Origin of the sequence: Nocardioides daeguensis (assembly GCF_019192965.1) — a bacterium.
GTDB lineage: Bacteria > Actinomycetota > Actinomycetes > Propionibacteriales > Nocardioidaceae > Nocardioides > Nocardioides daeguensis.
In genome coordinates, this window is the sequence record NZ_JAHTKU010000008.1 from 277,690 (window position 1) to 330,278 (window position 52,589).

Here is a 52,589-nt window from a genome sequence, read left to right on the forward strand (position 1 = left end):
CCGCCGTGGTGCAGCGACACCCAGGTGGCGCCGGAGGCGACCGCAGTCATGGCGTTGAGCAGCGGCCAGTCGGCGATGGCGTCGGAGCCGTCGAGCATGGCCTCGGTCTCGCGGTACGGCGAGGCGACCGAGCCGCAGTCGAGGTGGTCGCGGCCGATCACGATCGGCGCCTTGAGCTCGCCGCTGCGGACCATCTCGTTGAACTTCAGCCCGGCCAGGTGCCGCTCGCCGTAGCCGAGCCAGCAGATGCGCGCCGGGAGGCCCTGGTAGTGGACCCGCTCCTGCGCCATGCCGATCCACTTGTGCAGCCGCTCGTTGTCGGGGAACAGCTCGAGGATCGCCTTGTCGGTGGCGGCGATGTCGGCCGGGTCGCCGGACAGCGCGGCCCAGCGGAAGGGGCCCTTGCCCTCGCAGAACAGCGGCCGGATGTACGCCGGGACGAACCCCGGGAACTCGAACGCGCGGTCGTAGCCGCCCTTGCGGGCCTCGTCGCGGATCGAGTTGCCGTAGTCGAACACCTCGGCGCCGGCGTCCTGGAACTCCACCATCGCCCGCACGTGGACGGCCATCGACGCCTGGGCGTCCTTGGTGAAGCCCTCCGGGTCGCGCTCGGCGGCCGCGTGCCAGTCCTCGAAGGCGACGCCGAGCGGCAGGTAGGACAGCGGGTCGTGCGCCGAGGTCTGGTCGGTGACGATGTCGATCGGGGCCTTCATCTCGAGCAGCTTCGGGAAGACGTCCGCGGCGTTGCCGAGCAGCCCGATTGACAGCCCGCGCCCCTCGTCGCGGGCCTGGACGGCCAGCGCGAGGGCGTGCTCGAGGTCGTCGGCCTGGACGTCGAGGTAGCGGTGGTCGATGCGGCGGGTGATCCGGCTCTGGTCGACGTCGACGCAGATCGCGACACCGTCGTTCATCGTGACCGCGAGCGGCTGCGCGCCCCCCATCCCGCCGAGGCCGGCGGTGAGGGTGATGGTGCCGGCGAGGGTGCCGCCGAAGCGCTTGTCGGCGACCGCGGCGAAGGTCTCGAACGTGCCCTGCAGGATGCCCTGGGTGCCGATGTAGATCCACGAGCCGGCCGTCATCTGGCCGTACATGGTCAGGCCGAGCTCCTCGAGGCGGCGGAACTCCTCCCAGTTCGCCCAGTCGCCGACCAGGTTGGAGTTGGCGATGAGGACGCGCGGGGCCCACTTGTTGGTCTTCCACACGCCGACCGGCTTGCCGCTCTGGACGAGCATGGTCTCGTCGTCCTCGAGGTCGCGCAGGGTGCGCACGAGCGCGTCGTAGGCCTCCCAGCTGCGAGCGGCCTTGCCGGTGCCGCCGTACACGACGAGGTCCTCGGGCCGCTCGGCGTTCTCGGGGTCGAGGTTGTTCATCAGCATCCGCAGCGGCGCCTCGGTCTGCCACGACTTCGCGGTCAGCTCGGTGCCGGTGGCCGCGTGGATGGGCAGGCGGGGGTTGGTGGGGCTGGACTGCGTGGTCATGCGAGTTCTCCGATCACGTTCGCGACGGCCCGGGTGACGGACCGGTCGGCGACGAGCTGGTAGGCGGTCTCGATCTCGGGGGCGAGGAAGCGGTCGATGCCGGGGCCGCCCACGCCGGCGTCGCGGAGCAGGTCCACGACGGCGCCGGTGGCCGGGCTGGGCGAGGTTCCGGCGGTCGAGCCGGTCGTGGTCCGCAGGTTGATGGCGCGGGCAGCGGTCATCAGCTCGATGGCGAGCACCCGGGTGAGGCCGTCGACAGCCCGGCGCAGCTTGCGCGCCGAGGACCAGCCCATCGAGACGTGGTCCTCCTGCATGGCGCTCGACGGGATCGAGTCGACGCTGGCCGGGTTGGCGAGCCGCTTGAGCTCGGACACGATGGCGGCCTGGGTGTACTGGGCGATCATCAGGCCCGAGTCGACGCCCGGGTCGTCGGCGAGGAACGGCGGCAGGCCGTGGTTGCGGGCCTTGTCGAGGAAGCGGTCGGTACGCCGCTCCGCGATCGAGGCGAGGTCGGCGGTGACGATCGCGAGGAAGTCGAGCACGTAGGCGACCGGTGCCCCGTGGAAGTTGCCGTTGGACTCGACGCGGTTCTCGTCGGCGAGCACGACCGGGTTGTCGACGGCCGAGGCGAGCTCGCGCGAGGCCACGGAGGCCGCGTGGGCGACGGTGTCGCGCACACCGCCGTGCACCTGGGGCGAGCAGCGCAGCGAGTACGCGTCCTGGACCCGGTTGCAGTCGGGGCCGCGGTGGGACGCGACGATGCCGGAGTCCCGCAGCAGGGCGGTGAGGTTGGCCGCGGATGCCGCCTGGCCGGGGTGCGGACGGATGGCCTGCAGCTCGGGGGCGAAGACCCGGTCGGTGCCGAGCTGACCCTCGACCGACATGGCGGCCGAGATGTCGGCGACCTTCAGCAAGTCATCCAGGTCGTGCAGCGCGAGCACCAGCATGCCGAGCATGCCGTCGGTGCCGTTGATGAGGGCCAGGCCCTCCTTCTCCTGCAGCTCGACCGGCGTGAGGCCGGCGGCGGCGAGCGCGGTGGCGGCGTCGGTGAGCTCGCCGGCGGCGTTGCGGACCGGGCCCTCGCCCATGAGCGCGAGTGCGCAGTGCGCGAGCGGAGCGAGGTCGCCGGAGCAGCCCAGCGAGCCGTACTCGTGGACGACGGGCGTGATCTCGTGGGTGAGCAGGCCGGCGAGCAGCTCGGCCGTCTCCCGCCGTACGCCGGTGCGGCCGGTCGCGAGCGTCGAGAGGCGCAGCAGCATGAGGCCGCGGACGACCTCGCGCTCGACCTCGGGGCCGCTGCCGGCGGCGTGGGAGCGGACCAGCGAGCGCTGCAGCTGGGCGCGCAGCTCGGGGGCGATGTGGCGGGTGGCCAGCGCGCCGAACCCGGTGGAGACGCCGTAGTGGGGCGTCGGGGACGCGGCGAGGTCCTCGATGACCGCGCGCGCCTTGTCGATCGCGGCGACGGCCTCGTCGCTGAGCACAACAGCGGCGCCGCCCCGGGCGACCGCAACCACGTCGTCGAACGAAACCGCGCCCGACCCGATCGTCACTTTCTGCATACCTCGATCTTGGGCCCTGGGAGTGGCGCCCACCAGCGTCGACCGGCATGATGAGTCTCAGATCCGAGACTTGTGGGGACCGGCCGAGCGGCCGTGGGAGGACGTGTTCGAGTGGCACAGGTGCCTGCAGCGACCCGAGCACTCCGGGTGCTCCGCTTCCTGGCCGGCCAGCCGGAGCCGGTCGCCGTCGAACGGATCGCCCGCGAGCTCGGGATCCCGCGGTCCACGACCTACCACCTGCTCCAGGCGATGGCCGACGAGGGCTTCGTCGTCCATCTCGCCGACGACCGCCGCTACGGCCTGGGCGTCGCCGCGTTCGAGGTCGGCTCGGGCTACTCGCGCCAGGCGCCGCTGCAGCGCCTGGCGCGGCGCCCACTCGCCTCCCTCGTGGACCGCACCGGCCACAGCGCCCACCTCGCCGTCCCCCACGGCCGCGACGTGCTGTACGTCGTCGAGGAGCGCGCGCCCGGCCGCCCGCCACTCGTGACCGACGTCGGCGTCCGACTTCCTTCGCACCTCACCGCGAGCGGCCGCGCGATCCTCGCCCACCTGCCCGCCAGCCAGGTCCGGGCGCTCTACCCCGACCGCGCGGCCTTCACCGACCGCACCGGTCTCGGCCCCGGCTCCCCCACCGCGCTGCGCTCGGTGCTCTCGGAGACCCGGCAACGCGGGTACGCGATCGAGGACGGCGAGGTCACCGCGGGCATGGCCAGCGTGGCCGCCGCGGTGCTCGACCACAACGAGATGCCGGTGGCCGGCGTGGCGATCACCTATCCGACCGCGGAGCTGGACGAGCGGCAGCGCGAGCGACTCAGCGGCGCGGTCGTCGCCACGGCCGGGACGCTCACGCGGCGGCTGCGTGGGCGGTAGCCGCCGGACGCCCGGTCCCGGGGACCGATCGCTGCCGGTCCGACCGGAGTGCTCGCCCTGGCGACACCGGCCGTCGCCGCCCCCGCCACCCCCGCCCACGCGACCGCCCGTGCCGCGTCGAGCGCCCCCTCGATCGACATCTCCGTCAGGAGCAACCAGGTCGAGCGCGGCAAGAAGGTCGTCGTCACCGGCACCGTGACCGGCAAGAAGGTCACCAAGGTGACCCTCCAGCAGAAGCGTGCCGGGACGCCGTGGAAGGCCCAGGCCACGGTCAAGGTGAAGGCCGACGGCAGCTTCCTGCTGAAGGACAAGACCACCACGGCGGTGATCCGCAAGTACCGCGTGGTCAGCGCCTCCGGGCCGAGGACGAGGTCCGCGAAGGTCACGGTCGGGGTCTACGCGTGGGCCGACCTGACCAAGCGCAAGGCTCGCTCCAGCATGAGGTGGAGCCAGCAGAAGACGGTCGCGATCAACGGCACGTCGTACGGCCTCGCATTCACGTCGTACAACTGGGGCAACATCGCGCCGCTGGTCGACTTCAACGTCAACCGCAACTGCATCGCCCTGCGTGCTCGCTTCGGCCTCAGCGACAACTCCGACGCTGCCGCGCGTGCGACCGTCTCCGTGGTGAGTGACGGGTCGACCGTCTACGCGAAGTCCTTCGGCCTGACCGAGTCCGAGCTGGCGACGGTCCCGATCGCCAGCCCGTTCCGGGTGGGGATCACCGCCACGGTCGAGAACCCGGGCAACCTGACGCCCGCACCCAACGCGATCGCCGTGGCCGCCGAGCCCGAGATCCTCTGCACGTCGGCGAAGTAGTCCAGCCCGACTCAGGCATCCACGACGAGGTCGGCTCCGGGGTTCCCCCCGAAGCCGACCTCGTTGCCGTCCGGGTCCCGGAAGGTCACCTTGCGCACGCCGGCGCCGTAGACCTCCTCGCTGGTCGGCTCGAGACCGCGGCCCGTGATCGCCGCCACCCGGGCGTCGAGGTCGGCGACGAAGAGCGTCTGGACGGCGTACCCGGCGCGCTCGGGTCGTTCCTCGACGACCAGCCAACGGTGCGGGGCCACCTCCCACACGGACTCCTTCTCGTGCGCCACGAAGGTGGGCGGGCCGCCGAGCAGCGCGTCGTACCACGGCCGAGCCCGCGCGTGGTCGCGTACGCAGATGCCCGCGAACAGCTCGACTCCGTCAGCCAGGAACTCGCTCATGCAGGGGCGGACCGGCCGGCCGGCCCGGACTCATCGGACTCATCGGCCCGGTCGGAGGGCCGTGAGCATGAGGGCCAGCCGCTCGATGCCGTCGGCACCGAGCTCGAGGTGCAGGTAGCGCCCGTCCACGACGTACCTCAGGGCACGCGGGCCGCTCCACTCCGGCGGCCCGAGCAGAGCGAGCACGTCGTCGGCGCCGGCGTTCGGCGCGAGGCCGTCGACGAGGTCCTCGGGCCGCGGGTAGGCCGCGAGGCGGACGAGGATCGCCTGGACGACACCGCGGCGCACGGACACCTCGAGGCCCGCCGCCCGGAGCGCGGCGCCGGCCCAGCGCAGCTGCGTGATGTCGCGGGACACGACGGCGCCGACGGTACTCGCGACAGCGTGCAGCGCGCCGGATCCGTCCGGTCCGCCGACGTGACGCAGCAGCGAGCGCGCGTCGCCGGCCAGCACCTCGGCGGCCGGGCTGTCGTCGGGCACCTGGCGCAGCGCGGCCGGCGGGGTCGCGCCACTGGCCCGCTCCACCCAGTCGGTGAACTCGTCGTCGCCCACGGCCGGCCACTCCGCCGGCACGACGACATCGAAGGTCGCCTCGACCCAGCTCCGGAACGGCGCCAGCGCCGCGACCGACTCGTCGTCGGGCGGCAGCCCGAGCTCGTCGGCGGTCAGCTCCCGGTGACCGACCGCGACCAGGCGCAGGAAGTCGACGGCCGAGTCGGCCAGCAGGTAGGCCTCCCCGTCCGCGCCGAGGCCGACGAACCGCAGCGCACGCTCGTCGTCCAGCCAGATCGCGGCGGCCGAGCCGTCGCTGCCGATGGTGCCGATCGTCGCCAGGCGGTCCACCGGGAAGCCAGGAACCAGCCAGAGGTCGAGGAAACCCTCGACAGCGCCGAACACGGCACCGAAGACCGCGCCGGACACCCGGTGGCCGGCGTAGGGGGCGAGGAAGTAGCCGTGGTCGCTCGCGATGCTCCAGCCCTGGTCCTCCATCCAGCACCAGGCCTGCTCGAGCTCGTCGGGCACCTCGAGGCCGGCGGGCAGGGACGGCGAGAGGGTCGTCAGCATCCGGGACACAGTCGGCGCGTGCCCACCCACCGGCCACCGCAAACACCGGGCGGTCAGGCGCCCGGCGGCCGCTGCTGCCGGCCCCGCCACCACTGGGCGGTCTCGTGATCGGCCGGCAGCCCGTAGGCAGCGGTCATCACGCCGGCCAGCTCGCCCAGGTACGCCGTCCGCGCGGTCGCGTCCGCGCGCTGGGCCGCCTCGGCAAGCCGCGCGCCCTCGTCCCAGGCGCCGCCGTCGGCCGGGAGCGGAAGAGCGGCGAGCTGGCGGGCGCTGACCTTGACCGATCCGGGGGTCAGTCCGGTCCCGAGGTAGCGAGTCGCGGCGTGGGCGACGACCGGCGGGGCGAGCAGCACGGCCAGCAGGGGCCACAGGTCCGCCCGGTTGTGGGGAACCACGCTCACCACCGGCACCGACGGCAGCCAGGCGCCCGCCTCGTCGGCGACGGCCTCGATCACGCGACCCTGCCCGGCGACCAACAGCTTGGGGACGAGGCGGGCGGTCGCCCAGCCGGCCAGTGCGCCGTCGGCGCGGAGGGCGGCGAGGTCAACCGACGGGGCGTCGTACTGCTGCCGGGCGAAGCGGGTCGGCGCGCTCCCCCAGCGGGACTCGGCCGGATCGATCAGTCCAGTGGTGACCAGCGGGGTGCCGCCGGGAAGGCCGTCGCGGACGAAGGGCGCCAGGCCGTAGTACTGGTCGCGGAAGTCGGCGGTGCAGGTGGCGAGGTCGCCGACCGTGCCGGTGTCGCCGGGGAGGGTCACCGCCGGGATCCCGAAGCCGGGCGCCGCGAGCGCGCCCCAGCTGTCGGGGTCGGTGGCGGGCGTGGCGCCGGCCCGCACGACGGGGACGCAGGTGAGCACGGGCGTGCCGTCGAACACCGGCCGATCGGTGCACCAGAAGTCCGTGACCGCGCCACGCTCCGCGACGGCAGTCCGGACCGGCCCGGCGTCGCGGGCCGCGAGCACGGAGATCGGCTGGACGAGCGCCACCACCCCACCGGGTACGACGAGGTCGAGCGCCCGGCGCAGGAACACCGCGCTCGTGTCGGTGTAGGCCCCCAGGCCGCGGCGGTGCTCCTCGCTCTGCCCGGCCGACCGGCGCCGCAGCTGGCCGAGGAACGGCGGGTTCCCGACCACCGCGTCGAAGGTGCGCCCCTCCCAAGCGACGAGTCCGTCGGCGACGACGACCTGCTGCGCGATCGTGGCCATCGGGACGCTCGGGTCCAGCTCGTGCAGTCGCTGCCGCGCGATCCGCACGGCGTCGATGTCGAGGTCGGAGCCGTGGACCGCACGGACCCCGAGGCGGCGCGCGGCCGCGACCAGGAAGTGCCCGGTCCCGCAAGCCGGGTCGAGCACCGTCCCCGTCGTCGGCAGCGCGCGGTCGAGGACCCAGCCGACCAGCTCGGCGGGCGTGTAGAAGGATCCCTGTGCCCGACGCCGGTCGCGTTCACGGGCGGCGAGGTGGCGTTCGTACGCGTCGGCGGCCTCGTCCGCCTCGGTGCCGCGCGCCATGCTGGGGAGACTAGAGGAACCCTGTTATAGTCATTATGACTACAACATCGAGGAGCTGCGATGGACCGCACCGGACTGCTCACCGACCGCTACGAGCTCACCATGCTCGACTCGTTCGTGCGCGACGGCAGCGCCGGGCGCCCCGCGGTGTTCGAGGCCTTCGCCCGCCGCCTGCCCGAGGGGCGTCGCTACGGCATGCTCGCCGGGCTGGGCCGGCTGCTCGACGCCATCGAGCACTTCTCCTACGACGCCGACGAGCTCGCGTGGCTGCAGGAGCAGGGGGTGATCGGCGCCGAGACCGCCCGGTGGCTGGCCGACTTCCGGTTCACCGGCGACATCGACGGCTACCGCGAGGGCGACCTCTACTTCCCCGGCAGCCCGATCCTCACCGTCAGCGGATCCCTCGGCGAGTGCCTCCTGCTCGAGACCCTGGTGCTCAGCGTCCTCAACCACGACACCGCCATCGCCAGCGCGGCCGCCCGGATGGTCGACGCCGCGCAGGGCCGGCCGATCATCGAGATGGGCGGGCGCCGTACCCACGAGGAGGCGGCGGTCGCGACCGCGCGGGCGGCGTACCTCGCCGGGTTCGCGACCACCAGCAACCTGGCCGCCGGGCGGAGGTACGGCCTCCCGACCGCGGGAACCGCCGCCCACGCGTTCACCCTGGCCCACGACACCGAGGCCGACGCCTTCCGCAGCCAGGTCGAGGCACTCGGCGTCGGCACCACGCTGCTCGTCGACACCTACGACATCACCCAGGGCATCCGCACCGCCGTCGAGGTCGCCGGCACCGGCCTGGGGGCCGTCCGGATCGACTCCGGCGACCTGGCCGAGGAGTCGCACAAGGCGCGCGTCCTGCTCGACGCGCTCGGCGCGACCTCCACCCGGATCGTCGTGACCAGCGACCTCGACGAGTTCGTCATCACCGCGCTCGCGGACGCCCCGATCGACGGCTACGGCGTCGGCACCCGCGTCGCCACCGGCTCCGGCCACCCCACCGCGAGCATGGTCTACAAGCTGGTCGCGATCGCCGACGCCCCGGGCGAGCCGCTGCGCTCGGTTGCGAAGAAGTCGAAGGACAAGGGATCGGTGGGCGGCCGCAAACACGCCTTCCGGGAGTACGACGCCGGCGGCACCCTGCTCGCCGAGTGGTTCACCGGCCAGGACGCTCCCCGGCCCGGCCCCGGCGCACGCCCGGTCCAGGTCGCACTGGTCCGCGCCGGGGAGGTCGTGCACCGCCCCCCGCTCACCGAGGTCCGCGCGTTCGCGGCCGCGACCCTGGCCACCCTGCCGGCCGACGCGCGCACGGTCGCCGCCGGACCGGCGTACCTGACCGCCACGCTTCGAGAGGAGACAGCCATGGCAGCACCCGGCACGAGGGCGTTGATCGTCGTCGACGTCCAGAACGACTTCGTCGAGGGCGGCTCGCTCGGCGTCCCCGGCGGCCGCGAGGTCGCCGGTCGGATCAGCGACCACCTCGCCGCCCACGCCGGCGACTACGCCGTGGTCGCCGCGTCACGCGACTGGCACCACGCTGGGGAGACCAACGGCGGCCACTTCCACGCCCCCGGTGAGCAACCGGACTTCGTGACCACCTGGCCGGTCCACTGCGTCCAGGGCGAGGCCGGCTCCGAGTACGCCCCCGAGCTGGAGACCTCCGCCGTCACCCACCACGTGGTGAAGGGCATGGGCGAGCCGGCGTACTCCGCCTTCGAGGGGATCACCGCCGACGGCGAGCGGCTGGCCGACGTGCTGCGGTCCGCGGGCGTCGACCGGGTCGACGTCACCGGCATCGCGACCGACTACTGCGTGCGCGCCACGGCCCTCGACGCCGTCCGCGCGGGCTTCCGGGTCCGGCTCCTCGACGGCCTGCACGCCGGCGTCGCCCCCGACTCGTCGAAGGCGGCGATCGAGGAGCTGGCCGCGGCCGGCGTCGAGGTGGCCCGATGACCGCCCCCCACCCGCCGTTCGCGGTGGCCGTCGACCTGGCCGTGTTCACCATCCGCGACGGCGCGCTCGCCGTGCTGCTGGTCGAGCGCGGCGAGGAGCCCTTCCGCGGATCGTGGGCACTGCCGGGCGGGTTCGTCGAGCCCGACGAGGACGCCGAGCAGGCCGCCTGGCGCGAGCTGCGCGAGGAGACCGGGATGGCGCGCTTCCCCGGCCACCTCGAGCAGCTGCGGACCTACTCCGCCCCCGACCGCGACCCGCGCCAGCGCGTGGTCTCCATCGCCCACGTCGCCCTCGCCCCCGACCTGCCCGAACCGCAGGCCGGCACCGACGCCGCCGACGCCCGCTGGTGGGTCGTCGACGACCTGCTCGAGGGCGACGACGGACCCACCCTGGCCTTCGACCACCGGCAGATCCTGCTCGACGCCCGCGAACGGGTCCGGGCCAAGCTGGAGTACACGACGCTGGCCACCGAGTTCGTCGCCGAGCCGTTCACCCTCCCCGAGCTGCGCCGCGTGTACGCCGCCGTCTGGGGCACGCCCCCGGACCTCGGCAACTTCCGCCGCAAGGTCCTCGGCACCGACGGCTTCGTCGTCCCCACCGACGTCCGCGGCGAGGCGACCGAGGCCGGCGGACGGCGGGCGTTGCTCTACCGACGGGGTACGGCGACGGTCGTCTCTCCCCCGATGGCTCGCGGCTGATCTCGGCCGAGGACGTTGCGGTTTGGTCCCCAACCGCAACGACACGCCGGCAGATGCTGCGGTTTGGGACCAAACCGCAACACCTCCTCAACCCGATGGTTGACAGTCGCGGCCGATCGGCATCTAATCAACCACATGGTTGAGCAAGACGATCGGCTCTCCCGGGTCTTCGCCGCCCTCGCCGACCCGACCCGCCGCGACATGGTGACCCGCCTGGCGGCGGGCGACGCGACGGTGAGCGAGCTGGCGGCGCCGTACGACGTCTCGCTGCAGGCGGTCTCCAAGCACCTCAAGGTGCTCGAGGAGGCGGGCCTGGTCCGGCGCAGCCGCGACGCGCAACGGCGTCCGGTCCACCTGGACGCGGAGGTGTTCGACCTGATGACGAAGTGGATCGAGCGCTACCGGCAGCAGGCCGAGGCGCGCTACCGGCGCCTGGACCAGGTCCTCGCCCGAATGCAGGGCGAGCACACCGCCCACGGACGACGAGCACGAGCGAGGCGAAGGAGCAGCAGGATGAGCACCAGCAGCACGGCACCCGAGGTCCTGATCGAGGCGGATCCCGACGTCCCCACGGTCCGGATCGTGCGCGAGTTCGACGCCCCGCGCGAGCTCGTCTTCCGCGCCCACGTCGAGCCCGAGCTGGTCACCCAGTGGCTGGGCCCCGACTCGGTCGGCATGGCGATCGACCTGTGGGACATCCGCACCGGCGGCGCGTACCGCTACACCGCGCTGCGCGACGGCGCGGAGATCGCCCACTTCTACGGCGCGGTGCACCGCGTCGACGAGAACGAACGGATCGTGCAGACCTTCGGCTTCGAGGAGATGCCCGACGCGGTCAGCCTCGACACGATGGTCTTCGTCGCCCTGCCCGGCGACCGCACCCGGCTCGAGGCGCTGTCGGTGGTCTACGACTTCGAGTCCCGCGCCGGGATGCTCGCCAGCGGGATGGAGGTCGGCATCACCGAGGGGTACGCCGCCCTCGACCGCCTTCTCGCCTCGCTCTCCGGGGACGCGGAGTGATCCCCGGCGCTCCGGCCGAGGAGCACCGCAGCATCGCGGGCACCTTCGGCGCGAGGGTGCGCGGGGTGGCCGCGGAGGGCTGGGACGCGCCGACGCCGGTCGCTCAGTGGCGGGCGCGCGACGTCGTACGTCACCTGGTCGAGTGGTTCCCCGCGTTCCTCGCCGACGGCTCCGACATCGAGCTCCCACCCGGCCCGGACGTCGACGTCGACCCGGTCGCGGCGTGGGACCACCACGCTGCCGCGGTCCAGGCCGTCCTCGACGACCCGGCGTACGCCGACGTCACCTTCACGCACCCCCGACTCCCCCCGCTGCCGCTCCCCCGCGCGATCGCGCAGTTCTACACCGGCGACGTCTTCCTGCACACCTGGGACCTCGCCCGCGCCACCGGCCAGGACGACACCCTCGACGCCGAGCGCTGCCGGGTGATGCTGCACGGCATGGAGCCGCTCGACGAGATGCTGCGCCAGAGCGGGCAGTACGGTCCGCGGGTGCCGGTCGCCGGGGACGCGCGCTGGCAGGACCGGCTGATCGGGTTCATCGGCCGCGACCCCGCCTGGCAGCCGTCGTAAACGGGTCGAGCGATGTCGGTGGCCGGTCCTAGCCTGCTGCCATGGCGTACGACGAAGAGCTGGCCGGGCGGCTCCGCGACCTCCTCGCGGAGGAGCCGGCTGCGGCGGGGCGCGAGCTCACCGAGAGGAAGATGTTCGGCGGACTGGGCCTCATGGTCGCCGGCAACATGGCCGTCGCCGCCAGTGGCCAGGGCGGCCTGATGGTGCGGGTCGACCCGGCCGAGGGCGAGGAGCTGGTGGCCACGACGCCGGCGTACCCGATGGAGATGCGCGGCAGAGCGATGAGCGGCTGGCTGCGGGTCGACCTCGCCGACCTCGCCACCGACGAGGCGCTGGGCGCGTGGGTGCACCGCGGCGCGTCGTACGCCGCGTCCCTGCCGCCCAAGTGAAGGCCTTCTGGGCGGCCCTGCCCACCGAGGGCCGCTGGCTGCTGTCGACGGTCGCGATCCAGACCCTGGGCCGCGGCCTGACCCTGCCGTTCACGCTGATCTACCTGCACGAGGTCCGCGGCTTCGAGCTCGGCCTGTCCGGCACCTTGATGGCGCTGATCGCGGTCGTCGGGTTCCTGGTGACCGGGCCGGGCGGCGCGCTGGTCGACCGGTACGGCGCCCGCGCGGTGCTCCTGGTCGGCCTGGCCGCGATGATCGCCGGCAACCTCGTCCTGGCCTTCGCGACGACGCCGGCGGTGGCCGCCCTGGCACTGGTGCTGGTCGGGTTCAACTTCGGGGTCTCGTGGCCGGCGTTCAACGCGCTGATCGCGGCGGTGGTGAGCGGTGAGCTGCGTCAGCAGTACTTCGGCATCAACTTCGCCCTGGTCAACCTCGGGATCGGCGTCGGCGGGGTGGTCGGCGGCCTGTTCGCCGACGTCGACCGGCCGGACACGTTCACCGCGATCTTCGTCGGCGACGCGCTGACCGGGCTGGTGCCGCTCGCGCTGCTGCTGGGCCCGCTACGCCACGTCCACGGCCGCGCTCCCGCGCCGGAGGACGGCTCCGCGCCGGCGAGCGTCGGCTACCTCACCATCCTCCGGCAGCCGGCGGTGCGCTGGCTGACCCTGCTCACCTTCGTCGGCACCTTCATCGGCTACGGCCAGCACGAGGCCGGCTTCCCGGGCTTCGCTCGCCAGGCCGCCGAGGTATCGACCCGCACCGTCGGTCTGGCGTTCGCGGTCAACACCGTGGTGATCGTGGTCCTGCAGTTCTCGGTGCTCAACCGGATCAAGCGCCACCTGCGCACGCGGGTGATGGTGGTGATGGCCCTGATCTGGGCGGTGGCCTGGGGGCTGCTCGGCGCGGCCGGCGTCGTCCCGGGTGGCGCCCTGGCGGTCGCGGGCGTGCTCGCCTACATGGCGGTCTTCGCGCTCGGCGAGACCCTGCTCCAGCCCACGGTGCCGGCGATGGCCAACGACCTCGCGACCGACCACACCCGTGGCCGCTACAACGCGATCACCGCGGCGGCCTTCCAGGGCGGCGCGATCGCGGGCCCCGTGGTTGCCGGGTACCTGCTCGAGCACGGCCTCGCGGCGGCCTACATCGCGACCATGGTGACGGGCTGTGCAGCGATCGCGGCGATGGCGCTGGTGCTCGAACGGCACGTCCCGGCGGCCGCCAACGGGGGTGTCGGCGTGGCGTCCCCCACACCCGAGGTGGTTTGACCCCGCACAATTTCGTGGCGACCTTGCCGCATCCGTAAAGTTTTCGGTTGTGAAGCGCCCGGTCCACGCATGATCTCGTTGAAGTCGTTCTGGACCGCACTTCCCGCCGAAGGCCGGTGGCTGCTGTCCACCGTCGCGATCTCCACGCTCGGCCGCGGCCTGGTGCTGCCCTTCACCTTGATCTACCTCCACGAGGTGCGCGGCTTCGGACTCGGCCTGTCCGGCGTGCTGATGGCGACCATCGCCGTCGCCGCCTTCGTGGTGACCGGCCCCAGTGGCGCCCTGACCGACCGGTACGGCGCCCGCGCGGTCATGCTCGGCGGCCAGTCGTCGATGGTGCTCGGCACCGTGCTGCTCGCCTTCGCCACGACCCCGGCCAGCGCAGCGGTGGCGCTCGTCCTGGTGGGGGTCAACTTCGGCTCCTCGATGCCGGCGTTCAACTCGCTCATCGCGACGGTCGTCGAGGGCGAGGTGCGCCAGCAGTACTTCGGCGTCAACTTCGCACTCATCAACCTCGGTCTCGGCGTCGGCGGCATCGTCGGCGGCCTGTTCGCCGACGTCGCCCGGCCGGAGACGTTCACTGCGATCTACCTCGCCGACGCGACCTCCGGCCTGATCCCGCTGGCGCTCTTCCTCGGCCCGCTGCGGCACGTCCACGGCCGCGTGCTCCACGCGCCGCGCAACCTGGAGGCCGGGGCCGCGCCCGGGTACCGCACCATCCTGCGCAGCCCGGCCGTGCGCTGGCTGACGCTGCTCACCTTCGTGGCCACCTTCATCGGCTACGGCCAGTTCGAGGTCGGCCTGCCCGCGTTCGCCCGTGGCGACGCCGGGTTGTCGACCGAGATGATCGGGGTCGGCTTCGCCCTGAACACCTTCGTGATCGTGGCCTTCCAGTTCACCGTGATGGGCCGGATCCGCGGCCGGCGGCGCACCCGGGTGCTCTCCGTGATGGCTCTGCTGTGGGCGGCCGCCTGGTTGCTGATGGGCGCCGGCGCCCTGGCCCCCGGCAGCGCCCTCGCCGTCACCGGTCTGCTCGGCTTCGGGATCGTCTTCGGCATCGGCGAGACCCTGCTCCAGCCCACCCTGCCCGCGATCAACAACGACCTCGCTCCCGACCACCTGCGGGGGCGCTACAACGCGCTCAACTCCGCGGCCGTGCAGGCCGCCACCGTCGCCGGACCGGTCGTCGCCGGGCTCCTGCTCGAGCGCGGGCACGGGACCGCGCTCATCGCGCTGATGGTGCTCGGCTGCGGCGCGATCGCCGTCGTGGCGACAGTGCTCGAGCGGCACCTCCCGGCTACGGTGAACGGCCGGCCGGCCGTCGTACCGGAACCGGTCGGGTAGCCGTCAGGCAGCCGTGGCCGGGCTGGCGAACCACAGCGTGCGGTGCGTCCAGTTCCCGGGGCCGAGGCGCTTGCCCGAGCAGACCACGATCACGACCTCCGGCGGCCCGTCGGCGGCGTCCCAGCCGGGGAAGCCGGCGCTGGCGAGCACCTCGGTCCGCTCGGTGACGGTGTAGCAGGCGGTCCGGCGGGTCTCGCCCTTCCCGGCCGCGAGCACGAGCCGACCGCCGACGTCGAGGCCGGCGAGCAGCTTGTTGCCCATCGCGGTGCCGTCGGGCCAGGTGTGGGTGTTGAGCAGCACGTGGCCCGCAGCCGAGCCGGGCTCGATGCCGCCGCGGTCCCAGGCGAAGGCCAGCTTGTCGGCGACCGGGGGGACACCGGGCACGCCCGCCGCGTCACGCGGCAACGCCAGCACCCGCGCCTTCCGGGTGACCCCGGGGACGCTGATCGTCGTCGGGACGAACCCTGCGCTCGCCTGCCGGGCGCACGGGTCCGGCGCGGGGGCCGGGGCCGGAGTCGGAGTGGGAGTCGGGGTGGGCGCTGCGGGCGTCGGTACGGCGGCCGGCCGCTCGGGCTCGTCACCACCGCGCAGCAGCAATCCGGCGCACAGGACCGCCAGCACGACCACGCCCGCGACCAGCGCGAGCTCGCTCCGCCGACGCTCCTCCTCCACAGCCACGGGCCCATTGTGACGGCCGTGTCGGTGGCGTGCGGGAGGATGACGGAATGGAGGACCCCCTGGCCCGGTTCAGCGAGGCGACGCGCACGTGGTTCCGTGCCGCGTTCGCCGAGCCCACCGCCGCCCAGGTGGGCGCGTGGGACGCGATCGCGCGGGGCCACCACACCCTCGTCGTCGCGCCGACCGGTTCCGGCAAGACGCTCAGCGCCTTCCTCGCCAGCCTCGACCGGCTGCTCACCACGCCGGCACCCGACGACCGGCGCCACCGCACCCGGGTCCTCTACGTCTCCCCGCTCAAGGCGCTCGCGGTCGACGTCGAGCGCAACCTGCGCGCCCCGCTCACCGGCATCCGGCAGACCGCGGAGCGGATCGGGTTTCGAGGCTCGGCCGCGGGCGGCCTCACACCTCAACCAACGGTGGGGCTGCCCGAGGTGAGCGTCGGCATCCGGTCCGGCGACACCCCCGCCAACGAACGGCGTCGGCTCGCCACCCGGCCCCCCGACGTGCTCATCACGACGCCCGAGTCGCTCTTCCTCATCCTCACCAGCCAGGCCCGGGAGACCCTGCGCGGCGTCGAGACGATCATCGTCGACGAGGTGCACGCGGTGGCCGGCACCAAGCGCGGCGCCCACCTCGCGCTCAGCCTCGAGCGGCTCGACGCCCTGCTCCCCCGGCCCGCCCAACGGGTCGGGCTGTCGGCCACGGTCCGGCCCACCGAGGAGGTGGCCCGGTTCCTCGGCGGCACCGCGCCGGTCGAGATCGTCGCCCCACCCACCCGCAAGGAGTGGGACCTGCGGGTCGAGGTTCCCGTCGAGGACATGACCGAGCTCGGCCAGGTGGTCGAGGACGACGACCCCACCGCACCGCCGAGCCGGGCGAGCATCTGGCCGCACGTCGAGCAACGGGTCGCCGAGCTGATCGGCGAGCACCGCTCGACGATCGTGTTCACCAACGGCCGGCGGACGGCGGAGCGGCTGACCGCACGCCTCAACGAGATCGCCGCCGAGATGACGACCGACGGCATCACGCCCCCGGCGCAGGTGATGGCGCAGTCCGGAGCCGCCGCCGGCGCCCCACCGGTGCTGGCGCGCACCCACCACGGCTCGGTCTCCAAGGAGCAGCGCGCGCTCGTCGAGGACGACCTCAAGTCCGGCCGGTTGCCGGCGGTGGTCGCCACCAGCAGTCTCGAGCTCGGCATCGACATGGGTGCCGTCGACCTGGTCCTCCAGATCGCCTCGCCCCCCAGCGTCGCGAGCGCCCTCCAGCGCGTGGGGCGTGCCGGCCACCAGGTCGGCGAGACCTCGACCGGAGTCTTCTTCCCCCAGCACCGCGGCGACCTGGCGCCCGCCGCCGTGGCGGTGGCCCGGATGCGCACCGGCGGCATCGAGGCGCTCCGTGTGCCGGCCAACCCGCTGGACGTGCTGGCCCAGCAGGTCGTCGCCGCGACCGCGGTCGACGAGTGGGACGTCGACGAGCTGTTCGCGCTGGTCCGGCGCAGTGCGCCCTACGCCCACCTCCCCCGCTCGGCCTACGACGCGGTGCTCGACCTGCTCGCCGGGCGCTACCCCTCCGACGAGTTCGCCGAGCTGCGCCCGCGGGTCACCTGGGACCGGGTCACCGGGGTCGTCACCGGGCGCCCGGGCGCCCAGCGGCTGGCCGTCACGAGCGGTGGCACCATCCCCGACCGCGGCCTCTACGGCGTCTTCCTCGCCGGCGAGGGCACCAACCGCCGGGTCGGCGAGCTCGACGAGGAGATGGTCTACGAGAGCCGGGTCGGCGACGTGTTCGCCCTCGGCGCGACCAGCTGGCGGATCGAGGACATCACCCACGACCGGGTGATCGTCACCCCCGCGCCCGGCGTCCCCGGGCGCCTGCCGTTCTGGAAGGGCGACACCGCCGGACGTCCGACCGAGCTCGGCGAGGCGATCGGTGCGTTCACCCGTGAGCTCGCCGCGCTGCCCGACGCCGACGCGCAGGCCCGGGCGCGGGAGGTCGGGCTCGTCGCCAACGCCGCCGCCAACCTGGTCGCCTACCTGCGGGAGCAGGTCGAGGCGACCCGGGTGCTGCCCAGCGACACCACCGTCCTGGTCGAGCGCTTCCGTGACGAGCTCGGCGACTGGCGCCTCGCCGTCCACTCCCCCTACGGCACCGCCGTCCACGCGCCCTGGGCGCTGGCCATCAACGCCCGGCTGCGGGAGCGCTACGGCGTCGACGGGCAGGCCCTGGCCTCCGACGACGGCATCGTGATCCGGATCCCCGACACCGACGCCGACGCACCCGGCGCCGACCTGATCGCGTTCGAGCCCGACGAGATCGAGGAGATCGTCACCCGAGAGGTCGGCGGGTCCGCGCTCTTCGCCGCCCGGTTCCGCGAGTGCGCCGCGCGGGCCCTGCTGCTCCCCCGCCGCGATCCCGGCCGGCGCTCTCCGCTGTGGCAGCAGCGTCAGCGGGCCGCCGCCCTGCTCGAGGTCGCCGCCCGCTACCCGGCCTTCCCCATCGTGCTCGAGACCGTCCGTGAGGTTCTCAACGACGTCTACGACCTGCCGGGCCTGACCACCCTGCTGCGCCGGGTCGACCAGCGTGAGGTCACGGTCACCGAGGTCGAGACGACCCAGCCCTCGCCGTACTCGCGGACGTTGATGTTCGGCTACGTCGCCCAGTTCGTCTACGAGGGCGACTCGCCGCTCGCCGAGCGCCGAGCCGCCGCGCTCACCCTCGACCAGGGCCTGCTCGCCGAGCTGCTCGGTCGTGCCGAGCTGCGCGAGCTGCTCGACCCCGACGTGCTCGCCGAGGTCGAGGCCGAGCTCCAGCGCACCACCCCCGAGCGTCGCGCGCGTGACGCCGAGGGCCTGGTCGACCTGCTCCGCCTGCTCGGCCCGCTCACCGCCGCCGAGGTCGCCGCCCGCTCCCGCGACGACGCCCCGGTCGCCGACTGGCTCGCCGACCTGGTGACCGCGCGGCGGGCGGTCGAGGTCCGGATGCCGTACGGCGACGCCTGGGCCGTCGTCGAGGACGTCGCCCGGCTGCGTGACGGCCTGGGCGTCCCGGCCCCGCCCGGCACCCCCGCCGCCTTCACCGAGCCCGTCGACGACCCGCTCGCCGACCTGGTGGGCCGCTACGCCCGCACCCACGGGCCGTTCACCGCCGAGCAGGTGGCGACCCGGCTCGGTCTGGGCGTGGCAGTGGTCCGCCACACCCTGCAGCGGCTGGAGGCGCACGGCCGGGTGCTGTCCGGCGAGTTCCGGCCGGTCGGCGCGGGCGAGGAGTGGTGCGACGTCGAGGTGCTGCGCCGGCTGCGGAGACGCTCGCTGGCCCGGCTTCGCCACGAGATCGAGCCGGTCGAGCCGACCACGCTGGCCCGGTTCTCGACCGCATGGCACCAGGTTTCGACAGGCTCAACCACCGGTGGGGGCAAGGGCCCCCGCGGCGTCGACGGCCTGCTCCACACCCTCGAGCAGCTCGCCGGAGCCCCGGTGCCGGCCAGCGCGCTGGAGTCGCTCGTGCTCCCGGCCCGGGTGCGCGACTACGAGCCGGCGCTGCTCGACGAGCTGACCGCGACCGGCGAGGTCGTGTGGTCCGGGCACGGCGCGCTGCCCGGCAGCGACGGCTGGGTCTCGCTCCACCTCGCCGACCGTGCGCACCTCACGCTCCCCGCCCCCGGTCCCGTGGAGGACCCGCTCCACCGGCGGGTCCTCGACGCGCTCGCACCGGGCGGCGCCTGGTTCTTCCGACAGGTCGCCGACCAGGTCGCCCGTGCCTGTCTCGACGCCGGCGAGGACGCGCCCCTCGACGACGCCGTCAGCTCCGCCCTCTGGGCGCTGGTGTGGAGCGGCCACCTCACCAACGACACGCTCACTCCGCTCCGCGCCCTGACCCGCTCGGGCCGCGCGGCCCATCGCACCCGCCGCGCCCCGGCCCGCCCCGGACGCGTCGCCCGCACCGGCCCGCCCGAGACCGCCGGCCGCTGGTCGCTGCTGCCCGCGATCGACACCGACCCGACCCGACGGGCCCACGCCGCCGCCGAGCAGCTGCTCGAGCGCCACGGCGTCGTGACCCGGGGTGCCGTCGTCAACGAGCGGGTGCCGGGCGGCTTCGCCGCGGTCTACAAGGTGCTCAGCGCCTTCGAGGACGCCGGCCGCTGTCGCCGGGGGTACTTCGTCGAAGGCCTGGGCGCGGCCCAGTTCGGCACCGCCGGGGCCGTCGACCGGCTGCGGTCCTTCTCCACCCCGCTCGGGGAGGACCTCGAGGCCAAGCCGGTCGCCGTCGCTCTCGCCGCCACCGACCCGGCCAACCCCTACGGCGCCGCGCTGCCCTGGCCGAGCGCCGAGCGGGAGCAGGAGAGCGGACACCGCCCGGGCCGCAAGGCGGGCGCGCTCGTGGTGCTGGTCGACGGTGCGCTGGTCCTCTACGTCGAGCGCGGCGGGCGCACACTGCTCACCTGGACCGAGGACCTCGACCTGCTCACCCCGGCCGCCGAGGCGCTGTCGAGCGCCGTACGCCGCGGCACGCTCGGGCAGCTCACCGTCGAACGGGCCGACGGCACCGCCCTGCTCGGCAGCGGCGGACCGTTGCGCGACGCCCTCGCCGCCGCCGGGTTCGTCGCCACACCGCGGGGGCTCCGGGTCCGTGCCTGAGGGCGACGCGGTCCGGCGTACCGCCGACCGGCTCGACCGGGCTCTCGCCGGCCAGGTCCTCAACGGGTCCGACCTGCGGGTCCCCCAGCTCGCCACCACCGACCTGACCGGCGCCACCGTCGAGCGGACCGCCACCCACGGCAAGCACCTGCTCACCCGGATGACGATGCCCGGCGGCACCTCGCTCACCCTGCACACCCACCTCAAGATGGAGGGCAGCTGGCGGGTGATCGCGCCCGGCGCCCGCTGGCCGGGCCCGGCCCACGACGCCCGGGTCGTGCTCCGCAGCGCCCGGGCGGAGGCCATCGGCTTCCTGCTCGGCGTGGTCGAGCTGCTGCCGACCGCCGAGGAGCCGTCCGTCGTCGGCCACCTGGGCCCGGACCTGCTCGGCGCCTGGAGCGCGGACGACGAGGCCGACGCGCTGGCCCGGCTCACCGCCCAGCCCGACCGGGTCCTCGGCACCGCCCTGCTCGACCAGACCGTCGTCGCCGGGCTCGGCACGATCTGGCTCTCCGAGGTCTGCTTCGTCCAGGGCGTGCACCCGCAGTCGCCCGTCGCCGCCGTCGGGGACCCGTTGCGCCTGCTGCGCCGGGCGAGGCAGATGATCCGCTCCGGCCTCGAGCACGGCCAGCCGCTGACCACCGGCGACCGGCGCAACCCGGTCTGGGTCTACCGCCGCCAGCGTCAGCCGTGCCTGCGCTGTCGCACCCTCGTCGAGGCCGGTCAGGTCGGCGACCCGGGCCGGGAGCGGACCACCTACTGGTGCCCCCGCTGCCAGCCGCGCGCGTGACCGGGGTCTCCCCGGACGTGCGGAACGCGACACCCACAATCGTTCGTTGACCAGGCATGCACCAGCACTTCAACGGGCTCAAGACGGCCGGCCTGTTCGGCGCGATCTTCGCGCTGCTGCTCGCCGTCGGCGGACTGATCGCTGCCGCGACCGGCAGCTCGGCCTTCATCTGGATCTTCGCTCTGATCGGTGTCGGTACGACGGCCTACGGCTACTGGAACTCCGACAAGCTCGCCATCCGCGCGATGCACGCCTACCCGGTCTCGGAGTTCCAGCAGCCCGCGATGTACCGGATCGTGCGCGAGCTCTCCCAGCGCGCGGGCCAGCCGATGCCGGCGCTGTACGTCTCCCCCACCCAGGCGCCCAACGCGTTCGCGACCGGCCGCAACCCCCAGCACGCAGCCGTCTGCTGCACGGAGGGGATCCTCGGCCTGCTCGACGAGCGCGAGCTGCGCGGAGTGCTCGGCCACGAGCTGATGCACGTCTACAACCGCGACATCCTCACCGGCTCGGTCGCCGCCGCCGTCGCGGGCGTGATCAGCTCGGTCGCCCAGTTCCTGGCGTTCACGTCGTTCTTCGGCGGCGGCAACGACGAGGACCGCCCGAACCCGCTCGTCATGATCGCGACCGCCCTGCTCGCCCCGTTTGCGGCCGCGGTGATCCAGATGGCGATCAGCCGCACCCGCGAGTACGACGCCGACGAGGACGGCGCCCGTCTGACCGAGGACCCCCTGGCGCTCGCCTCGGCGCTGCGCAAGCTGGAGCTCGGCACCGCCCGCGCTCCCCTGGCCCCCACGCCCCAGCTGCAGAACGCCAGCCACATGATGATCGCGAACCCCTTCCGGGCCGCCGACGTGCAGAAGATGTTCTCCACCCACCCGCCGATGGCGGACCGGATCGCCCGGCTCGAGGCGATGTCGCGCCGCTGATCCGGCCACCTTCAGGCTGACGTAACCAGAGCCTGGACGACAAAACTGGCGCTTGGACGAGGAAGTTTCCTCGTCCAACCACCAGTTTCACCGGCCGGCCGGTGAAACTGTTCCGGGGTCGAAAATCAGGCAGCGGACGCCACGACCGCGGCACGACGCGGAGCGATCGGCGTGGGTTCGGCCGCCACCAGTGCGGCGGCCTCCTCGAGCGCCACCGCGTCGGCGACCTCGCGCAGCACGTCGGACAGCGGCATCTCGAGCGCGTCGCACAGCGACGCCAGCAGCTCGGAGGACGCTTCCTTCTGGCCGCGCTCGATCTCCGAGATGTACCCCAGGCTCACCCGCGCGGCCCCGGAGACCTCACGGAGGGTCAGTCCGAGCTCGGTACGGCGACTCCGCAGGATGTCACCGAGCGATCGGCGAAAGAGCACCATCGCGAGCTCCTCTCCGGGCTGTACGGGGATGGGTGGTCGGGTCCTGTGCCCAACGCTACCCGAGGCCCGAATCTTCCGGCGGCTGCCCAGCCCTTGAGCGTGCCGCGGCGTGCTCGCCGTCGAGCTCCGCGATGAGGGCGCCGACCGCCGCGTCGACGGTCGCGGCCTGGATCTGGGACCGGTCTCCCGCCAGCGTGAGGTCGAGGACCCGGGTGCCGCCGGGACCGGCCAGGCCGACGTAGACGGTGCCGACCGGCTTGCCCTCCTGCCGGTCGGGGCCCGCCACACCGGTCGTGCTCAACGCGTACGCCGTCCCGAGCAGCCGCCGCGCACCGTCGGCCATCGCCCGCGCGCACTCCGCCGACACCACGCCGTGGGCCTCGACCAGGTCCTGGGGCACACCGAGCACCTCGACCTTGATGTGGGTCTGGTAGCTGACCACGCCGCCGGCGTACACGACCGAGGAGCCGGGGGCCTCCGTCAGACGGGCGGCCAGCCGGCCGCCGGTGAGCGACTCCGCCGTGGCGACACTGGCGCCGGCATCCCGCAGCACACGGACGAGGGCCTCAGCCGGTGACTCCATGACCGCATCGTGTCACGGAGCACCGACCGAGGCCCTCGGTCCGTTCAGGCGTGTCGGATCAGCGGCGGACCACCTTGATCGTCGCAGTGGCGGTCGCGGGCAGGTGCGTCGTCGTACCGGGGAAGGTGACGACCACCTTCTTCTTGCCCGTCGTGGCGAACGCCTTCAGCCGCACCGTGGCCTGGCCGTCCACCACCGTCACGGTGCGGGCCTTCTGTCCCTTGGCCTTGACGGTGACGGTCCCGGTGACGGGCCTGCCGGCGGCGTCGACCAGGGTGACGGCGACCCTCGCCCGGGTCTTGCCGACCACGACCTTCTTCGGCTTGGTCTTCACGGTGAGCGTCACGGCCTGCTGCCCGGTCGGCGGGGTGACGACGCTGCCGGTCACGGCGACGGGAACCCGCATCTCGGTACCCGTCTGGGGTCCGACGAGGGTCAGCGTGACCACGCCGCCCGGCGTCGAGGCCGGCAGGACCACGTCGACCGCGGCGGTGCCGTACGGGTCGTAGACCGCCGTGCCGATCGTGTTGTCGACCGCCGCGGTGCCGAGCACCTGGTCGCCGAGCTTGACCTGCAGCTCGGCGTCCTTGACGTCCGAGCCACTGAAGGACCACGACCCGACGGTGAGCTTGACGTGCTCGCCCGGGGCGTACGACGCCGGGGGGTCGGCCGGGAACTCGACCTCGACGGCGTGCTGGCTGTAGTCGACCGGCAGCGGGTCGGTGCTCGCGTGCGCGTCCATGTAGTCGACCATCGCCTGGAGGTCGACCTTGCCGGTGTCCTTCTTGCTGGCGCCCTTGCCGAGCTCGAAGAAGTTGTCACCGCCCGAGGCCAGGAAGGAGTTGACGGTCACGGAGTACACCTGGGCCGCGTCGATGGCGACGCCGTCCAGCCACATCCCGGTCACCTCACCCTGGAAGGTGGCGGTGCCGTTCACGTTCACCGGCGTCTCGGTGTAGGTGTAGGTGAACCCGGCCGAGACACCCAGTCGCAGGAACGGTCGCGACGGTACGGCGCCCACCGCGGTCCGCTGCCACTGCTGCTCCAGCACCGTCTCGATCTGCGCGCCGGTCAGCCGCATGTTGACCAGCGTGTTGGCGAACGGCTGGACCACGGCAGCCTGCTTGTAGGTCAGGTCGCGCACGTCGCCGTTGACCGTGCCGCCCATGTCCTGGCGCAGACCGCCCGGGTTCATGAAGGCGATCTGGGCCGATCCCGCCTCGGGGGTCTCGGTCGCCCAGCGCTGGACCTCGGCGACCAGGTTGCCGAGCGTCGACTCGCCACCGCGGTTCTCGGTGGTGCCGTTGACGAGCTTGGCGCGGTTGAACGGACCCTCGATCTGGCCGAGGACCTCGGCGCCGAGGACGTCGGCCTGCTGCTTGGCCTGGTCGACGATCGGCTTGACGGCGGTGTCGGCCTCGTAGCCGGTGCCGGCGATGCCGATGACGTCCTGCGACACCGCGACCAGGTCACCGGTGTTGTCGTCGTAGGTGAACACCAGCTGGTTGAGGTTCTGGCCGTACTGGCCGGCGGAGACCACGGGCCGCTCCGTCACCGCCCGCCCCTCGTTCGCCCACGAGGCGACCGGGTAGGAGCAGTTGTAGGCGAGGTGGGTGTGACCGGACACGATCGCGTCCACGTCGGCCGACGTGTTCTGGGTGATGTTTCCCCAGACCGTGTCCGCGTCGGTGAAGTTGGGCGACGTGCAGTCGGTCGTCGGTGAGCCCTCGTGCACCAGCAGGACCACGAGGTCGGCGCCCTGCGCCTTGAGCTGGGCCGCGGCCGCGTTGGTCGAGTCGACGATGTCGCTGACCGTCACGCCCTGGATGCCGGCCGGGCTGACCAGCGACGGCAGGTCCTCGGTGACCGCTCCGACGAAACCGACCTGGACGCCGTCGATGGTCTTGGTCCAGGTCTCCGCCAGGTCGTCGCGACCGGCCGGCTCGTTGACGTTGGCGGCGATGTACTCCCAGTCCGCCTCGTCCTGGATCCGGCCCACGAAGTCCTCGTAGCCCTGGTCGAACTCGTGGTTGCCCGCAGCGGACACCTCGAGGCCGGCTTCGTTGAGGGCGTCGATCGTCGGCTGGTCGTTCTGGATGAACGACTCGAAGGTGGACGCACCGACGAGGTCACCGGCGGCGACGAAGACGGTGTTCGGGTTGTCCGCGCGCAGCTCGTCGAGCGCGCCCGAGAGCACCTCGGCGCCCGCGCTGTCGCCGCCCGAGGGCAGGATCCGGCCGTGGAAGTCGTTGGTGCCGACGACCTGGATCCGCTTGTAGCTCCCGGTCACGGCCGGGACGTCGATGCCCACGATCTCGGGGTTGTGGTCCGAGGCCGCGAACGGGTCCGCGCCGTTGAAGAACTGCGTGAGGTTGTAGTTGTGGCGGCTGTACTGGAACGCCACGGACTCGGCCGCGTTGATGTCCCAGATGTCGGCGCCGGTGACCATGTCCCGTGCGACGGTGTTGCCGAGGACGTGGTCGAGCGATCCCGACAGGCCGGAGTACGAGTAGCTCTCCTCCGTCGGGTCGTCGGAGTCGATCAGACCGAACCCGCCCTGCTCGAGAACCCGGATCGGGTCCTCCTTCGAGTACGAGTTGAAGTCGCCGGCCAGGAACACGGCGTCGGTGCCGCGCGCCTCGGCGAACTCGTTCGCGAACTGGACGAGGCGGTGCGCCTGCCGGGTCCGGTCGCCGTTGAAAGCACCCGTGTCGGGGCTGTTGGCGTTGTCGCCGGTCGCCGCGGGCGTGCTGTCGCCCTTCGACTTGAAGTGGTTGAGGACGACGGCGAACGCGTCGCTGTCGAGGGCTCCCTTGGCCTTGAACGCCTGGGCGAGCGGCTCGCGGGCGTTGGCGAACTCCGTGGTGCCGAACAGGATGTCCGACTGCCCGACCGGCTCCACGTTGGCCTGGCGGTAGATGAAGGCCGGACGGATCACGTCCTGCTCGGAGACCGACGTCGCCGTGGTGGCCTCGCCGGGGCTGTGCACGTAGCGCCACACCTCGGAGCCGGCGGCGGTGTTGAGCGCGTCGACGAGGGAGCGCAGGGCGTCGTCGCGGTCGACCTCGTTGACCAGCTTGACCGAGTTCTCGACCTCCTGCAGGCCCACGATGTCAGCGTCGAGCAGGTTGATCGCGGTCACGATCTTGGTCTGCTGTCGCGCCAGGCTGGCCGCCGTGGCAGCACCGCGGGGACCGCGGCCGTCGTTCGGGTCGGGCCCGTTCGGCGTCTCGAAGCCGCACCGGTTGTTGCCGATCCGGTTGCCCTGACGATCGGTGTAGTAGGTGCAGTGGGTCTTCGGGTTCAGCGAGGCCCCGGCGGCGACGTACGCCTCACCGGTGGTGTTGAAGTAGTTGAGGACGTTGAAGGTCGCGATCTTCAGGTCGCCACCCACGTTCGCCGGGGCGGCGTTCTGGAGCCGGGTGTTCTCGAACGTGGCCGTGCCCGCGCCGTCGTCGTAGACGGGGGCCTGCGGCTGGAAGCGCCACAGGTTGTCGCGGAACTCCAGGACCACGGGACCGGTCAGGGTCGCCTGCGCGCCCACCCGGATCGGGTTGGCCGGGCTCAGCCACGGCAGCGGCTGGCCCTTCACGGTGCTGTTGGCCAGGTAGTTGACCGAGGTGCCGTCGTCGAGGACGACGCTGCGCGCGGCGTTGTCGGCCTTGACCTCGTCGAGCTTGAGGCTGCTGTCGGAGTAGAACTCGGTCGGCTGGCGCAGCGGCGAGTCGCCGGTGGCCAGGCCGATCTCACCGTCGGTGTTGATGTCGTAGACGTTGGTGACGGTGAGCTGGTCGGTGGGCGCGAGCAGCATGCCCTCCTGGGCCTCGCGCCCCGACTCGGTCGTCGGGTAGGCGATCTGCAGCGGGGTCACCGCGGCGAGGGGGGCGCCGAGCTCGACAACGCCGCCGGCCCCGGGGGTGATCTCGGTGATCCCCTGGAACTCGCTGACGATGCCGGTGACCTCGACCGAGTCGCCGATCGCCACGCCCGCGGGCATCGCGTTGCTGCCGTAGACGAACAGGGCGTCCGATCCCGCCGTGGCGTCGACCGCGCCACCGGTGCCGGCGGTCTGGACGTACATGCCGTCGAAGTCGGACCCAGCGAATGCCGGGTCCTTGTACATCGCTGTCACGACACCGCGCACCCGCAGGGTGTTGCCGACCTCCGGCGAGGCAGACCCCGTGCCCTGCACGGCGTCGATCTCCTTGAGCGGCGGCGGCTCGGCGTTCACCGTGATCGTGAAGGTCGCGTCGTCGGAGTCCGTGGGAGTGGCGGAGTCGGTCACGGTGATGGTGACCGGGAACGTGCCCGTCTCGGTCGGCGTGCCGCTGACGGTGCCGCTCGGTGACACGGCGACACCGGCCGGGAGGCCGACCGCCGTCCAGCCGTAGGGCGCGACGCCGTTGGTGGCGGTCAGGTCGAAGGCCGTGAGCGGCTCGTTGACGACGACGGTCAGGTTCGTCGGCGCAACAGCGGCCAGCGTCGGCACCGTCTCACCGGCCGCGTTGACGGGCGTCGGTGCGAGCTCGCTGAAGTCGGTGGCGTTGTTGTCACTGTCGGGCTGGGCCGCCGCGACGTTGCGCTGGGCGGAGGTGATGTTGGTGAGCTGGACCCCGGTGTTCGCCCCCTCGAACGAGGTCGGCGTCGTGCCGTAGCCGACCATGTCGACGAGGGGCGAAGCAGCGCCGGCGAGGTCCCCCTGGGCGGTGTAGCCCGTGGTGTTGTTGACCAGCAGCACGACCCCGTTCGTGCCGGACAGCCCGATCCCACCCTTGGCGTCCGGGTTCGGGAGCTGGTTGCCGGTGGCGAAGTTGCCCTCCTGGACCAGGTAGTGGCCGTGTGCCGGGATCGTGCCGGTCAGCGGGGTCACCTGGGCCGTGTTGCCGGTCGCCGAGCGGTACTGCACGGACCAGCCGGTCAGGTCGACATCGCTCGCCGTCGGGTTGTACAGCTCGATGAAGTCGTTGCCGTAGGAGGCCGGCGGCAGCTGGGCGGCGCCGTACACCTCGCTGATGATCACGCCGGTCCCCGCAGGGTTGGCCTGCGCCGGGGTGGCCTGGAGTGCGGTGAGGCCCGAGACGGCGAGTGCTGCGCCGAGGGAGCCGAAGAGGAGCTGTTTCGGTGAACGCATGAACTTCTTCCGGGGTCGTCAAAACGGCACGGGACAGCCGAACGCGCGCGCCCGAGAGCTGCCGGCGAGAACGGGGGGAAGGGTCCTTAACCTAGGTGCGCGCCCCGTCAGGCTGGCAAGGGGATGAGGAAAATCAAGTGACGAAAAGGCGACGTCTTGCCGTCAGATCTTGCCCTTGCGGATCCTTCGACCGGAGGATCTCGCCAATCGCCTCAGGCGGCGGACGACCTCCGGATCGAGTGCCGCTGCTTCCAGACGTCGCGGAAGAACTCGTAGCCGGACCACAGGGTCAGCACGAAGGCGATCAGGAGCAGCCCGATCGCGCCGACGTAGACGACCTCGCCGGGGATCTCGAGCCAGCCCACCTCGTCGCCGACCTCGAGGAGCGGCAGGGTCAGGAAGCCGAGGGCCAGGGCCTGGACGGCGGTCTTCCACTTTCCGCTGCGGGCCGCGGCGATGACGACCGACTTGAGCACGGAGAGCCGGAGCAGGGTGACGGCCCACTCGCGGACCAGGACGACGATCGTGATCGTCCACATCCACCAGGTGTCCATGATGATCGACAGCCCGATGAAGGCCATCCCGGTGATCGCTTTGTCGGCGATCGGGTCGGCGATCTTGCCGAAGTCGGTGATCAGGTTGCGCGCCCGGGCGATGTCACCGTCGATCTTGTCGGTGACCATCGCGACGAAGAAGATCGCCCAGGCGACGATGCGCCACGTGATCGAGTCGCCGCCGTCGTGCAGGAGGGCCCAGCCGAAGAAGGGCACCAGGACGATCCGCAGCGTGGTCAGCGCGTTGGGGAGGTTCCAGTTGCTCGGCTGGGCCTCGGCCGGGGGCTGTCCCGTGCTGGTCCCGCTCATCGCTGTCCTCCTGCCGGTTCGGCGATCAGGTCGACGCCGTCGGTCGCGACCACGACGGCGGTCACGAGGTCACCCACGCGGGCGTCCGGTACGCCGAGCACGCGGGTGGTGCCGTCGACCTCGGGGCCCTGCTGGGCGGCGCGGCCCTCGACGGTGCCGTCACCGGTGCCGTCGGGGTCGAGCTCCTCGACGAGCACCTCGACGGTGCTGCAGATCCGCTCCTCGGCACGCTGCGCGGTGAGCTCGGAGACGAGGTCGTTGAGGTGCTGGACGCGGGCGTTGATCTCGTCGTCGTCCAACTTGCCGTCGAGCTTCTCGGCCTCGGTGCCGTCCTCGTCGGAGTAGCCGAACACGCCGGTGACGTCCATGCGCGCGGCGACGAGGAAGTCGCACAGCGTCTGGAACTCCTCCTCGGTCTCCCCCGGGAAGCCGACGATCACGTTGGACCGCACGCCGGCCTCCGGCGCGAGCCCACGCACCTGGTCGAGCAGACCGAGGAAGCTCTCCGGGTCGCCGAAACGACGCATCCGGCGCAGCACGCTCGCGGAGGCGTGCTGGAACGACAGGTCGAAGTACGGCGCCACGCCCGGCGTGGTCGCGATCGCGCGGACCAGTCCCGGGCGGGTCTCGGCGGGCTGCAGGTACGACACCCGGACCCGCTCGATGCCGTCGACGGCGGTCAGCTCGGGAAGCAGCGTCTCGAGCAGGCCGAGGTCGCCGAGGTCCTTGCCGTAGGAGGTCGAGTTCTCCGAGACGAGGAACAGCTCCTTGACGCCCTGCTCGGCGAGCCAGTGCGCCTCCTGCAGCACGTCGGAGGGCCGGCGGCTGACGAACGAGCCGCGGAACATGGGGATCGCGCAGAACGTGCAGCGCCGGTCGCAACCGCTGGCCAGCTTGAGCGGGGCCATCGGGCCGCCGTCGAGGCGGCGCCGGATCGCGGAGCGCCCGGGGATCGCGATGTCGACCTCGGCACCGAAGCCGGCAGCCTCGGCGGTCTCGACCGCGGCCTGACGCTCGGCCGGGCTGATCGGCAGCAGCAGGCGCCGGTCGCGCGGGGCGTGCGGGTGCGGCCGCTCGCCGGCCAGGATCGAGCGCAGCCGCCCGGAGATGTCCTGGTAGTCGTCGAAGCCCAGCACCGCGTCGGCCTCGGGCAGCGAGTCGGCGAGCTCCTCGCCGTACCGCTCGGCCAGGCAGCCGACCGCGACGACGGCCTGCGGGCGACCGGACTCCTTGAGGTCGGCGGCGGCGAGCAGGGTGTCGATCGAGTCCTTCTTGGCCGCGTCGACGAAGCCGCACGTGTTGACCACGACCGTGTCGGCGTCCTCCGGGTCGTCGACGAGCGTGAAGCCATCCGCGGCGAGGCGGCCGGCCAGCTCCTCGGAGTCGACGTCGTTGCGTGCGCACCCGAGGGTGAGCAGCGCGACCGAGACGGGGTTCGTGGGTGTGCTGGTCATGTCCGGTCGAGGATACCGGCGGACGGGGGCCCGCCGGGATTCCTCGGTCGCGTGGTCAGGTCCGGATCAGGGCGCCACGAGGGTCTTGGAGACCTCGGAGCCGGTGTCGCCGAGCGCCTGCGGCTTCTGCCCGCCGATCGCGTAGGTCACCGAGCCGTCGGAGCTCCAGATCCGCACCGGCGGCACCACCTTGAGCTCGGAGGTCTGGCCGAAGGCCAGGTTGCCGTCGAACACGATCTCGCCGGCAGCGTCACGGATGACCAGCTGGGCTCCCCCGCCGGCGGCGACCAGGCTCAGCCTGATCGGGTCGCCCTTGGCAGCGGCGGCCTTGGAGATGCCGCCGCTCTGGTTGAGGACCGGGGTGTCGCTCACCGGCTCCGGGCCACCCATGACCAGCTGCGCCACGGACCAGACGAGCACCGCACCCATCACCGCGGCGATGAGCACCGACCAGTTCCGGCCGCCGCGGGTGCTGCGGATCGAGCCACCGGTCCCCGTGGCCAGCTCGGCCTCGAACACGCGGCGCGGGTCGACCGGCGCGTCGGCGTAGTTCTCGTCGTACGACGCCACGAGCGGTCCGGCGTCGATGCCGAGGACCCGCGCGAGGGTGCGCAGGTGGCCGCGGGCGTAGAAGTCGCCGCCGCAGGGCGAGAAGTCGTCGACCTCGATGGCCTCGATGACGTGGGGCCGGATCCGGGTCCGCTCGGAGAGCTGGTCGATGGTCAGCCGGAGCCGGTCGCGGGCCGCCGACAGCTCGGGCCCGATCACCGGCTGCGCGGCCGGACGCAGCGCCAGGTCGTCGAGGACGACGGTCACGCCGGTGTCGTCGGTGGCGACGGGCCGGGGCGTCTCCACGGGCGCCCGGACCAGGGTCGGTCGGTCCAGCTCGACCCGGGCCGCCAGCACGGTGGGCCGCTCCGGTGCGGGCGGCTCGTCCTGCTCGTCGACCGCGGCGAACTCGTCGGTCGTCTCGGTGTCCTCGGCGAGGATGACCTCACCGGTGTCCTCGTAGTCCGCCTCTGCGGCGGACTCCTCGGCGCTCTCCCCTGCGGCCCCGGCGGCCCCGGACTCCCCGGCGGCATCGTCGAGGTCGGGCGCCGTCGGTGCCGACAGGCCGGCGGCGACCCGGGCCGCGATGCCGCGGCGCTGCTCGGGAGAGGCCGGCGCGTCGTCGGCGTACAGGTCGCTGAGCTTCGGCACCGACCCGCTGCGCGGCGCGTTGGCCTCGTCGGCCATGCCCGGTACCACCTCGACGACGTCGGCGCGGCCGTCGGCGAGCTCGGCGAGCACGTCGCTCAACGAGCCCGCGTCGACGCCGACCACGCGGGTCGCCAGCGTCAGCGGTACGACGAGCTGCTGGTCGTCGTACCCGTCGACGAGGATGTGGCCGTCGCGGACCAGGCCGCGGCGCGGCAGGTGCTCCAGGCAGTCGATGTCGGGCCACGCGATCCCCCGCCAGGTGGCGCCCTGGCGCAGGCGCACACCGTGCTCGTCGGCGACGAGCAGCGGCGCCCGGCCGTCGACCAGGGCGGCGACGTGAAGGACGGTGACCAGCGCCAGCACGCCGAAGGACAGCCAGTCGAGGGTGGTGCCGTCGCTGAACGCGCGCACCGCGAAGGCGACGGTGAGCAGGGCGGAGAACCCGCCGACGGAGGCGGACAGGGCGACGTTGCGGCGGACCTCGACGTGCGGAGCGCTCTCGGCAGTCTCGGTGGTCTCGGTCATCTCGGTGCTCTCCGTCATCTCGCTCACGCCTCCCCCTGGATGGTCATGATCACGGCATCGATCTCGTCGGGCTTGACCAGCACGTCGCGGGCCTTGGATCCCTCGCTGGGTCCGACCACGCCCCGGCTCTCGAGGATGTCCATCAGCCGGCCGGCCTTGGCGAAGCCGACCCGCAGCTTGCGCTGCAGCATCGACGTGGAGCCGAACTGCGTGGAGACCACGAGCTCGATCGCCTGGATGACCAGGTCCATGTCGTCGCCGATGTCGTCGTCGAGCACCTTGCTGGACGCCGCGGGCGCGGTGACGTCCTCGCGGTAGTTGGGCTCGAGCTGGCCCTTGCAGTGCTTGACGACCTGGTGGATCTCGGGCTCGCTGACCCAGGAGCCCTGCACCCGGATCGGCTTGGAGGCACCCATCGGCAGGAACAGCCCGTCACCCTGGCCGACCAGCTTCTCGGCGCCGGGGGTGTCGAGGATGACGCGGCTGTCGGCGAGGCTGGAGGTCGCGAACGCCAGCCGGGAGGGGACGTTGGCCTTGATCAGACCGGTCACGACGTCGACCGACGGACGCTGCGTCGCGAGGACCAGGTGGATGCCGGCCGCACGGGCGAGCTGGGTGATCCGGACGATCGAGCTCTCGACGTCGCGCGGCGCGACCATCATCAGGTCGGCGAGCTCGTCGACGATCACCAGCAGGTACGGGTACGGCGTCAGCGTGCGCTCGCTGCCCGGCGGGACCTCGACCTTGCCCTCGCGCACGGCCTTGTTGAAGTCGTTGATGTGCCGGAAGCCGAAGTTGGCGAGGTCGTCGTACCGCATGTCCATCTCGCGGCAGACCCATTCGAGCGCTTCGGCGGCCTTCTTGGGGTTGGTGATGATCGGCGTGATCAGGTGCGGGACACCCTCGTAGGCGTTCAGCTCCACCCGCTTGGGGTCGACCATGATCATCCGCACCTCGTCGGGCGTGGAGCGCATCAGGACCGAGGTGATCATCGAGTTGATGAAGCTCGACTTGCCGGAGCCGGTGGCACCGGCGACCAGCAGGTGCGGCATCTTCGCGAGGTTCGCGACGACGAAGCCGCCCTCGACGTCCTTGCCGAGCCCCGCGACGAGCGGGTGGTGGTCGGTGCGCGCGACGTTGGAGCGGAGCACGTCGCCGAGCGAGACGATCTCCTTGTCGGTGTTGGGGATCTCCACACCCACCGCGGACTTGCCCGGGATCGGGCTGAGGATGCGCACGTCCTCGGAGCCGACCGCGTAGGAGATGTTGCGCTGGACGCCGAGGATCTTCTCCACCTTGACGCCGGTGCCGAGCTCGATCTCGTAGCGGGTGACCGTCGGACCGCGGGTGTAGCCGACGACCTGGGCGTCGACGTTGAACTCGTCGAGCACGCCCTGCAGGCGCAGCACGACGTCGTCGCTGGCCTTCGACCGGGCGCGGTGGGGGTCGCCGGGCTTAAGTGCCGACGCGTCGGGCAGCGTGTAGACGATGTCGCCGGACAGGGCGAGCTGCTCGACGCGCTGCGGCAGGTCGGCGTGCGGCGGCGGCTCGAGCTCGCCGGTCTCGTCCTCGGTCGGCGCGGACTGCGCAAGCCGGCGGGCGATGAGGGCGTTCGAACCGGCTTCCGGGTCGATCGGCTCGTCGTCGACGAGCGGCACGTCGATCGGCGCCAGCAGCTCCATCGACTCCTCGGCCGGACTCGGCTCCTCGTCCTTCTTGCGGCGCCGCTTCTTGGGCTCGGCGAGGACCGGGGAGTCGTACGCCGGGTCGCCCAGCCGCTCGAAGGTGTCGTCGATGCTGAGCGGCTGTGCGGCGTCGTCCTCGTGGTGGCGGCCCAGCAACAGGTCACCGATCTCGCGCAGCCGGTCGGGGACGCGGTACAGCGGGGTCGCGGTGATCACGAGGATGCCGAAGAAGGCCAGCAGCGCGAGCAGCGGTACGACGACCGCCGGCGCGCGGAGGAGGTCGAGCAGCAGGGCCGAGACGACGTAGCCGACCGCGCCGCCGCCGTCGCGCAGCGGCGTGGTGTCGCCCTGCACCGGCTCGGGGCTGCCGTTGGCGATGTGGACGATGCCGAGCAGTCCGAAGGAGAAGGCGGTCCAGCCGATGACCTGGCGGCCGGCCGGGCCGTTGCCGATCGGGTCGCGCATGACCCGCCAGCCCGCGGCCAGCACGAGCAGCGGCACGAACCAGCCGATCTTGCCGACCGATCCGGAGACCGCGGCGCGGGTGAAGTCCATGACACCGCCCGGGACCTCGAACCAGACCGCGCCGGTGATGATCAGGGCGACGGCGACCAGGAGCAGGCCGAAGCCGTCGCGGCGCTGCTCGGGGTCGATGTCGCGGGCGCCGTGCCCGACGCCGCGGGTGACCGCGCCGATGCCGTGCGCGAAGGCGAGCCACAGCGCGACCACTCCCCTGCCGAGCGCGGTGAAGGCGCGCAGCACCGGACCGGGGCCGGTGCGCACCGCCCGCGGGGCAGGCCGCTTCGCCGCCGACTTCTTGGCCGGCGGTCGCTTCTTGGTGGTCGTACTCCGGCTGCGCGAGCTGGCTGTCTTCTTCACGCCCGAGCGGGAGGAAGAGGTGGTCCTGCTGCGCGACGCCGGCGGGGAAGACGTACGGGTCGCCATGACACCAAACCTAGGCGATCGTCCCACCCGTCACAGGGACCACAGAGCGGTGTGTCTCGCTCGGCGTCGCACCACGGCGCGACGCCGTCCGCGCGTCCCTGCCTGCCCTCACCGCCCCCGACCGGGACCAAGGGCACGCCCGAAGTTCCTGCGGCCCGGCGCCGCGGATGACGCAGAGTTTGCTCCGAACCTCTGGACCGCCCGCATTCCTGCCCTCTAGGGTCTCGTCCACGTGCGCGGGAGCGGGAACCCCCCTAGGCCTGCCGAGGGCACGTTCTATCTCGAGGAGAACATTGTCGTGAGACTCAACCTTCCGGACGCCCTGAGGAAGGGCGTCGGACTCTCTCTCGTCGGGGCGGCCCTCGTGGTCATCCCGGCGGCACCGATCAAGGCCGCCCAGCCGGACCCGTCCGTCGTCGAGCAGATGCGCAACGAGGCTGCCGGCGACGTCGCGGTGACGACCTCGCCTGCCACGGGCAAGGTCGGCTTCATCAGCGCGACCGAGGACCTGGCACCGTCCGAGCGCTCGGGCGCCACCCGCAGCGGCGCCCAGGCGAAGGCCGGCGACTACGTCGACAAGTACGCCCGCGCCTTCGGCACGACCGCCGCCCAGCTCGGCAACCCCGTCACCACCGCGACGCCGGCCGGTCACACGGTCGACTTCACCCAGTCCTACCAGGGAGTCCCGGTCTTCGGCTCCAAGCTGCGCGCCCAGGTCGACACCGACGGTGACCTGGTGTCCGTGTCCGGCTAGGTCGCTCCGAACGTCGACGTCGACGTCACGCCGAGCCTGGACGAGGCGACCGCGAAGGCGAAGGCGATCAAGCTCGCCGCCCAGGCGCCGGCCGGTGCCGGCGAGGGCGCCGCCGCCAAGGCGAAGGCGAGCGACCTGACCGCCAAGGCCACGTTGATGGTCTACCGGATGGGTGCCATCCAGGGCGTCGAGGGTCGCAACCTGCTGGCCTGGGTGGTCGAGGTGACCGACGGCAAGCAGGTCCGCGAGACCAGCGTGCTCGACGCGAAGACCGGAAAGCCGGTCAACCGCTACTCGATGATCGCCCACGCGCTCGACCGCGAGCTGCACGAGAGCTCCATCGAGGACCCGATCGTGTGGAAGGAGGGCGACGCGTTCCCCGGGACCCTCGACGCCGACCAGAAGAGCGAGGTCCAGGGCACCGGCGAGGCGTACTGGTTCTTCAAGAACTCCTTCGGCCGCGACTCCTGGGACGGCGCCGGCGGCAAGATGATCACGGTCAACAACGACCCGACCATCGACTGCCCCAACGCCAACTGGAACGGCACCTCGACCAACTACTGCACCGGCGTCTCCTCCGACGACACCGTCGCCCACGAGTGGGGCCACGCGTACACGGAGAAGACCTCCGGCCTGCTCTACCAGTGGCAGCCCGGCGCGATGAACGAGGCCTACTCGGACATCTGGGGCGAGACCGTCGACATGCTGAACAACCGGTTCAACGCCCCGGACGAGGAGACCCACCGCAGCGACGGCAAGTGCTCCGAGGGCACCCGCGGCGCGATCTCGGTCGAGGTGAGCGCCCCGGTCGGCACCTGCACCGGCGCACCCGCTGCGTTCGGCCCCATCATCTCCACCGTCACCGACGACCTGGTCGTCGGCACCGACGCGATCGAGGAGCAGGACGGCCAGGTGGTCGGCACCGACACCGACGGCTGCTCCCCGTTCGACAACGCCGCCTCCCTGGCCGGCAAGTTCGTGTACGTCGACCGCGGGCTGTGCGCCTTCGCCGACAAGATCACGCACGCCGAGGACGCCGGCGCCATCGGCATCATCTTCGGCAACAACCGTCCCGGAGTCTCGTCGGTGGCCGGCTTCTCCACCCTCTACGGCGCCATGGTCAGCCAGGACGACGGCACCGAGATCAAGGCCGCGGCGGGACCGCTGACGATCACCCTGGCCGACGACGAGGCCCCCGGCTCGCGCGACACCAGCTTCCGCTGGCTGTCCGGTGAGGACGACCCGGCCTTCGGCGGCGCGATCCGCGACATGTGGAACCCGAACTGCTACGGCGACCCGGGCAAGGTGTCGGACGAGGAGTACTTCTGCGACACCGACGACAGCGGTGGCGTCCACACCAACTCCGGCGTGGTCAACCACACCTACGCCCTGCTGGTCGACGGCGGCACCTACAACGGGGTGACCGTGCCGGCGATCGGGCTGGACAAGGCGGCGCACCTGTTCTGGCGCACGCAGACGGCGTACCTCACCTCGACCTCCGGGTTCGCGGAGCTGGCCGACGGCCTCGAGGGATCGTGCGCCACCCTCACGGGCAACGCGACGCTCAAGAAGTTGACCCTCGGCGTGAGCGGACCGAACGAGCGGGGTGGCAGCGCGGACGACCAGGGCACGATCGCTCCGATCACCGCGGCCGACTGCGCGGCCGTCACCAAGGCGATCGCCGCCACCGAGCTGCGCAAGGAGCCGGTGCAGTGCAACTTCAAGCCGCTGTTCCACCGCGGAACGGTCGGTTGCGGGGACGGCACGGTGACCAAGGACATGTGGACCGAGGGCTTCGAGTCCGGCCTCCCGGCCGGCTGGACCCAGGACGTCGAGTACGCCGACTTCGGGCCGGACGGGAGCGGCGCGAAGCACTTCGACGCGACGACGACCACCAACCTCCCGGTCGTCAGCAAGGGCGGCGTGCAGCACAAGGGCGGCACCTCGGTGCTCTACTTCAACGACAAGGGCAACGCCGGCAACTTCGGCAGCTGCAAGCTCGACGCGAACGACTACTCCTCCCGTGTGGGGATGTCGACGCCGGTGCTGACGGTGCCCGAGGGCGAGCTGCCGAGGTTCTCCTTCGACCACTACGTGGCCTCGGAGGTCGGCTTCGACGGCGGCAACGTGAAGGTCAAGGTCAACGGCGCGCCGGACTTCGAGCTGGTCCCGGACAAGGCGTGGCTCTACAACGCGCCGGGCGGCCTGCTCGACACGGTGGCGGCAGGCAACACCAACCCGATGGCCGGCGAGCCCGCGTTCACCGGTGCGGACGGCGGTCTCCCGACCGGCGCCTGGGGCCAGTCCTCGATCGACCTGTCGATGATCGCCAAGCCGGGTGACACCGTGCAGTTCCGCTTCGACTTCGGCATGGACGGCTGCAACGGCAACGACGGCTGGTACATCGACAACGTGGCCGTAAGCATCTGCACCAAGCCCGTCGTCGCCCCTGGCACCGCGACGGTCTCCCCGAAGGCGAGCGCCAAGAAGGGCATCGTCAAGATCAACATCGCCACCGCCGGCAACGTCGCGCTGGCCGGTCCGGTGACGGTCACGATCAAGGGCAAGACCTACACCGGGACCGTGGTCGACGGCGTGCTGACCGTCAAGGCCAAGAAGCAGCTGCGCAAGCTGTGGAAGCAGGGCAAGCGCAAGGTCAAGGCGAGCGTGAGCTACCCCGGTGACGCGAAGATCGCCGCCTTCACCGCGACGGTGACGATCAAGCTGAAGGGCAAGCAGTAGCACGTTGGACCAGGCGTATGGATCCCCGGATGTCCGGGGATCCATACGCTTGTCAGGGGTTGCAACCCCTGACATGTGCATGAATCCCCGGATATCCGGGGATTCATGCAGGCGCGAATCAGGCCTCGACGACCACCGGGATGATCATCGGGCGGCGCTTGTGGGTGTTGCTCACCCAGCGGCCGATCGTACGGCGGACCGTCTGCTGCAGCTGGTGCGTGTCGGTGTTGCCCTCCTCGATCGCGCGGTTGACGGCGTCGATGATCGGCTGCTTGATCGGCTCGAAGTCCGAGTCGAGCCACGCGTGGCCGCGGGCGTGGATCTCGGGGCCGGCGGAGACCTTTCCGGCGACGGAGTCGACGACCACGATCACCGAGATGAAGCCCTCCTCGCCGAGGATCCGGCGGTCCTTGAGCTCGGACTCGGTGACGTCGCCGACGGACTGGCCGTCGACGAAGACGTAGCCGCACTCGACCTTGCCGACCACGGAGGCCACGCCGTCGACGAGGTCGACGACGACGCCGTCCTCGGCGTAGACGACGTTCTCGACGCCGGTGGCCTTCGCGAGGTCGCCGTTGGCCAGCATGTGCCGGACCTCGCCGTGGACGGGGAGCACGTTCTTCGGCTTGACGATGTTGTAGCAGTAGAGCAGCTCGCCGGCGCTGGCGTGACCACTGACGTGGACCAGGGCGTTGCCCTTGTGGACCACGTTGGCGCCGAGGCGGGACAGCCCGTTGATCACCCGGTAGACGGCGTTCTCGTTGCCGGGGATCAGGCTCGAGGCCAGCACGACGGTGTCGCCCTGCTCGAGGTGGACGAAGTTGTGGCTGCGCTGGGCGATCCGGGCCAGGGCGCTGAGCGGCTCACCCTGCGAGCCGGTCGAGATGAGCACCTGCCGCTCGGGGGCGAGGTCGGCGAGCTCCTTGGCCTCGACCATCACACCGGGCGGAACGTGGAGGTAGCCCAGGTCGCGGGCGATCGCCATGTTGCGCACCATCGAGCGGCCGACGTAGGCGACCTTCCGGTTGTACTTGACCGCGGCGTCGAGGACCTGCTGGACGCGGTGCACGTGGGAGGCGAAGCAGGCGACGATGATCCGCTGCTTCGACTCGGCGAAGGCCTGCTCGAGGACCGGGGTGATCTTCCGCTCGGCCGTGGTGAAGCCCGGGACGTCGGCGTTGGTGGAGTCGGTGAGGAAGAGGTCGACGCCCTCCTCACCCAACCGCGCGAACGCACGCAGGTCGGTGATCCGCCCGTCGAGCGGAAGCTGGTCCATCTTGAAGTCGCCGGTGTGCAGCACCATCCCGGCGCCGGTGCGGATGGCGACCGCGAGCGCGTCGGGGATGGAGTGGTTGACCGCGACGAACTCCAGGTCGAAGGGACCGAACGAGATCCGGTCGCCCTCCTTGACCGTGTAGAACGGCGTCTGGCGCAGACGGTGCTCGCGCAGCTTGGAGTTGACCAGCGCCAGGGTCAGCTGGGAGCCGACGAGCGGGATGTCCTGGCGCTCGCGCAGCAGGTACGGCGTGGCGCCGATGTGGTCCTCGTGGCCGTGGGTGAGCACGATCGCCTCGACGGCGTCGAGCCGGTCCCGGATCGCCGCGAAGTCGGGCAGGATCAGGTCGACGCCCGGCTGGCTGTCGTCGGGGAAGAGCACACCGCAGTCCACGACGAGGAGGCGACCGTCGTACTCGAAGACAGTCATGTTGCGGCCGACCTCGCCGAGCCCGCCGAGCGGGATGACCCGCAGGCCGCCCTTCGGGAGCTTCGGCGGGGCGGACAGCTCGGGGTGCGGGTGGCTCATCAGAGCAGACCCGCCGCGGCCAGGCCGGCGCGGAGGTCGGCGACCTCCGCGTCGTCGAGTGCCATCAACGGCGGTCGGACCGCTCTGTTCGTCAGCACGCCGGCCAGCTCGAGCGCGGCCTTCGCGGTCGTGGCGCCGTAGTTGGGCACGCCCATGATCGCCTCGAAGGCGGGGATCAGGCCGGTGTGGATGCGCAGCGCCTCGGCGTGGTCGCCGGCGAGGAAGGCGTCGATCATCGCGCGCAGCTGGGTGCCGGCGACGTGGCCGACGACCGAGACCAGGCCCGTGGCGCCGTAGGCGAGGTAGCCGAGGGTGTTGACGTCGTCACCGGAGTAGACGGCGTAGCCGAGGTCGACCAGCTGGGCGGTCCGGGAGATGTCGCCGGTCGCCTCCTTGACCGCCACGACGGTGTCCCACTGCCTGGCCGCGGCGTAGGTCTCCAACGCGATCTTGGTGCCGGTGCGGCCGGGCACGTCGTAGAGCATGACCGGGACGGCGGTCGCCTCGACGACGTGGCGGAAGTGGTTGAGCACGCCCGGCTGGCTGGGCTTGTTGTAGTAGGGGGTGACGAGCAGGAGCCCGTCGGCGCCGACCTTCTCGGCCTGCTTCGCGAGCTCGACGGAGTGACGGGTGTCGTTGGTGCCGACACCGGCGACCACCTTGGCGCGGTCGCCGACCGCGTCCTTGACCGCGGCGAGGGTCTCGCCGTCCTCGGCGCCCGTGGTGGTCGGCGACTCGCCCGTGGTGCCGGACACGACGATCCCGTCGTTGCCGTTGTCGACCAGGTGCTTGGCGACCTTCTGCACCCCGTCCAGGTCGACCGAGCCGTCCTCGAGGAACGGCGTGACCATCGCGGTCAGCATGGTGCCGAAGGGTGCAGAAGTCATGGGTCAAGGCTATCGTCCCCGACTCATTTCGCTCACTCCGCACGCTCACGTGCCGCCGAGGAGGCATGTCGGTGCCGGGTGGCAGGGTCGGCAGGGTGAACGAACCCGTGCTCCTCCTCAGCGGTTCCGGCCTGCCGGCCTGGATCTGGGACGAGGTCCGCGCCGGCCTCGACGAGTCCGCGGTCGCGCCCCGGCCCACCTCCCCCGACGCCGGCCCGGAGGCGTACGCCGCCGCGGCGCTCGCCGCGGTCGACTGGCCCCGGTTCACGGTGGTCGCCCACTCCGTCGGGGGCGTCGTGGCCCAGGCGCTGCTCGCCGCTGCGCCCGAGCGGATCACGGGCGTGCTCGGCGTCTCGGCGGCGTGGCCGGCGCCCGGTCGCTCGTTCGCCGACGCGCTGCGGGTGCCGCAGCGCTGGCTGCTGCCGCTGATCCTCCGGCTCGCGGGCACCCGGCCGCCGGAGAAGCAGCTGCGCGCCGGGATCGGCGCCGGGCTGCCCGCGCAGACCGTCGACCGGCTGGTCGCGGAGTTCACCCCTGAGTCACGCCAGCTCTTCGTGACGCCCGCGCCCGTCGCGGACGGGTCGCCGGCGCGGCGGGGATATGTCCGCACCACGGGCGACCAGGAGCTCCCGCTCCCGGTGCAGGACCGCGCGGCCGCCGGCCTCGGCGGCGACTTCCGACGAGACCTGGCGACCGGCCACCTGCCGATGCTCGAGGACCCGGCCGGCCTGCTCGAGGTGGTCCGGGAGTTCCTCAGACCTGCGGCATGACCTCCGCCGCGACCAGGCGCAGGTGGTCGAGGTCGGTCAGGTCGAGGACCTGGAGGTAGATCCGCTGCGCACCGAGGTCGGCGTACCGCCGGATCTTGGCGACCACCTCGTCCGGCGTGCCGGCCAGCCCGTTCTCGCGCAGCTCGTCCGGCTCGCGACCGATCGCGGCGGCGCGCCGGGCGACGGCCGCCTCGTCCTCACCGACGCAGAGCACCAGCGCGTTGGACCAGGTGATCGACGCGGGGTCGCGGCCGATCTCCTCGGCGGCGCGACGGACCCGACCGAACTGGAGCGCGGTGAACTCCTCGTCGACGAACGGCAGGTTGAACTCGTCGGCGTACGCCGCCGCCAGGGCCGGCGTCTTGTGGGCGCCCTTGCCGCCGATGAGGAGGGGGACGGCGCCGCGGTGGCCGCTCGTCTGAGTCGGCTTGGGCAGCGCGGGGCTGTCCTCGAGCCGGTAGTGCTGACCCTCGAAGGCGTACCGCTCGCCGACGGGCGTCGACCACAGGCCGGTGATCAGCTCGAGCTGCTCGGCGTACCGCTCGAAGCGCTCGCGGGTGTCGGGGAACGGGATGCCGTAGGCGGTGTGCTCCTGGGTGAACCAGCCGGCGCCGAGGCCCAGCTCGATCCGGCCGCCGCTCATCTGGTCGACCTGGGCGACCTGGATCGCCAGCACGCCGGGGTGGCGGAAGGTGGCGCTGGTCATCAGGGTGCCGAGCCGGATGCTCGTCGTGTCGCGGGCCAGGCCGGCGAGCGTGGTCCACGCGTCGGTCGAGCCGGGCAGCCCGTCGCCGCTCATGTGGAGGTAGTGGTCGCTGCGGAAGAAGGCGCCGAAGCCGAGCTGCTCGGCCTCGAGGGCCACGGCCAGCAGGTCGTCGTAGGTCGCGCCCTGCTGTGGTTCGGTGAAGACACGGAGCTCCATGTCCCCTACCTTGCCAGCCGCGTGGTTTCGAGGCTCGGCCGCGGGCGGCCTCGCACCTCAACCAGCGGCGCCGCCACAGGCGAAGGTCCGCTCCCACCACACGATGGTGAACCCGTCGCGCGGCTCCCGGCGCACCTCGCGCCAGCGCTGGGGGCTGAACGGGGGGTAGTGCGTGTCCCCCGGCGGCGACAGCGGGATCTCGGAGATGACCTGCTCGTCGGCGTACGGCATCGCAGCGGCGTAGACGTGTGCTCCCCCGCCGATCATCACCTGCCGGTCGGCGGGCTGGCCCTCGAGGATCCGGTCGGCGAGCGCGAGCGCGTCGGTGATCGAGTGGGCGACCTCGACCCCCTCGGCGGCGTACGACGGGTCGCGGGTCAGCACGACGGTGGTCCGGCCCGGCAACGGGCGGCCGATGCCCTCGTGGGTGGTCCGGCCCAGCACGAGGACGTGACCCATGGTGGTGGCCTTGAAGTGCGCGAAGTCCTCGGGGATCTTCCACGGGATGTCGGCGTCGGCGCCGATCACGCCGTTCTCGGCGACGGCGGCCACCATGGTGACCCGCCGCCCTGCGGGAGTGGTCATCGTCGTCCTAGACCGCGATCGGGGCCTTGATGGCCGGATACGGGTCGTAGCCCTCGACGGTGATGTCCTCGAGCTCGAAGGCGTCGATCTCGCTCACCGCGGGGTTGAGGACCAGCGTCGGCAGCGGCCGCGGCTCACGGGTGAGCTGGAGCCGGGCCTGCTCGAGGTGGTTGGAGTACAGGTGGGCGTCGCCGAGGGTGTGCACGAAGTCGCCGACGCCGAGGCCGCACACCTGGGCGACCATGTGGGTGAGCAGCGCGTAGGAGGCGATGTTGAACGGCACGCCGAGGAAGACGTCGGCCGAGCGCTGGTAGAGCTGGCAGCTCAGCCGCCCGTCGGCGACGTAGAACTGGAACAGGCTGTGGCACGGCGGCAGCGCCATGTCGTCGACCTGGCTCGGGTTCCACGCCGAGACGATGTGACGGCGGCTGTCGGGGTTCGCCCGGATCTGCGCGATCACCTGGGCGAGCTGGTCGATGTGGCCGCCGTCCGGGGTGGGCCACGAACGCCACTGGGCGCCGTACACGGGGCCGAGGTCGCCGTTCTCGTCGGCCCACTCGTCCCAGATGGTGATGCCGCGCTCCTGCAGCCAGCGCACGTTGGTGTCGCCGCGCAGGAACCACAGCAGCTCGCCGAACACCGACCGGGTGTGGATCTTCTTGGTCGTGACCACCGGGAAGCCCTCGGCGAGGTCGAAGCGCATCTGGTGGCCGAAGACGCTCAGCGTGCCGGTACCGGTCCGGTCGCCCTTCTCGGTGCCCTCGTCGAGGATCCGCTGGACGAGGTCGAGGTAGGCGCGCACGGCCTCAGGCTAGTCGGCGGCCGGTCGTCACAGCGCGACCGTCCCGCGGATCGTCGTGAGGGTGTCGCCGCCGACCCAGATGGTGCCGTCGGCGCCGGTGTCGACGTGGACCCGGCCACGACGGCCGATCACGCTGCCCTGCGAGGCGACGTACGACGGCGGCAGCACGTCGCCGGCCAACCACTGCCCCAGCGAGGCGTTCAGCGACCCGGTCACCGGGTCCTCCGCGATACCCGCGGCATGCGGGACGAACGCGCGGACCTCGACCGCGCACTCCGATCCCTCCGGGTAGGGCCCCACGACGCCGACGTCGACCGGCAACCGGTCGACGTCGGGCCTCAGCGCGAGGACCTGCGCCGCCGACGCGAGCCGGACGCCGACCCAGCCGGGACCGTTGTCGGCCCAGGCGAGGTCGACGACGTCTCCCCAGTCGACGCCCAGCGCGGCCACGATCTGCTCGGAGAGGTCGACGTCGACCGGGCCGGAGCGGATCAGGTCGGGAGCGGCGAAGGCCAGCCGGCCGCCGTCACGGCGCAGCTCGACGAGCCCGACACCGCACTCCTGCACGACGCCCTCGCCGGCCGGGACACCGCCCGCCTCCAGCCAGGCATGGGCCGAGCCGAGGGTGGGGTGCCCCGCGAAGGGCAGCTCGGTCTCGGTCGTGAAGATCCGGACCCGGTAGTCCGCGGCCGGGTCCGTCGGCGCCAGCAGGAAGGTGGTCTCGCTGAGGTTCGTCCAGCGGGCGAAGCGCTGCATCTCCTCCGCGCTCATCGCGTCGGCGTCGTGCACCACCGCCAGGGGGTTCCCGAGAAGCGGCCGGTCGGTGAAGACGTCGACCTGGCGGAAGTCGCGGACGGTGCGCCCGCTCATGCGGACAGCGACATCGGGCCGTAGACCTCGCGGTCCACCTCCAGCAGGGTCACGTGGGTGACCCCGAGATCGGCCAGCGCCGACCAGGTCTCGCCGATCCACGACTCGGCGTCGCCCTGGCTGGGGAACGCCACGTCGGCGTACGCCTTGGCGTCGGCGTCGCTCAGCGCGACCGTCGCGCCGGAGGCGTCCTCGAGACGCCAGTGCCAGGGGTTCTCGGCCGGTGCGGAGGGGCGGTACGGCGCGGGCTGCTCGGGAAGGCTCATGGTCAGGACTCTCGCACGGAGGGCTGGACGAACGGCGGCTTGGTGATCTGGAAGACCTCGGGGCGGCCGCGCACGTCGACCATCACCTCGGCACCGTCGTCGACCACGGTCGAGACGAGGGCGAGGGCGATGCCCTTCCTCATGGTCGGCGAGAAGGTGCCGGAGGTGACCTCGCCGAGCGGGACGTCGCGCAGCAGCCGCACGCTCATGTGCGGCCGCGGGATCGCGCGCCCGGTGGAGACCAGTCCGACCAGCTTGCGGCGCGGGCCCGCCTCACGCTCGGCGAGCAGCTTGTCGCGGCCCCAGAACGCCGGCTTCTTCCAGCCGACCGCCCAGCCGAGGCGGGCCTCGTTGGGGGTGATGTCCGGGGAGATGTCCTGGCCGTGCAGCGGGTAGCCCATCTCCGTGCGCAGCGTGTCGCGGGCGCCGAGCCCGGCCGGCACGAGGCCGTACGGCTCCCCCGCCGCCATCAGCGCGTCCCACAGCGCCGGGGCGACCGCGGACGGCGCGATCAGCTCGTAGCCGCGCTCGCCGGTGTAGCCGGTGCGGCACACGACGACGTCGGCACCCTCGAACGGCGCCTCGACGAAGGTCAGGTAGTCGTGGCCGACCGGGAGGCCGACCCCCGCCACGACCTCGTCGGACCTGGTGCCCTGGACCGCCAGCACGACGTAGTCGCGGTGGTGGTCGACCACCTCGACACCCTCCGGCGCGGCCTCCGCCAGCCGCCGTCGCACCTCGTCGCTGTTGGCGGCATTCGGGACGACGAGCACGTGGTCGTCGTCGCGGTAGTAGAGGAAGACGTCATCGACGATCCCGCCGGTGGCGTCGTCGACGACGAGGCTGTACTGCGCCTGGCCCGGACCGATCCGGTGCAGGTCGTTGGTGAGCGTGGCGTTGAGGAACTCCACCGCCCCCGGGCCGCGGACCACCAGCTTGCCGAGATGGCTGACGTCGAAGATGCCGACGCCGCCACGGACCGCGGCGTGCTCCTTGACGACGCCGGTCGGGTACTCCAGCGGCATCAGCCAGCCGCCGAACTCGGAGAACTTGGCGCCCAGCGCCTCGTGCCGGTCGTGCAGGGGCGAGTGGAGAGGAGTCGCTTCCGCCATGATCCGGAATCTATTGCATCCGGCGCTCGATATCCTGCGACGGTGACGACCTTCGCCCTCCGCACGGCCAGCCCCGCCAAGACCCGCGCCGAAGCGGTCGTCGTCGGGGTGCTGCCCGACGGCACACTGGCGCCAGGGGCCGAGGACGTGGCCGCGGCGTACGGGCGCAAGCTGGCCGGCCTGCTCGCCACCGTGGGCGTCAAGGGCGCGCCCGGCGAGGTCGCCAAGATCCCCACCGGCGGCACCATCACCTCCCCCCTGCTGGTGCTGGTCGGCCTCGGTGCGCAGGCCGACGCCGCGTCGGTCCGCCGAGCCGCCGGCAACGCCGCACGCGCCGTCACCAACGCCGCGTCGGTCGCGCTGGCCCTGCCCGCCGACACGCCGGAGCTGGTCCGCGCGGTCGTCGAGGGCTACCGGCTCGGCGGGTACGCCTTCACGACCTACAAGAGCAAGCCGAGCACGCCGACCACGCCGGCCGAGGTGGTCGTGCTGACGCCGGCCGCCCGCCGTACCGAGGTCGTGGCGGCCGTCGAGCCGGCCCAGGTGCTGGTGGACGCCGTCGTCGCCGCCCGCGACTGGGTGAACACGCCGCCCGGCGACCTGACGCCGCCGGCCTTCGCCGACGCGATCGCCGGCGCCGTGAAGGCGACCAACAAGGGGCTCGCCAAGGGCGCCACCAAGGTCAAGGTCGAGGTGCTCGACGAGACCCGGCTCGCCGAGCTCGGCTGCGGCGGCCTGCTGGCCGTCGGCGCCGGGTCGGCCGCTCCCCCGCGCCTGGTCGAGCTGAGCTACGCCCCCAAGGGCGCGGTCGCCCACGTCGCCCTGGTCGGCAAGGGCATCACCTTCGACTCCGGCGGCCTGTGGATCAAGCCGGCCGCCAGCATGGCCACGATGAAGGAGGACATGGCGGGCGCCGCCGCCGTCGTCCAGGCCACCCTCGCCGCGGCCCGCCTGGGCCTGCCGATCCGGGTCTCCGCGTACGCCGCGCTCGCCGAGAACATGGTCGGCGAGGCGTCGATGCGGCCCGGCGACGTGCTCACGACGTACGACGGCACCACCGTCGAGGTCTCCAACACCGACGCCGAGGGCCGGCTCGTCCTCGCCGACGCCCTCGGCCGCGCGGTCGCGGCCGAGCCCGACACCGTCCTCGACGTCGCCACCCTCACCGGGCACATCGTGATGGCGCTCGGCGAGAAGATGGCCGGCGTCATGGGCGACGACGACGTCGTCGCAGCCGTGCTCGCCGCCGGCGCCGCAGCAGGCGAGGACGGCTGGCCGATGCCGATCCCGGAGTTCATGGACGAGCGGATCCACAGCTCGACGATCGCCGATCTCGCGCAGTACGACGGCATCCGCTGGGGCGGCGGCCTGTTCGCGGCAGCGTTCCTGCGGGAGTTCACCGGCGGCCTGCCCTGGGCCCATCTCGACATCGCCGGTCCGACGTTCAACAAGGGCGGCCCGGCCGGGCACCTCACCGCCGGCGCGACCGGCTACGGCGTCGCGACCCTGCTGGAGTACCTCAGGAGTCGCGCGACTGCTGGCCCCGCTGCTGCTCCCGCTGCTTCTGCGCCTGCCTGACCCGGGAGTTGTAGTCGCGCATCCGCTGCGGGATGCCGACCACCGCGGCGTCGTACGACGGCACCTGGTGGCGGTTGCAGAAGTCGTGGGCCCAACCGATCGACGGCACCCGGCGCCGGGTCCACTCACCGTCGTGGGCGACGAGCAGCAAGGTGACCTCGCTGACCGCCGTCCGGGGCTCGACGAATCCCTCGACCCCACGGCGCGCCTGGAGCCAGGTCTGCAGGTGATCCTCGTCGGCGCGGTCAGCCGCGCGGACGCGCGTCGAACCGGTACGCGCGGCGTCCCGTGCCGGGTTACTCATGCGTACCTTCGCGCGCCCGCGGAACCGGTCGAACAAACCCATGGTTCCAGTTTGCCCGAACCGTGGGTGGGCTGTTGCGAGTTGGCTCCGTCGTGGTGCAAGGATGAGACCCATGGCGACCGAAGTCACTCTCCCCGCGCTCGGTGAGTCCGTCACCGAAGGCACCGTCACCCGCTGGCTCAAGCAGGTCGGCGACCAGATCGCGATCGACGAGCCCCTGCTCGAGGTCAGCACCGACAAGGTGGACACGGAGATCCCGTCTCCCGTCGCCGGCACGCTGGTCGAGATCCGCGCGAACGAGGACGACACGGTCGAGGTCGGCGCGGTGCTGGCCGTCGTCGGGGAGGCCGGCGAGGCGCCGGCCGCGGCCCCCGCCGCCGCCGCTCCTGCTGACGAGACTCCCATCGCCGCTCCCGCCGAGCCGGCTCCTGCCGCCGCGGCTCCGAGCGCCCCTGCACCGGTCGAGGAGGCGCCCACTCCTGCCCCGGCCGCTCCCGCTGCCTCCGGTGGTGCCGCCGACGGCACCGCGGTCACCCTGCCGGCCCTGGGCGAGTCGGTCACCGAGGGCACCGTCACCCGCTGGCTCAAGCAGGTCGGTGACGCCGTCGCCGTCGACGAGCCGCTGCTCGAGGTCTCCACCGACAAGGTCGACACCGAGATCCCGTCGCCGGTCGCCGGCACGCTGCTCGAGATCAAGGCCGCCGAGGACGAGACCGTCGAGGTCGGCGCCGAGCTCGCCATCATCGGCTCGGGTGCGCCGGCCGCCGCGGCTCCCGCTCCGGCCGCTCCCGCTCCAGCGGCCGAGGCTCCGGCGCCCGCCGCTCCGGCCGTCCCCGCTGCTGCTGCCCCGGCACCGGCTGCCCCTGCTGCCCCGGCGCCCGCTCCGGCTGCGCCCGCTCCGGCCGCCCCCGCTCCGGCCGCCCCCGCTCCGGCCGCTCCCGCTCCGGCGGCTCCCGCTCCGGCTGCGCCCGCGCACACGACCGACGCGACCGAGGGCCCCGGCTACGTGACCCCGCTGGTCCGCAAGCTCGCGGCCCAGCACGGCGTCGACCTCGGCCAGGTCACCGGCTCGGGCGTGGGTGGCCGCATCCGCAAGCAGGACGTCCTCGACGCCGCCGCGTCGAAGGCGCCCGCGGTCGCCACGCCGGCTCCGGCTGCCGCCCCCGCGGCCGCCGCGCCCACCCCGTCGCCGCTGCGCGGTCAGACGGTCAAGGTCAGCCGGCTGCGCAAGATCATCGCCGAGCGGATGGTGGAGTCGCTGCACGTCTCCGCCCAGCTCACCCAGGTGGTCGAGATCGACGTCACCAACATCGCCCGGCTGCGCGAGAGCGTGAAGGCCGAGTTCCTGGCGCGCGAGGGCGTCAAGCTCACCTACCTGCCGTTCTTCACCAAGGCGGCGATCGACACCCTCAAGCACCACCCGGTGCTCAACGCCAACCTCGACCTCGAGAAGGGCGAGATCACCTACTACGACCGCGAGAACGTCGCGTTCGCCGTCGACACCGACAAGGGTCTGCTGACCCCGGTCGTCAAGGACGCGGGCGACCTGTCGGTCTCCGGCCTGGCGAAGAAGATCGCCGACGTCGCCGAGCGGACCCGGACCAACAAGATCGGTCCCGACGAGCTCTCCGGCGGCACCTTCACCATCACCAACCTCGGCAGCTTCGGCGCGCTGTGGGACACCCCGATCATCAACCAGCCGCAGGTCGCCGTCCTCGGCCCGGGTGCCGTGGTCAAGCGTCCCGTGGTGATCGACGACGAGGACCTCGGCGAGACCATCGCGGTGCGCCACATGGTCTACTTCGCGCTCACCTACGACCACCGCGTGGTCGACGGCGCCGACGCGGGCCGCTTCCTGCGCGACCTCAAGAAGCGTCTCGAGTCCGGCCAGTTCGAGGTCTGAGGCCGGAGGCAGCCATGCATGTCGTGGTCGCCGGCTCGTCCGGCTTCCTCGGCCGCCAGCTCGTCACCGAGCTGCGCGGCCGGGGCCACGACGTCACCTGCCTGGTCCGTCGTGACCCGTCGCCCGGGCAAGACTCCCGGGAGTCCCGCTGGGACCCGCAGGGCGGCGTCGTCGACTCCGGCCTGGTCCAGGGCGCCGACGTCGTCGTCAACCTCGCCGGCTCACCGCTGATCGGCAACCCCCACTCGACGAAGTGGGCGCGCGAGGTCCTCACCAGCCGCCGCGCCACCACCCGCCTGCTCGCCACCACGATCGCTGCGGCCGCGAGCCCGCCAGCGCTGGTCAACGCCTCCGGCGTCAGCTGGTACGGCGACCACGGGTCCGCCGAGCTGACCGAGGCGTCCGACACCCGCGGCCACGCGCTGCTCACCCGGGTGGCCCGCGAGTGGGAGGAGGCCGCCCAGCCCGCGAGCGGGGCCGGCGCGCGCGTCGTGCTGCTGCGCACCGCACCTGTCCAGGACCGGCGCAACGCCCCGCTGCGCCAGCAGCGCCTTCAGTTCCTCGCCGGTCTCGGCGGACGCCTGGGCAACGGTCGTCAGTACTACCCCCTCATCTCGCTGCGTGACTGGGTCGGCGCGGCAGCGTTCCTCGTCGAGCACCCGACCGCGTCGGGTCCGGTCAACCTGTGCGCGCCCAACACCCCGACCAACGCCGAGTTCACCCGCACGCTGGCGCGGCTGGTCCACCGCCCGGCGGTCCTGCCGGCGCCCGCGGCCGCGATCCGGCTGGCTGCCGGCCCGATGGCCGACGAGGTGCTGGGCTCGCTCAACCTGCGTCCGGCGGCCCTGCTCGACCTGGGCTACGGCTTCGCCGACCCCGACGTGGCATCCGTGCTGGCGACCGGGCTCCGCGGCGGTCCCGAGGCTCACGCCTAGCAGACCGCTCGACTCAACGAGCGGTGGCGGAGGCGAGCAGCCAGCGACCGCCCGACCGGGTGAAGACCAGTCGTCGGGTCGACGGCCCGTCGCGCGGCAGCGCCACCCGCTCCCCCGACCTCGGCCGGACACCGACCGCGCCGGCGAGCCGATCGGTCACCACGAGCACGATCCTGCGCTCGGTCCGCCGGCGCAGCTCGACGCCCAGCACCTGCATCGCCATCCCCTCGACCCGCAGGCCCCGCCGCAACCAGGCCCGCAGCATCCGGACGTCCTGCTCCCCCGCAGCCGATCCGGGCAGGTAGAGCGCCCGCAGCCCCGGCACGTCGCCGTCGGCCCAGGCTCGCGCACGGGAGCGGTCCCAGTCGCGGAGCACGGCCAGCGAGCCCACGGCCCGGGCCACGTCGACCCGCCCGGCGGAGGGAGCGACGACGACGTGGGGGCCGGCGGCCGGCGTACGCGTCGACGGCGGGGAGGCTCCGCGCAGCACGAGGCCGAGCACCACCGCGACCACCGTGAGGACGACGGCGGCGGTCCCGAGAAGGACGGCCCGCGGGCCCGAGATCCGCATGGGACGATCCTGGACCCGACCCCCGACAGGTGCGTCCGTTCATCCACAGGCGCCGGAGTAGGCTCGACGTCGTGACGCTGACCTTCCGCGAGGACGGACTCGGACCGGACTTCATCGACTACGTCACGGCGTGGGACCTGCAGCGTGAGCTGCACGCGCAGGTCGTCGCCGGCGAGCTGACCGACACCGTCCTGCTCGTCGAGCACCCGCCCGTCTTCACCGCCAGCCGGCGTACCGAGGCCCACGAGCGCCCCGCCGACCCCGGCGGCGCGCCGGTGATCGAGGTCGACCGCGGCGGCAAGATCACCTTCCACGGCCCCGGCCAGCTGGTCGGCTACCCGATCGTCCGGCTGCCCGACCACGTGAAGATCCTCGACTACGTCCGCCGCCTCGAGGAGGCGATCATCGCCGTGTGCGCCGAGCTCGGCGTCACGACCGCGCGCATCCCCGGCCGCACCGGCGTGTGGCTCAAGGCCGACGACAAGGGCGGGGAACGCAAGATCGCCGCCATCGGCATCCGGGTCCGCAACGGCGTCGCCATGCACGGCTTCGCGCTCAACTGCGACGTCGACCTGAGCTGGTACGACCGGTTCGTCCCCTGCGGCATCTCCGACGCCGGGGTCACCTCGCTGAGCGCCGAGCTCGGCCGGGACGTGCCGGTGCGCGAGGTCGTGGACTCCGTACGGCGCCACCTCGCCGAGCTGCTGGAGTGGAACGACTACACCCTCACCCCCGACTACGAGCCCCGGCCCGACCCGGCGAAGGCGAGCGCGCCGGCCGCCGTACCGGTGCTGAGCTACCCCGCCCGCTGAGCGTCTCGGGCGATCGCCGATCGTCCTCGGCCGCGGAGTAGGGTGATCGGGTGAGTGCCACACCCGAGGGGCGCAAGCTCCTCCGCCTGGAGGTCCGCAACGCGGAGACCCCGATCGAGCGGAAGCCGTCGTGGATCCGGACGAAGGCGACGATGGGCCCCGAGTACCGCACCCTGAAGAGCCTGGTGAAGT

General features: G+C 72.5%; 42 protein-coding genes and 1 pseudogene (1 of these 43 running past the window's edge). 20 read left to right on the forward strand and 23 right to left on the reverse strand.

What is annotated here, in order from left to right; translation table 11 throughout:
- Nucleotides 1-1,478, reverse strand: partial view of a urocanate hydratase gene (gene hutU / locus KU893_RS07390; RefSeq protein WP_218233696.1) — the 5' portion only. The gene continues 226 nt to the left of window position 1, outside the view; only the first 1,478 of its 1,704 coding nucleotides appear in the window; its start codon is at nucleotides 1,476-1,478; its stop codon lies off the left edge, out of view.
- A complete protein-coding gene (gene hutH / locus KU893_RS07395) occupies nucleotides 1,475-3,037 on the reverse strand; it encodes a histidine ammonia-lyase (protein ID WP_218233697.1) in 1,563 nt (520 codons plus the stop codon). The genes hutU and hutH overlap by 4 nt, the downstream gene beginning before the upstream one ends.
- Nucleotides 3,038-3,157: 120 nt before the next feature.
- Between hutH and KU893_RS23515 the strand changes: the two genes are divergently transcribed.
- Together KU893_RS23515 and KU893_RS07405 are read left to right on the forward strand one after the other, a co-directional pair.
- Nucleotides 3,158-3,907, forward strand: a complete 750-nt coding sequence (locus KU893_RS23515) for an IclR family transcriptional regulator (RefSeq protein WP_257441133.1) — start codon at nucleotides 3,158-3,160, stop codon at nucleotides 3,905-3,907.
- Between the two features lie 48 nt (nucleotides 3,908-3,955).
- Nucleotides 3,956-4,726 carry a hypothetical protein gene (locus KU893_RS07405; RefSeq protein WP_218233699.1) on the forward strand — a complete coding sequence of 257 codons (771 nt, stop codon included), beginning with the start codon at nucleotides 3,956-3,958 and terminating at the stop codon, nucleotides 4,724-4,726.
- A gap of 11 nt (nucleotides 4,727-4,737) precedes the next feature.
- Here KU893_RS07405 and KU893_RS07410 read toward each other — a convergent pair whose 3' ends face one another.
- From KU893_RS07410 to KU893_RS07420, 3 genes are read right to left on the reverse strand one after another with little or no spacing between them, the layout of a single operon-like run.
- Nucleotides 4,738-5,118: a VOC family protein gene (locus tag KU893_RS07410; protein ID WP_218233700.1), complete on the reverse strand. Its 381-nt coding sequence runs from the start codon at nucleotides 5,116-5,118 to the stop codon at nucleotides 4,738-4,740.
- Nucleotides 5,119-5,157: 39 nt separating this feature from the next.
- Nucleotides 5,158-6,183: a hypothetical protein gene (locus tag KU893_RS07415; RefSeq protein ID WP_218233701.1), complete on the reverse strand. Its 1,026-nt coding sequence runs from the start codon at nucleotides 6,181-6,183 to the stop codon at nucleotides 5,158-5,160.
- Nucleotides 6,184-6,236: 53 nt separating this feature from the next.
- A complete protein-coding gene (locus KU893_RS07420) occupies nucleotides 6,237-7,691 on the reverse strand; it encodes an HsdM family class I SAM-dependent methyltransferase (protein WP_218233702.1) in 1,455 nt (484 codons plus the stop codon).
- 60 nt (nucleotides 7,692-7,751) lie between these two features.
- Here KU893_RS07420 and KU893_RS07425 point away from each other — a divergent pair, with 60 nt between their 5' ends.
- The 7 genes from KU893_RS07425 (at nucleotide 7,752) to KU893_RS07465 (ending at nucleotide 14,929) form a co-directional block, all read left to right on the forward strand.
- Nucleotides 7,752-9,641: a nicotinate phosphoribosyltransferase gene (locus tag KU893_RS07425; RefSeq protein WP_306811635.1), complete on the forward strand. Its 1,890-nt coding sequence runs from the start codon at nucleotides 7,752-7,754 to the stop codon at nucleotides 9,639-9,641.
- Nucleotides 9,638-10,339: an NUDIX hydrolase gene (locus KU893_RS07435; RefSeq protein ID WP_218233703.1), complete on the forward strand. Its 702-nt coding sequence runs from the start codon at nucleotides 9,638-9,640 to the stop codon at nucleotides 10,337-10,339. The genes KU893_RS07425 and KU893_RS07435 overlap by 4 nt, the downstream gene beginning before the upstream one ends.
- A 135-nt stretch (nucleotides 10,340-10,474) precedes the next feature.
- On the forward strand, nucleotides 10,475-11,359 hold the full coding sequence (locus tag KU893_RS23520) for a metalloregulator ArsR/SmtB family transcription factor (protein WP_306811636.1): 885 nt from the start codon (nucleotides 10,475-10,477) through the stop codon (nucleotides 11,357-11,359).
- Entirely contained in the window at nucleotides 11,356-11,931 is a 576-nt protein-coding gene (locus KU893_RS07450; protein ID WP_257441136.1) for a TIGR03086 family metal-binding protein, read from the forward strand. Before KU893_RS23520 ends, KU893_RS07450 begins: the two co-directional genes overlap by 4 nt.
- A 41-nt stretch (nucleotides 11,932-11,972) precedes the next feature.
- Nucleotides 11,973-12,320, forward strand: a complete 348-nt coding sequence (locus KU893_RS07455; RefSeq protein ID WP_218233704.1) for a TfoX/Sxy family protein — start codon at nucleotides 11,973-11,975, stop codon at nucleotides 12,318-12,320.
- Nucleotides 12,272-13,585: an MFS transporter gene (locus KU893_RS07460; RefSeq protein WP_218233705.1), complete on the forward strand. Its 1,314-nt coding sequence runs from the start codon at nucleotides 12,272-12,274 to the stop codon at nucleotides 13,583-13,585. The genes KU893_RS07455 and KU893_RS07460 overlap by 49 nt, the downstream gene beginning before the upstream one ends.
- A 69-nt stretch (nucleotides 13,586-13,654) precedes the next feature.
- Nucleotides 13,655-14,929 carry an MFS transporter gene (locus tag KU893_RS07465; RefSeq protein ID WP_218233706.1) on the forward strand — a complete coding sequence of 425 codons (1,275 nt, stop codon included), beginning with the start codon at nucleotides 13,655-13,657 and terminating at the stop codon, nucleotides 14,927-14,929.
- 3 nt (nucleotides 14,930-14,932) lie between these two features.
- On the opposite strand, the gene KU893_RS07470 is transcribed toward KU893_RS07465, so the two are convergent.
- Nucleotides 14,933-15,607, reverse strand: a complete 675-nt coding sequence (locus KU893_RS07470) for a class F sortase (protein ID WP_218233707.1) — start codon at nucleotides 15,605-15,607, stop codon at nucleotides 14,933-14,935.
- Between the two features lie 47 nt (nucleotides 15,608-15,654).
- On the opposite strand from KU893_RS07470, the gene KU893_RS07475 reads away from it, so the two are divergent.
- The 3 genes from KU893_RS07475 to htpX are packed head-to-tail and all read left to right on the forward strand — an operon-like array spanning nucleotide 15,655 to nucleotide 21,960.
- Nucleotides 15,655-20,241 (forward strand): ATP-dependent helicase, encoded by a 4,587-nt coding sequence (locus tag KU893_RS07475; RefSeq protein ID WP_218233708.1) that lies wholly within the window; start codon nucleotides 15,655-15,657, stop codon nucleotides 20,239-20,241.
- Nucleotides 20,234-21,031, forward strand: coding sequence for a DNA-formamidopyrimidine glycosylase family protein (locus tag KU893_RS07480; protein ID WP_218233709.1), 798 nt, complete (start codon nucleotides 20,234-20,236; stop codon nucleotides 21,029-21,031). The genes KU893_RS07475 and KU893_RS07480 overlap by 8 nt, the downstream gene beginning before the upstream one ends.
- Before the next feature lie 56 nt (nucleotides 21,032-21,087).
- Complete coding sequence (htpX, locus tag KU893_RS07485) at nucleotides 21,088-21,960, forward strand: zinc metalloprotease HtpX (RefSeq protein ID WP_218233710.1); 873 nt, start codon at nucleotides 21,088-21,090, stop codon at nucleotides 21,958-21,960.
- Nucleotides 21,961-22,085: 125 nt separating this feature from the next.
- On the opposite strand, the gene KU893_RS07490 is transcribed toward htpX, so the two are convergent.
- The 7 genes from KU893_RS07490 to KU893_RS07520 all read right to left on the reverse strand — a co-directional run bounded on the left by KU893_RS07490 (nucleotide 22,086) and on the right by KU893_RS07520 (nucleotide 34,780).
- Nucleotides 22,086-22,394, reverse strand: a complete 309-nt coding sequence (locus KU893_RS07490; protein ID WP_218233711.1) for a helix-turn-helix domain-containing protein — start codon at nucleotides 22,392-22,394, stop codon at nucleotides 22,086-22,088.
- Nucleotides 22,395-22,449: 55 nt separating this feature from the next.
- A complete protein-coding gene (locus KU893_RS07495) occupies nucleotides 22,450-22,977 on the reverse strand; it encodes a CinA family protein (RefSeq protein WP_218233712.1) in 528 nt (175 codons plus the stop codon).
- A gap of 58 nt (nucleotides 22,978-23,035) precedes the next feature.
- Complete coding sequence (locus KU893_RS07500; RefSeq protein ID WP_218233713.1) at nucleotides 23,036-28,108, reverse strand: ExeM/NucH family extracellular endonuclease; 5,073 nt, start codon at nucleotides 28,106-28,108, stop codon at nucleotides 23,036-23,038.
- Nucleotides 28,109-28,320: 212 nt separating this feature from the next.
- Nucleotides 28,321-28,971, reverse strand: a complete 651-nt coding sequence (pgsA, locus tag KU893_RS07505) for a CDP-diacylglycerol--glycerol-3-phosphate 3-phosphatidyltransferase (RefSeq protein WP_218233714.1) — start codon at nucleotides 28,969-28,971, stop codon at nucleotides 28,321-28,323.
- On the reverse strand, nucleotides 28,968-30,425 hold the full coding sequence (gene rimO, locus KU893_RS07510) for a 30S ribosomal protein S12 methylthiotransferase RimO (RefSeq protein WP_218233715.1): 1,458 nt from the start codon (nucleotides 30,423-30,425) through the stop codon (nucleotides 28,968-28,970). The genes pgsA and rimO overlap by 4 nt, the downstream gene beginning before the upstream one ends.
- 66 nt (nucleotides 30,426-30,491) lie before the next feature.
- Nucleotides 30,492-32,168 carry a helix-turn-helix domain-containing protein gene (locus tag KU893_RS07515; RefSeq protein WP_218233716.1) on the reverse strand — a complete coding sequence of 559 codons (1,677 nt, stop codon included), beginning with the start codon at nucleotides 32,166-32,168 and terminating at the stop codon, nucleotides 30,492-30,494.
- A gap of 5 nt (nucleotides 32,169-32,173) precedes the next feature.
- Nucleotides 32,174-34,780: an FtsK/SpoIIIE family DNA translocase gene (locus KU893_RS07520; RefSeq protein WP_218233717.1), complete on the reverse strand. Its 2,607-nt coding sequence runs from the start codon at nucleotides 34,778-34,780 to the stop codon at nucleotides 32,174-32,176.
- Between the two features lie 298 nt (nucleotides 34,781-35,078).
- On the opposite strand from KU893_RS07520, the gene KU893_RS07525 reads away from it, so the two are divergent.
- Nucleotides 35,079-35,534: a hypothetical protein gene (locus tag KU893_RS07525; protein WP_218233718.1), complete on the forward strand. Its 456-nt coding sequence runs from the start codon at nucleotides 35,079-35,081 to the stop codon at nucleotides 35,532-35,534.
- Nucleotides 35,535-35,702: 168 nt separating this feature from the next.
- The gene (locus tag KU893_RS07530; protein WP_218233719.1) at nucleotides 35,703-38,276 is read left to right on the forward strand and encodes a M4 family metallopeptidase; all 2,574 of its coding nucleotides are present in this window, start codon (nucleotides 35,703-35,705) and stop codon (nucleotides 38,274-38,276) included.
- Between the two features lie 118 nt (nucleotides 38,277-38,394).
- Here the strand turns inward: KU893_RS07530 and KU893_RS07535 are convergent, their stop codons facing one another.
- Both KU893_RS07535 and dapA read right to left on the reverse strand, forming a co-directional pair.
- Complete coding sequence (locus KU893_RS07535) at nucleotides 38,395-40,080, reverse strand: ribonuclease J (protein WP_218233720.1); 1,686 nt, start codon at nucleotides 40,078-40,080, stop codon at nucleotides 38,395-38,397.
- A complete protein-coding gene (gene dapA / locus KU893_RS07540; RefSeq protein WP_218233721.1) occupies nucleotides 40,080-40,967 on the reverse strand; it encodes a 4-hydroxy-tetrahydrodipicolinate synthase in 888 nt (295 codons plus the stop codon). Before dapA ends, KU893_RS07535 begins: the two co-directional genes overlap by 1 nt.
- 95 nt (nucleotides 40,968-41,062) lie before the next feature.
- Here dapA and KU893_RS07545 point away from each other — a divergent pair, with 95 nt between their 5' ends.
- Nucleotides 41,063-41,737 carry an alpha/beta fold hydrolase gene (locus KU893_RS07545; RefSeq protein WP_218233722.1) on the forward strand — a complete coding sequence of 225 codons (675 nt, stop codon included), beginning with the start codon at nucleotides 41,063-41,065 and terminating at the stop codon, nucleotides 41,735-41,737.
- Here KU893_RS07545 and KU893_RS07550 read toward each other — a convergent pair.
- The 6 genes from KU893_RS07550 to gcvT are packed head-to-tail and all read right to left on the reverse strand — an operon-like array spanning nucleotide 41,721 to nucleotide 46,294.
- On the reverse strand, nucleotides 41,721-42,659 hold the full coding sequence (locus KU893_RS07550; protein WP_218233723.1) for an LLM class F420-dependent oxidoreductase: 939 nt from the start codon (nucleotides 42,657-42,659) through the stop codon (nucleotides 41,721-41,723). The two genes, KU893_RS07545 and KU893_RS07550, sit on opposite strands and share 17 nt — an antisense overlap.
- A 57-nt stretch (nucleotides 42,660-42,716) precedes the next feature.
- Nucleotides 42,717-43,244: a dihydrofolate reductase gene (locus KU893_RS07555; protein WP_218233724.1), complete on the reverse strand. Its 528-nt coding sequence runs from the start codon at nucleotides 43,242-43,244 to the stop codon at nucleotides 42,717-42,719.
- A gap of 7 nt (nucleotides 43,245-43,251) precedes the next feature.
- The gene (locus KU893_RS07560) at nucleotides 43,252-44,046 is read right to left on the reverse strand and encodes a thymidylate synthase (protein ID WP_218233725.1); all 795 of its coding nucleotides are present in this window, start codon (nucleotides 44,044-44,046) and stop codon (nucleotides 43,252-43,254) included.
- A gap of 27 nt (nucleotides 44,047-44,073) precedes the next feature.
- Nucleotides 44,074-44,916 carry a PhzF family phenazine biosynthesis protein gene (locus KU893_RS07565; protein WP_218233726.1) on the reverse strand — a complete coding sequence of 281 codons (843 nt, stop codon included), beginning with the start codon at nucleotides 44,914-44,916 and terminating at the stop codon, nucleotides 44,074-44,076.
- The gene (locus tag KU893_RS07570; protein ID WP_218233727.1) at nucleotides 44,913-45,182 is read right to left on the reverse strand and encodes a hypothetical protein; all 270 of its coding nucleotides are present in this window, start codon (nucleotides 45,180-45,182) and stop codon (nucleotides 44,913-44,915) included. The genes KU893_RS07565 and KU893_RS07570 overlap by 4 nt, the downstream gene beginning before the upstream one ends.
- A 2-nt stretch (nucleotides 45,183-45,184) precedes the next feature.
- On the reverse strand, nucleotides 45,185-46,294 hold the full coding sequence (gene gcvT, locus KU893_RS07575; RefSeq protein WP_218233728.1) for a glycine cleavage system aminomethyltransferase GcvT: 1,110 nt from the start codon (nucleotides 46,292-46,294) through the stop codon (nucleotides 45,185-45,187).
- A gap of 42 nt (nucleotides 46,295-46,336) precedes the next feature.
- On the opposite strand from gcvT, the gene KU893_RS07580 reads away from it, so the two are divergent.
- Nucleotides 46,337-47,872 (forward strand): leucyl aminopeptidase, encoded by a 1,536-nt coding sequence (locus tag KU893_RS07580; protein ID WP_218233729.1) that lies wholly within the window; start codon nucleotides 46,337-46,339, stop codon nucleotides 47,870-47,872.
- Here the strand turns inward: KU893_RS07580 and KU893_RS07585 are convergent.
- Nucleotides 47,814-48,176: a hypothetical protein gene (locus KU893_RS07585; RefSeq protein WP_218233730.1), complete on the reverse strand. Its 363-nt coding sequence runs from the start codon at nucleotides 48,174-48,176 to the stop codon at nucleotides 47,814-47,816. The genes KU893_RS07580 and KU893_RS07585 overlap by 59 nt on opposite strands.
- Before the next feature lie 112 nt (nucleotides 48,177-48,288).
- Between KU893_RS07585 and sucB the strand changes: the two genes are divergently transcribed.
- Both sucB and KU893_RS07595 read left to right on the forward strand, forming a co-directional pair.
- On the forward strand, nucleotides 48,289-50,079 hold the full coding sequence (gene sucB, locus KU893_RS07590; RefSeq protein ID WP_218233731.1) for a 2-oxoglutarate dehydrogenase, E2 component, dihydrolipoamide succinyltransferase: 1,791 nt from the start codon (nucleotides 48,289-48,291) through the stop codon (nucleotides 50,077-50,079).
- Nucleotides 50,080-50,093: 14 nt separating this feature from the next.
- Entirely contained in the window at nucleotides 50,094-51,014 is a 921-nt protein-coding gene (locus KU893_RS07595; RefSeq protein ID WP_218233732.1) for a TIGR01777 family oxidoreductase, read from the forward strand.
- Between the two features lie 13 nt (nucleotides 51,015-51,027).
- Here KU893_RS07595 and KU893_RS07600 read toward each other — a convergent pair whose 3' ends face one another.
- Complete coding sequence (locus KU893_RS07600) at nucleotides 51,028-51,585, reverse strand: hypothetical protein (RefSeq protein WP_218233733.1); 558 nt, start codon at nucleotides 51,583-51,585, stop codon at nucleotides 51,028-51,030.
- A 71-nt stretch (nucleotides 51,586-51,656) separates the two neighbouring features.
- Here KU893_RS07600 and lipB point away from each other — a divergent pair, with 71 nt between their 5' ends.
- Nucleotides 51,657-52,397, forward strand: a complete 741-nt coding sequence (gene lipB / locus KU893_RS07605; RefSeq protein ID WP_218233734.1) for a lipoyl(octanoyl) transferase LipB — start codon at nucleotides 51,657-51,659, stop codon at nucleotides 52,395-52,397.
- A gap of 50 nt (nucleotides 52,398-52,447) precedes the next feature.
- Nucleotides 52,448-52,589: pseudogene (locus KU893_RS22620) on the forward strand (lipoyl synthase); the annotation flags it as partial.

Coding starts and splice junctions, on each gene's coding strand:
- KU893_RS07490 (WP_218233711.1), bottom strand. CDS start 22,394: ATGGTGCTCTTTCGCCGATCGCTCGGTGACATCCTGCGGAGTCGCCGT.
- KU893_RS07475 (WP_218233708.1), top strand. CDS start 15,655: ATGGAGGACCCCCTGGCCCGGTTCAGCGAGGCGACGCGCACGTGGTTC.
- KU893_RS07570 (WP_218233727.1), bottom strand. CDS start 45,182: ATGAGCCTTCCCGAGCAGCCCGCGCCGTACCGCCCCTCCGCACCGGCC.
- KU893_RS07585 (WP_218233730.1), bottom strand. CDS start 48,176: ATGAGTAACCCGGCACGGGACGCCGCGCGTACCGGTTCGACGCGCGTC.
- rimO (WP_218233715.1), bottom strand. CDS start 30,425: ATGACCAGCACACCCACGAACCCCGTCTCGGTCGCGCTGCTCACCCTC.
- KU893_RS07535 (WP_218233720.1), bottom strand. CDS start 40,080: ATGAGCCACCCGCACCCCGAGCTGTCCGCCCCGCCGAAGCTCCCGAAG.
- KU893_RS07465 (WP_218233706.1), top strand. CDS start 13,655: ATGATCTCGTTGAAGTCGTTCTGGACCGCACTTCCCGCCGAAGGCCGG.
- pgsA (WP_218233714.1), bottom strand. CDS start 28,971: ATGAGCGGGACCAGCACGGGACAGCCCCCGGCCGAGGCCCAGCCGAGC.
- KU893_RS07500 (WP_218233713.1), bottom strand. CDS start 28,108: ATGCGTTCACCGAAACAGCTCCTCTTCGGCTCCCTCGGCGCAGCACTC.
- KU893_RS07495 (WP_218233712.1), bottom strand. CDS start 22,977: ATGGAGTCACCGGCTGAGGCCCTCGTCCGTGTGCTGCGGGATGCCGGC.
- KU893_RS07455 (WP_218233704.1), top strand. CDS start 11,973: ATGGCGTACGACGAAGAGCTGGCCGGGCGGCTCCGCGACCTCCTCGCG.
- gcvT (WP_218233728.1), bottom strand. CDS start 46,294: ATGGCGGAAGCGACTCCTCTCCACTCGCCCCTGCACGACCGGCACGAG.
- KU893_RS07550 (WP_218233723.1), bottom strand. CDS start 42,659: ATGGAGCTCCGTGTCTTCACCGAACCACAGCAGGGCGCGACCTACGAC.
- KU893_RS07520 (WP_218233717.1), bottom strand. CDS start 34,780: ATGGCGACCCGTACGTCTTCCCCGCCGGCGTCGCGCAGCAGGACCACC.
- KU893_RS07515 (WP_218233716.1), bottom strand. CDS start 32,168: ATGACGGAGAGCACCGAGATGACCGAGACCACCGAGACTGCCGAGAGC.
- htpX (WP_218233710.1), top strand. CDS start 21,088: ATGCACCAGCACTTCAACGGGCTCAAGACGGCCGGCCTGTTCGGCGCG.
- hutH (WP_218233697.1), bottom strand. CDS start 3,037: ATGCAGAAAGTGACGATCGGGTCGGGCGCGGTTTCGTTCGACGACGTG.
- KU893_RS07530 (WP_218233719.1), top strand. CDS start 35,703: ATGGGTGCCATCCAGGGCGTCGAGGGTCGCAACCTGCTGGCCTGGGTG.
- KU893_RS07410 (WP_218233700.1), bottom strand. CDS start 5,118: ATGAGCGAGTTCCTGGCTGACGGAGTCGAGCTGTTCGCGGGCATCTGC.
- KU893_RS07420 (WP_218233702.1), bottom strand. CDS start 7,691: ATGGCGCGCGGCACCGAGGCGGACGAGGCCGCCGACGCGTACGAACGC.
- KU893_RS07600 (WP_218233733.1), bottom strand. CDS start 51,585: ATGCGGATCTCGGGCCCGCGGGCCGTCCTTCTCGGGACCGCCGCCGTC.
- KU893_RS07435 (WP_218233703.1), top strand. CDS start 9,638: ATGACCGCCCCCCACCCGCCGTTCGCGGTGGCCGTCGACCTGGCCGTG.
- KU893_RS23520 (WP_306811636.1), top strand. CDS start 10,475: ATGGTTGAGCAAGACGATCGGCTCTCCCGGGTCTTCGCCGCCCTCGCC.
- KU893_RS07425 (WP_306811635.1), top strand. CDS start 7,752: ATGGACCGCACCGGACTGCTCACCGACCGCTACGAGCTCACCATGCTC.
- KU893_RS07415 (WP_218233701.1), bottom strand. CDS start 6,183: ATGCTGACGACCCTCTCGCCGTCCCTGCCCGCCGGCCTCGAGGTGCCC.
- KU893_RS07595 (WP_218233732.1), top strand. CDS start 50,094: ATGCATGTCGTGGTCGCCGGCTCGTCCGGCTTCCTCGGCCGCCAGCTC.
- KU893_RS07555 (WP_218233724.1), bottom strand. CDS start 43,244: ATGACCACTCCCGCAGGGCGGCGGGTCACCATGGTGGCCGCCGTCGCC.
- sucB (WP_218233731.1), top strand. CDS start 48,289: ATGGCGACCGAAGTCACTCTCCCCGCGCTCGGTGAGTCCGTCACCGAA.
- dapA (WP_218233721.1), bottom strand. CDS start 40,967: ATGACTTCTGCACCCTTCGGCACCATGCTGACCGCGATGGTCACGCCG.
- KU893_RS07565 (WP_218233726.1), bottom strand. CDS start 44,916: ATGAGCGGGCGCACCGTCCGCGACTTCCGCCAGGTCGACGTCTTCACC.